This window comes from Silvanigrella aquatica, assembly GCF_001907975.1.
In the GTDB taxonomy this organism is placed as follows: domain Bacteria; phylum Bdellovibrionota_B; class Oligoflexia; order Silvanigrellales; family Silvanigrellaceae; genus Silvanigrella; species Silvanigrella aquatica.
Window position 1 is genome coordinate 1683344 of the sequence record NZ_CP017834.1, and the last position, 57671, is coordinate 1741014.

Consider the following 57671-nt stretch of genomic DNA (forward strand, 5'->3'; position numbering starts at 1 on the left):
TTTATCATTTGAAGAAAATGTGGGAATAAAAAGAATATGATTTACAGGGTCTAAATTTCTACTTTTAAAGTAAATAAAATAAGTATTAACACAATTTTGTTGGCGCCCAAGAGATTCTTCGAATATTTGTCGACGGACGGAATTTTGTACATCCTACATTGGAGCCACAAGAAAAAAAAATCTTTGTATTTTTTATATTATTCATTTTTCTTCAAAATTTGATACTAAGTATTCATTCGCTAGTAATTCAAATTTTTCCTATTTGTGGATGAACCTATTTGATAAATTTTATTTCTCTTTCACTTCAGAACGACACTGCAAGTTGTAATCATTATCTACTAAAAAAATGCAACTTCTTTCTACCATATTTTTTTAATGGAATCAAGATTACCAATAATATGAACAATTATTTATCAAAAAGTAATTGACAACTATAGCTTAAATTAATAAAATGAAAAATATAAAAAATTATTGCTATTTTAATAAAGGAAATATTATGAAATATAAGATATTTTTAAATTATATGTTATTATTTATATTTATTTTATCTAATTCTATTGCAAAGGCAGATGAGGTTTTTGTCTATTGTGCTGATAAAGACAAAAACTGGAAATGGCTGAAGTTTAATAATGAATATGTAAAGGTTTTAGCTCGACTGAGCAGAAACCCTCTTGGATTCATCAAGAGGATGAATGCGAACTGAAAAAGCCAAGTTTCCATAAGGAAATGAAGGCGAGAATTGAGAATATGCAAGATAGAAAAGGAGCCGCAAAGCGTGCGACGCTTTCTATCGTTGCGTATGACCTTGACTCCATCTTTTTTGTGCAACCTTACTCATTTTTCTTTGATTTTCTGTAGTAGGTCTATTTTGATTTTCGATATATTTTTTGATTATTTCGAGAGGAGCTCCTCCGGCAGTAACAGCACAATAACTGGGACTCCAAAAATGATCGCCCCATAATTTATCTTTTATTTGTGGCCAAAATTCTTTTCTAATAAGTCTTGACGATACGCCTTTTAAAAGTCGTGCAATTTCTGCGATGGATAATTTTGAAGGGAAATTTACTAAAAAGTGAATATGATCTAGCTCACCGTTAAACTCAATTAACTTCGCTCCCATTTCTAAACATTTATCATGCATGATTTCTTTTAATCGATTTAACATCACATTTGAAAATATTTTTTTTCTGTACTTTGGTGTAAACACTAAATGTACATATAACTCATATATTGCATGTTTTCCAGTTCTAAATTCATGAGATTCTTGCATATAGTAAAATCCTCCTGTATACTTACTAATACGAAAAGGAGTTTTTGTGAAGTCTGAAAAGCAAATGCTTACATATTCATATCGGGTAAAAGATGGAAACGTTGCAAACAAATTAAATCAACTTGCTAGAGCTACAAATTTTGTTTGGAATTATTGCAATGAAACTTCATTTAATGCAATTAAGCAACGTGGTAAATTCTTATCAAAATATGATTTCAGACCATTAACAAAAGGTGCCTCAAAAGAACTTCCAATAAACTCACAAACAATACAGGCAATAAGTGATGAGTATGTTACGAGACGGAAACAATTTAAAAAAATAAAGCTTAAATGGAGAGGCAGAAAATCTCTTGGATGGATACCATTTAATGGACAAACTATAAAAATAGTTAATGATGTTGTTATCTACGATGGTATTAAAATACGCTTTTGGAAGCATAGAGAACTTCTTGGAAATATTAAAACAGGATCTTTTTGTCAAGATTCTAGGGGTAGATGGTATGTAAATTTTCAATGTGAAGTTATAGATAAAAGACCTCATGGTGAAAGAAAGATTGGAATTGATCTTGGCTTAAAAGATAAAGCGATATGCTCCGATGGTATAAAATATGATAGGGAAAACCTCACAAAAAAATATGAAGTAAGACTTGCAAAATATCAACGAGCTCATAAGAAAAAACAAGTTAAAAATCTTCATGCAAAAATTAAGAATAAAAGAAAAGATTTTTCTCATAAAGTTTCAAATGAGATTTGTAGTACTTCTGAAATAGTAATTGTTGGTGATATTTCTGCGTCAAAACTAGCAAAAACAAGAATGGCAAAATCAGTTCTTGATGCGGGATGGAGTCAACTTACAACCATGTTACATTATAAAGCCATAAGGCATGGTATGGTTGTAAAAAAAGTATCTGAGAAATGGTCAACGCAGACTTGCTCTTACTGTGGAGTAATCCCTGAAAGTGCGCCGAAAGGTATATCTGCGCTTGGCGTAAGAAATTGGAAATGCTCAGAATGCGAAGCAATTCATGATAGAGATATCAACGCTGCTCGCAATATTTTCAACTTCGGCGCAGGACGTTGCGCTCCTACGGGAAGCCTCTCACTTCAGTGAGAGGAGGGCGTCACGTGAATGGGGTGAGAAATCAACAAATAATTCTTCTTATATTTATTATTTTATACCTAAAGGAGGAATGAAAAAAATTCAAAAAATTCAAAAAAATTGTGTCCAAGCATTTGGAAACGATTTTTTATATCCTCAAGCAGGAAGCAAAAAATCAAATGATTGGTTTATTTTTGCAGCGAGCTCAAATGAGATTTTTGAAGGACATGCAACTGAATTTTTTAAAGTTCCAACTACATTTTTTGCGAGTAAAGGTTAAAAAAATATTTATTACAAAAAGATGACTCCATATTGGAAAGTCGTCTTTTCTTAAACCAATAATGCCAATATAATTTAGGATAATATGTCAATTTATATAAATATTTTATTTTTTAAATAATTATAGGGTATCTTAATTACCCTGTGAAGAATTTTTTGAATTCACGGCATGTATTTCTAATTTAATTTTCACGTTATCTGAGATTGTTGAACCATATTTTATATCAAAGTCATTTCGCTTAATATCTGTCTGGGCAATAAAATTAAATTCCTCTTTTCTATTTATATTTCCCTTATTTTCGACAGAAAATATAACTTCCTTTGTAATTTTTTTTATTGTTAAATCTCCTATGAGTTTAAAAATTTCCATATTCCCTTCTATTCTTTTGCTTTTAAATGTCATTTTTGAAAATTTTTCTTGATCAAAAAAATCAATGCTTTTTAGGTGTTTATCTCGAGAAGAGTTATCAGTATCTATGGAGGAAATTTCAGCGCTAGCTTCTACTTGGGATTTTTCAAATTTTGGATTAAAAATGATTGTTCCTGAAAATTTTTTAAACTTACCATCTACCGTCAAAACGCCGAAATTATTAATATGAAACTCCATTTTAGATTCGCTTTGATCAAAAGAGTATTTACCAATTGGAGTAGAATTAGCAAATAATGGCATTATAAGAGCAAAATAAAAACACGCTTTAAAAAATAACGATATCAATCTATATATAATGATATGTGTACTATTGTTTTTTGAAGTATTCATTTTAATCTCCTTATTAATTTTCTTTCATAATTTAAAATCCTATTAAAAACTTTAAACAAAATATTTGATTGTGTCAGAAATATTGTCAAAAATTATGCTTCATTGAAATTTTTAAGGAATAAAAATTAAGAAATTGCAAATCCCCAACTTGAGAAGTTGGGGATTTGCATTCGGTTTTAGCACGATAGAAAAAAAAATATAATGGAGACAAAGCTTTCATTTATATTTACGAAGTTAATTTTTCTTTAGCAACTTCTATCGCATGTATAATATTATTTTTTTGCTCGCGAATAAAAATGCGCGCATAAATAGACTTTAATTTGATTTTTAAGGTCATAATATCAATATTGTCTTTTAATGTTTGCGATGGTGTTTTTAATATATCGAGTATTTCTTCAAAAAAAGGTTTAACTGTATCAATACCTATTAGTAAAGAATCTAAAACTTTTTCTCTCTCTGTTTTTTCAGAAATAGTTTCACTTTCATTATTTTTAATATGAGAATCTAGACTTTCTTTTAAGTGCATTTTAGTTTTTTCTATTGTTTCCTTTAATTTTGCGAGATCTTCTTTATATTCCGTCTGATTTGCATGAATTTTAGATTCTACTTCTTCTTGAATGAGATGAAGTTCATGGGTGACTTCTTTTAATTTAGAAATGTAAGGTGAGGATGAATCTGTCATATTAACTCCTAATAATTTGAATTTAAATATAAGAATAATTTAATTTATTCTTGCATCATGAAAAATGAAAACTTTTTCTAAAAAATTTTTTAAAAGCTGAGGCCGACATCTAAGCCTATCATTTGAATGCGCTCGGTACGTCCATAACTCGCGAATAAGGATAATCCTTTTTCCCATTCATATCCGAGTCGAGCTTCTCCTCCCGCAGCAAATTCATTAATTTTTGGAGTATTGCTATCGATATTAATCCATTCATTTCCTAAAAGCAGTCGTGCTCCTGTTACAAATCCTTTTAAGGCGATACCCCCTCCTAGAAAGCCATAAGCATTCATCACTCTAGAAACGTCTTGATCATGAATAGAAACGCCATCAATAGAGGTCATAAATTTTGCGCCTACTTCAGGACGAAAAAGAGTGTTTCGGTTGATCCAGGCAAATTCACCTCCGGCTGCAAAATAGTTGTGATGCGGACCTTTCATGGTCGAATTTATTCCACTGCTAAGAGCTACGCGAAAGTTGGGTTTGCTATTAAAAAAGCTATTCTCTTCTTTTTCATTTATGGAATTTTGAGCCAATTTATCATTTATAGAAGCAATGCGTTGTTGTTCTTCAAACGCTTCTATTTTGAGTTTTTCTTTTTGATTTACTGCTTGTAAATTTTCTAATTCTTTTGATAATTCCATGACTTTTTGTTTATAAGATTCATCTTTAATAAGAAAATTAATTTCTATTTTTCTACCCATTTTTTTATTAACTCCACTCGATATTTCTTTTATAGAAGCATCTGGGAATTTTGAGTGAATCACTCTTCCTATTGTTACAGCACGTTCTTGAGCAAGCTTTTGATTATGCTTAATTTGACCACTTGCAGTTGCAGAACCAATAATTATTGCCGTTTCAAGATTTTTTCCTTCAATTTTTAATAGGCACTTCTCTAAAGAATCTTTTAATACAAAGTCTACTGAAGAGTTATTTTTAAATTCGACTTCGCAATTGATTTCTTCGCTAGCATAGGCAAAAGCATTTCCTATAAGAAAATAAAGTGAGCAGAGAGAACCCGTTATGATGATTTTTGATTTCATAAAATATACTCCATTTTTTGATTTAATATATTATTTTAAAACTCAAAAGTGAATTAAAATAATATTAAATGTTTATTGAAATTTTTTACCAATAAAAATAAATACTTTTATTAGTTAATATATATAGATTTTTAAATTTTTATTTATTATAAAATTATAATAGTATTCAATAATTAAATTTAATGAGAATTCCTTTGTATGCTCATCATAGCTATCCTACTTTGGATAACGAGATCTTTTGATCTGTAATTGAAATCTAACATATTATTTATTAAATTCAAGCTATATATTTTATTTAGAGCTATGTGTCTCAAAGACTTCAATAAAAAAAAGAAAGTCCCTTAATCATAAAGGGACTTTCTTTTTTTACAATTCAAATTTTAAAATTAATTTGTCTCATAAATAGACCATTTTTGAAAGTGCCCCCCATTATATGAAAGAGTATAAACATCTCCATTATAATTGCTATCAAGGTAACGACCAGTTGCTTTATTTTGAAAATAATACCTATCTTGAATGCCACTAAAAATACGGTACCATTTTTGAAAATCACCACCATTTTCTGGGAGAGTATAAGCGTTACCATTGGTATTACTATCAACGACGCGTCCTGTTTGTATATTTCTAATGACACAAAGATTTTGTTGGTCGCAATTTAAATACCATTTTTGATAGTTTCCTCCATTTTGAGGTAATGTATAAACATGTCCATCATAATTGCTATCTAAAAGCCTACCCGTTTCATAATTTTGAATAAGTGACATTGCATTTGCAAAAAATGGAGTTGCGGTGACAACAATTATCAATATTTTTCTGAGTATCATTATGACTCCTTGATTATTTTTAACGGTGAAGAATATTGAAAATAATGTGAAATGAAAGAATTTACAAATAGGTTTTATGTCAAAAAAATCACACTAATCCAAAAAGAAAGTTTTAAAATATACTTGAAAAATTTGATATATGAAATAACATTTCATTTTGTCAATATATGAATTTCCGTATATATAAAAAAAATTTTAATTTTTTTTATATTATCAATTGTCATAATTCTGACTCATATTTCATAAAAAATATTGTTATATTTAATTCTCAGGAATCAAACTTAAAGAGGAATTTTTATGAAACGCTTAGCCATGCTGTCAGTTATATTTGCGGTCCCTTTTATTGCAGAAGCGAAGTCAATATTAGAACCAGGTGAAACATTAACTGCTGGTCGGGTTCTACAATCTCCTAATGGATGCTTCACCCTTGGATTTCGAGATCAGGGCAATCTTGTTCTTGTAAATAAATCTGGTACGGTTATATGGAGTTCAGGAACATTTAATTCAAACGCAACACAGCTTTACATAAATTATGGGGGAGATCTCAAATTATTAAATAGTGCGGGGAACCCTATAAATTGGGATACTAAAACATCTGGTGCCTATGGCTTTCTCAGATTGCAAAATGATGGAAATCTTGTAATTTATAATGATTCCTTCGTTCCTTTATGGCACATTGGAACATATAATGCATCTTGTGGATAAAATTATAACCTATATAATTCTTTTTAAAATATTGGGAATTTCGTTTAATGATGCTACTTGATGAACACCTCCTAAAGCGATTGCCTCTTTAGGCATTCCAAAAACAACACAAGATTCTTCATCTTGAGCAATTGTAAACGCATTTTTATTATATAATTCTTTTAATCCTCGTGCCCCATCATTACCCATTCCTGTCAATATTAAAGCGCAAATATTAATTTCAAGTTTTAATTTCGCAATTGAATAAAACATATAGTCAATTGATGGTTTGTGCATATTTACTTTTTCAGAATCATTAATTTCTAAAATGAGCTTGTTACTTTCTTCAGAAATTCTCATTTGCTTTCCTCCTGGAGCCAAATATACGCAATTTGGCTCGAGAATTTGATTGTTTCTCCCTTCATAAACTTTAAAATTACATAATTCTGTTAATCTATTTGCTAAAGCTAGAGAAAAATATTCTGGAATATGCTGAACAATTACAATAGGAGGGAATTTTTTATCCAATTGTGAGAGAATTGTTTGAAGAGCTTCAACTCCTCCAGTTGAAGAACCAATCGCTATTAAATCAGGTTTTGAGATGTTTTTTGGTAAATTATTTAAATATTTATGACGGATAGTTTTCCTATTTATAAAATAATTTTCATTGAATGAATTTCTTGCTTGAATTATTATGTTTTTAATATTTGTTATTTCATTTAAAGAATGAGTTCCGCTAGGTTTTTCAATGTAATCAAAAGCTCCTAATTCTAAGCATTTTATTCCGTTATCCGCTTCATCAAAACCAATTGAACTCATAATTACAATGGGTGGATGTGGTTTATCTTTTAAATGTTCTAAATATTCCATTCCATTCATTTGCGGCATATTTATATCAAGAATTATAACGTGAGGTTGTTGCTCCATTGAGCTTAATATTTCCATGGCTTCGATAGGATTTTCGGCCTCACCAATAATTAAAAAATTTTCGTCTCTAGTTAAAATTTTTCTTAAAAAATCACGTATCGTTAAAGAATCATCTATTACAAAAACCCTTGTAAAATCATTTACTTCTTCTGATTTTAACGAATAAATAGAATTTTTTAAATGAGTAAATGGCACATCGAGGCCACTTAGTGATTCTGAATGCCCTAAAATTAAATAACCATTATTTTCTAAATTATTTACTAATTTTAAAATAATATTTTTAATTTCTTTTCGCTTGTAATAAATAACTACATTTCTAATTAATATAATATTAAATTTTCCCACTTCTTCGGAGTTGATTAATAAATTATGAACTTTAAATTTGCATAACCTATGAACAGAATCCTTTATTCGAACATAATTTGCAAGTTCATCAGTGCCATAGTCAAAGTATTTTTGAATTAATACCTTTCCCATTTCCTTTTCAATATCAGAAGCTAAGTATATCCCTTTTTCACATTTTTCAATTGATAATACATCTATATCTGTTCCTATAATTTCAATGGGAGGAATTGATTCATATTTTATTCCAAGAAATAAACAAGATTCTATATAACAAATAGCGACTGAATATACTTCTTTTCCAATAGATGCTGCGGCTGACCAAATCCGAATAGGTTTATTTTTTTTTATAAATTCAGGGAATATTTCATCTGCCAAAAAGTCAAAATGTTCAGGTTCTCTAAAAAATTCGGTGGTATGATTTGTCAATACAGATATTAAATTCTTAATTTCTGTATCTATATTTTTCAAATAATATTCATAATAATCTTCAATTTTATTAAAGTTTAATAAATTAAGTCTCAAGTCGATTTTTTTAATAGCAAGTTCAATTTTTTCATTGTTCAATTCAACTTGTATAATATTTTTTATGTCTTTTATAATTTTATCGTAATATTTATCGTTTTTTTTCATTTTTATTTATGCCTTCCATCTAGAATCATTTCTGTTTGGCATATTATCAGATATAATAGCTGCATTAATTTGCTTATTGTCATTATCTGTATTTGAGGAGTAAAAATCATCAAAGTTATTTTTTTGAGTGTCTTTAAAATCAATTTTATAGCCAGTAGTTTGATTTTCATTTTGATTATTTGAAATTATATTGCCAATAATTAAATATCTTAATTTTGAAATTATTTCATTGATATTTTTTATTCCACTGGCTAAATATTGACAATCAGTAGCTTGAGCTATTCCTATAGCGCTATTTCTTTGAGTAACTTCATCGATTTCTCGCATCGCAATTGTCGTTTGTTTCATTCCGGTTTCTTGCTCAGTAGTAGATGAAACAATAATTTTAGTTCCTTCGTTAATCTTAAAAAGTATTTCAGCCATATTATCAAATGAAGATTCACATACCTTAGAAATATTCTTTCCTGTTATAATACGTTCCCGAATATCAGTAACAACATGCGCAACTTCAATAGTAGAAGATTCGAGTAATTCTCTTATTTCATTTGCAGCAGTCCCACTCATTGATGCTAACTTACCAACTTCTTCTGCGACAACGGCAAAACCCTTTCCATGCACTCCTGCACGAGCCGCTTCAATTGAAGCATTAAATGACAGTAATCTTGTTTCAGATACAATTTCATTAATTATTCTTGTTTTATTAGCTATTTTAACGATGAGATTTGAAATTTCTTCCAATTTTATATTTGAAGCTTGAATACTATCCATTGCTGAAAGCATTTGCGCTATGGATTCTCTCCCCTTTTGAGCACTAGTTTGCCCCTCTTCCGATATATGCAAATTATGTGAAGAATGTTTACTAGTTTGAGTTAGCATAGAACTCATTTCTTCCATGCTTGCCGCTGTTTGTTGAATTGCTGCAGCCTGCTTCATTGTCATATCGGAAAGTTCTTTTGAGTTTTTCTGTGAACTATTTGCTCTTTGAAGAATTGAGTGTGATTGGCTATTAAGTCCCAATATTAAATTATTTAAGCTATTATTAAGCTTTATAATTGCAAATTTTGAAAGAACAATACCTGCTAAAAGAAACAATGATAATGTGAAAATTAAAAAATATAAAGCGTTTTTACCGTAATCATTTGTATTTTTAATATTTTCATCTGAATATTCATTTATCATATTTGTAATTGAAGAAATTGATTCTTCTAGCTTTTTAAAAATTTCATTAAACTGCGTGATTGTGCTTCGAGCCTCTATATTTCTTTTTTCTAATGTCAGTTTGGTGATTTTATCAGATAATTCATTATATTTTTTTGCATCTATTAATATTGAGTTTAAATTTTCATGAATTTTTTTATTTAAAGTTAAAGAACTAATAGCGGTTAAATTTTCTAAAAAACTTTGTTTGAATTTTTTTCCTTCTTCGGCTAATTCTTTTAATTTATCATAGTTTTTTGAATCAGAAGCCATTATTATTCCATATATATTTGATCTAACTCCATCGTGAAACATATCTGCAATTGTTACATTTTTGATTGCAGGAATTATTTCGGTAGAGAATTTATTAATTTTCTCATTGTAAAATTTATTTAATTGAAATGGGATTAAACCAATAAGGAATATTAGTAAAATCATGAGTGATGACAATGTCCAAAGTCTTTTTCTAATTGTCCAAACTTTATTTTTCATATTAAATTCCTTATGAATTTATAGCAAAATTCGTATTTTCATTTATTAACTTCAATTCTTCATCACTAATTGACGAAAGTAAGTCTATAATAGTTATTGGTTTTTCTTTTAAAATATAGTTTCCAATAATAAATTTTATATCTATAGAATACTTCATTTCATTATTTTTTTGAATTTCTTCGTTATTTATTGTTTGAACAGAAACTAAATCATCAACAATAACTCCAATACTTAAATTATAGTTTTCTACAATTAATATGGTTCCATTGCTTTCTTTATCAATAAATTTTGGTGAAATTTTAATTCTAAAGTCAATTATACTTATAATTTTACCTCGTAAATTAATAATTCCTTTGAAATATGGAACCATAAAAGGAACGGGTTTTATGTTAATAGGTTTAATGACTTCTTTAATCTGTAATAAATTACAAGCATATTCTTCATTTAATATCTTGAATATGAGATATTTATTTTCGTCTTCATTGAATTCCATTATAACTCCAAATATTAATCAATTGGCTTAGATTTAGGACTAGTGCTGGCTCCCCATTTCCTAAGACGGTAGTAGCAATAATTCCAGGTATACCAATGAGTTCTTTAGATAATCTTTTAAGTACAATTGTTTGTGTATTTATAATTTCATCAACTTGAAAAGAAAATTTCTTACCTAGATGATGAATTAATACTCCATTTTTTTCACTCTGAATATTTAAATCTAAAGAACTATTTTTAAGGATTTTATTTAATGAAATTATGGGAATTATTTCATTTCTTAATGTAAAAACTTCGCTACCATTTATTCGGCTTTCAATTTTAAATTTTTTATGATCTACAATTTCTGATATTTGAGATTCAGGAACTACAAATAGTTGATTATTTGATTTAAAAATTAATCCTTTTATAATAGATAAAGATGAAGGTAATGAAATAATAAAAGTTGTTCCTATATCAATTTCGGTCTCAATATCAATACTTCCTTTTAGTTCTAAAATAACATTATTAACAACATCAAGACCTACTCCTCTTCCTGAAATTTCAGAAATTTCATCTTTGGTAGAAAATCCGGGCTTAAAGATGAGTCTCTGAATTTCTTTTTTTGTTAAATTATTTTTTGATTCAATAATTCCTTTTTCGATTGCTTTATTTAATATTTTATTCTCATCAAGCCCTTTTCCATCATCCTTTAAAGAAATTTTTACATTGCCTTCCTCTTGCATTGCTCTTAATTCTATTGAACACTCGATTGGCTTATTCTTATTTATCCGATCTTCTTTACTTTCAATGCCATGATCAATTGCATTTCTTATTAAGTGTGTCAATGGATCTGTTAACTTATCTACAATTAGTTTATCTAGCTCCACATCAGATCCAAATGATTGAAAATGAATAATTTTTTCTTGTTTTACAGAAAGGTCTCTTACAATTCGATTCATCTTTTGAAATTGTTGATCTAATGACATCATTCTTAGTGATAGCGTAGTTTCTTGTAACTCTTGAATATTTTTATCCATTTGCGAAATAATATTTCTAATATCCTGTGGTAGTGAATATTTTATCGATTTTTCTTTTAAAATATTTTGATCAATGACAACTTCTCCAATATAATTAATTAAATTATCTAGTTTATTTACATTTACCTTTAAATATTCATCAGTTTTTTTCTTTTTATCTAATTCATTATTATTTATTTCTATTGATTTTGAAGTTAAAATTCCCTCTTTGTTTTCTATAATTTTATTATCTAATTTATTAAATATCTCAAAACCTTGAGATATAGTATTAACTTTATTCTCACAAGCGCTTTTCTTTAATAAACTCATTATTTTATCAATACTATTATTAATATTATTATGAACAAAAAAGGGATCATTTTGAATTGATAATATCCATTCATTAGCTATGGAATGGATTTCGAAAAATAGATTTAAAACATTTTCATCAAATTCTATTTCACCATTTTTAATAAATGTTAAAAGTTCTTCAACTTTATGAATATAATCAGTAAATTGATTTAATCCAACAGAAGCAGATGAACCTTTTAGGTTATGTGCAATTCGAAAGAGTTTATTGAGCGATTCATGTGAATTAGATTTGTCAATATTTAAGCAAGTTATTTCCCACAAAGCTAAATTCTCAATTGCTTCTTCCAAAAATATATTTATAAATTGATTTTCAATATTAATATTCACCTCAATTCTGTTTTTTAGTAATATTAATTGGATTCAGCCTGATTTTAAGTGAAATTTGTTCACCTGTCATTTTATAGTCATGAAATCAAACTAATTAGAATTTTTATAGCTATTTCCATTTATCATATAACTCAATGTATCAATGATTTTAGTGATTTCATTTGCCTTAATATTCAAGTCAACACCTGATTCTGCAGAAATTGTAGAAATATTTAAGTTATTATTTGTTGTTTTTTCAAGATCATTAATCGCACTCACAATTTCACTAATTCCATATTCTTGCTCTTTTGTAGCGAGACTTATATCAATGACTGATTTATTAACTAAAATAACATTCTCCACTGTCTCCTTCATAACTACAGCACAGTTATTAGCAATTTGATTGCTTTCTTCAATATTTTCATTTCCAATTTTAAATGACTTATCAACTTCGGAGGTTGTTTCAAAAATAATTTTTTCAACTCTATCAATACTATCTGCAAGCATTAAATTAATATCCTTAGCAGCTTCGCCACTTATTTTTGCAAGATTGCCAATTTCCTCTGCAACAACTGAAAAGCCTTTACCATGCTCTCCTGCTCGAGCTGATTCTACGGATGCATTAAAAGAAAGAAGTTTAGTTTGAAATACAATATCATTAATTACACTTGTTTTTGCAGAAATTTCTGAAATTAATTTTATTATTTCTTTAATTTTTTTATTTCCATGATCTACCTGACTAATTATTTCAGAGTTGCTATTTTTAATTTTTTTAATGCAATTAATCAATTGAAAAACAATTTTCTCTCCATTTTTTACTGCAATTTCAGAGTTTTTTGACATTTTTGTGGACTGCTCTGATCCTTCGGAGGTTTTTTTAATCATTGAATTAATTTCAAGAACGGCAGCAGAAGTTTTTTGTAATGATTCATTTTGTTGAATAGTACTAGAGCTCAAATCTTGTGATATGCTTTTTATTTCAACAGCTCTTTTTAAAATACTATTGCTTTGTAAAAATAAATCATCTATTATCTGATTTATCATTTTGTAAATTTTTGATATTATATAATAGGAAAATATCATACTTATAGATGCAAATAAAATCATTAAAATTATACTGATTGTTTTTAATTTACCAGAAATACTATTAGAGTTAAGAATTTCAATGTCTGTTTCTTTTTCTATTTTGCTTGAAATTTTTTCTAATTCTGATTCAAGTTTTTTAAAAATTTTCGTGAAATTTTCTTGCTGTAATGAAGCTTCTTTTTTATTGTTTGAAAATGAATATTTAATCACTAAAGTGCTTGTTTCAAGATATTTATTTATTATGGGAATGACTTCTTTAATTGAATCCTTTATGTCATCTTTTAAAGGCAATTTTTCGATATTCTCAATATATTCTTTAAATTTTTTAATTATTTCTTGATTTTCTTTTAATACTTCATCCTTTTCGGATTGTGGAGCATTTGTCAACGTGAGTAATAAAGCATCTGTTACATTTCCTCTAAGTCCATCATGAACCATATCTACTAATAGTGTATTCTTCATCAAAGGAAAGAAGTTGTTCCCTAAATTATTAATATATCCATTTGATATAAATGAAGAAAAAACGCTGAATGTTCCTAAAATCAATATATTTGATAGAACAACTATCATTAATAGCAAAAACCATTTTTTTAATGAAAAATTTTTATTACTCAAATTACTAACCTTTTTCTTTAAATTATATTTCTATAGTCGGAAATTTTTTTGAAAAAAAGCTATTATTATATTTTTATATAGTCAATAATTTGATGAAATAGAATCAATTGAGTTTTTGCAAAAACTCAATTGATGCGGTAGCAAAGTTTTTAAAATTATCTTGATGAATAACATGCCCTGCATTTAATTCTAGATATTCGGTATTGTTGCGTTGGGCAGTCATTCTTTCCATTTGCTCCCGCGTTGTAATGCGACTTTCGTTTCCGCGTAAAAGCAATGCAGGACAATCAGAAGCAAGCCAGTCATCCCAATGATTGCCACAAAGAACGCGGTTTGATGCCATCATTTCCGACGGGTCAAAAGCAAGACGCCAACCACATTCGACCTGACGAATAGAATCTTGAAAATAAGGTAAAAATCGGGAGCCAATACGATTTTCAAGTGACTCTTTACTGCTGAAAATACCTTGCCATGCAAGGCAAAAACTCATGTCATCTTCAATTTCTGCTGCAATATCCTCTATTATTAAACCACGTACAAATTTGGGATAGCGCGCTGCAAATTGAAATGCGTTAACACCGCCTAATGAATTTCCTAGAATAACCGCTTTTTCTATTTTTAAATGCTTATACAGCAAGCATAAGTCATTTATATAATCGTCTCTGGTATAAGACGAAGCATGATCACTATATCCATGGCCGCGTTGATCTAGAGAAATCAATCGCCAATGAGGCTGTAAAATAGTTGCAAGTGGATTAAAGGTAACAGCTTCCATCATATGTGCATGTAGAGCAATAAGAATTTCCCCTTCCCCACCAGAGTCAAGATAGGAAAGCGACAGATTCTGGGATAAAAATGAGAATCGTTGCATAAAATGTCCTTACTAAATTTATTTTTTCGAGAAGTTATTGATAAAGAGTATAATAATATACTATATTTACTATAGTATATTATATTGGATATATTATACTATATTTAAATAGTCAAGAAGGTCTGAATATGAAAAGAACTTATAATATTAAAAATAGAAAAATACAGGCTAAGCAAACTAAAGAACGCATTCTAAACTCGGCAAAACGGCTTTTCGAAATACATGGCCTTGATGGTGTAACAATAGAATCTATAGCAAATGATGCTGAAGTTTCTGTCCCTTCTGTTTATTCCCTTTTTAAGTCTAAAATTGGTATTTTAAGCGCTGTTATCGACATGGTAATAGATAAAGAACAATTTGAAATTCTCGCTCAAAAAGCAAGTCGGGCAAAAACTTTGCGGAGCTATGTTAAAATATCAGCTCAAATGGCTTCACAAATGTATAATACTGAAAAAACTTTTATGAATGCTTTACGAGGAGCATCTAGTTTAAGCCCTGAACTTAAAAAAATTGAAAAAGTGCATGAAGAAAGACGGTACCAACGTCAGGAAGAAAGTCTTAAAATCATAGCTAATCAAAATAAATTTAAAGAAATAATTAATTTTAATAAAGCAAGAGATATTCTATGGGCTTTTACAGGACGTGATATGTTTCGTTTACTAGTTATTGAACGTGGCTGGGAACTTCTTGAATACGAAAAATGGTTGGCAGAATCTCTTTATCAATTGCTAAAGAATGATTTTGTAATATCAATAAAGTAAAAAAATTATATTTGAGTAATTTTGGGTATCAGGACTCTTGTGGGAAAAACAATATTTTGTTAATTCGGAGTTGCAGAATAAAAATTTTTTTAATAAATTATTTTCTGAAAAATGTGGTTAAGTTAATTTTATATAGGTTGTTTTTATGATCAGAATTAAAAAAATTTGTTTATCACTATTAGCTCCCCTCATATTCAGCTCATGTATTACGTCGGTTGGAAAAGTTAACTATAATCAATATAATATGACTAATTCTATCATGAAAAACTCGAAAAATTTAAATATGAGGGTGCAATCAACTAAACGATCTTTTTTTTGGACTTCATGCGAAGATCTTGTGCAATCTGTCTTAGATGATTTGAATGAACAAACAAAAGAATTTGGAGGAAATTATATTGAGAATATCAGATTTACAACAATAGATAATCCCTCTACAACAACTCCTGTGTGCGAAACTGATTGGGGTTGGGCAATTGCATATGTTGCTCCTGTTTTTGGGCCTTGGGTGAAATCTGCCAGTGCGAGTGGAGATCTTGTCTATGTTGACTCGCTAAATACCAATTTGAGCACTTTAAAAAAGAAAAGCTCAGAAACGGAACCTATTGTAAAAGTTTTTGATGAGTGCTCAAAAGTTGTTGTTGGTAATTCTGAAAAGATAGTTTGTGGTGACTCAAAAGATCGCGTGCTGCAAAAATGGGGAACGCCCTCATCGGTTTCTCCCTCTTCAAAACAGTGGTGCTATAAAAAATGTTTAATTGAATTTAATGAAGGAAAATTGTCAAATTATGGTGGAAATTGTGCTTTAGATAAAATAATGAACGACTCTTTTAATCCTAAAGAAAATAGAATTATTATTCAGGATAATGTAAAAAAAATATGCTATTAAATGTTAAATCTTTCCTGATGCAGATATTTGTGGTCATAATCTTTTAGTAGTTATGCAGTTTATTTTTAATCATACTACTTTTGATTCGTATATATCCACTTGATAATGACATTTTAAATGCTTATAGAACTTTGGATATTATTCCTGGCAAAGAGTGAGATCCTTACTTAGCAAACTTAATTGACGGAGAAAAATTCCAAGAAATATCATTACTCCTTATGTTAAAAAAATTCCTTAATTATTTTTAGTTGCCACTAAAATCAAATAGGGCGAGCTTGATAATTCATCCTGCCATTGAAATGGTTCTTCTTTTTTTCCCAGAGGATAATAAAATTTTTTTAAATGAAGACCTGATTCTTTTACACATTGTTTATAGTCATTTTCAGTCCAATAATAAGCTGAAAATTCAATTTTAGCATTATTATCAAGTGCTTTGACTATTTTCCCGCTTTTTAAATTTTCATTTTCTGGATACTTATTATTATAAAGAAGAAAATTTTTTGAAATCATATAGGCATATTCACTTCCTGTTATAGCAATAATAGCCCCATTTTCTTTTAATAGTCTTTTCCATTCCTTAAAATAATTTACCATTTTTTCAGCGGAACTTATTTCAAATAAGACAAAACTTGAAAAAATCAAATCGAAGGAATTGGACTCAATAAAACTCATATTATTATTAATTTTATGAAAATGAATATGTGGAAAATTTATTTTTGATTGCTTTAACATTTCCTGATCAATATCAACACCAGTGACATTATAATTTAAATTATGTATAAATTCAGTTGAGTATCCTAAACCACAACCAAAATCTAAGACATTTTTTCCTTTAACGTATTTATTTAAAAGAAATGGAATGTCTCTAAAAGCTAAATATCTTGATAGTAAGTTATTTGTATTTGAATAAATTAAAATATCTTCAGTTGATTTTTCTGCGCCTGAAATATAAGAATTATGAGTCATTTTTTCTCCTATTTAAAACTATTTTTTAATAATTTTCTTCAATTCTGACTTTTCGAAGTGCTGATAATCCTGAGATTTTTTCCATTCCCCACCCCATTTCCAGCCTCTTTTTATAAAGGCTTTATAAGTCGAATCGTTTAAAATAATAATCCCAGGTGCCTTTAAACTTCTATCTACGAATGACTTGCCATTCTCTGGTAATATCATATTTTTATAGACATAGGGATTTATTTTTGTATTAATATCAATAGCAATGCCATAGCTATGCAATGAGAAAATATTTTTTTTACCTGTCATAGTTCTGCAGTTAAAAGCAGAAGTATTATTTTCCTTCATAGCTGCAAGATCATCACCATGAAAGGAATCCATTAACTCCATTTTCTCAATTTGAAATTTATTATAATACAATTCCTTAAATATTTCTGTGACTTCTTTTGCAATTAATTTATGAACAATAATTTCACCAATATGAACTTTATTATCAAATCCAAAAAATGATAAATTTAAGTAGCGTAAGTCTTTTAGCAAAACAGGGCAGCCTTCATGCCAAGTAAATTGTTTCATTTTATTTTTCATGTCAGCAGGAATTTCAGAAATATTTGCTTCAAATTTATTTGTTTTATTATCATTTGCAAACGATAATTTTGATATCATTATAAAAATGAGAAAATATAACCTTAAAATTTTCATTTTGTCCTCTTTTAAGTTGGTCATCTTAAAATACTTTTCTTGAAGATATTAGTTAAAGTTAAAATTCTTCTAATTTTATAATTTTTATTAGGAAAAATGAAATAAAAATTTCTTAAAATTTATTTATATAAAAATATAATTCAAATTACTTTTTATATAAATAAAAATAATTTTAAAAAAGTAAACAATAATAATTTTATGAAGAAAATAACTGAAAAAATTGAATTTTAAAAAATTTTATAGTAACAATAACTTGTTTTGTAAAACAGCAACTATTTTAATGGGGTTATTTATGATAGATAAATTGAATAAAAACCAAAAAGAAGCTTCGCTTTACACAAAGAAAAAAAATCAAGAAATTTTAAAATATCTTCCCTTTGAAAACACCCAAGATATTGAAAGTGCGAGCGCATTCAAAGAAGCTCAATTTCCTGATGATAAAATTACTAGTGATAATAAAATAGTTATGGATTTCAATAGATACAAATTTATCAATGCGGAAGTAACAGCTCCTGAAACTGTAAATCCAAGTTTATGGCGACAAGCAAAATTGGTAAATGATCAAGCCTTGTTCAAGGTTACAGATAGTATTTATCAAGTACGTAATATTGATCTTTCAAATATTACATTTATTCGAGGAAGTACAGGTTGGATAGTTATAGATACCATGACTTCTAAAGAAACAGCGTCAGCCGCATTACATTTTATAAATGATTCCTTAAAAAGTAAATTAAATTTAAAAGACAAAACTAAAGTTTCAGGAATAATTATCACCCATAGTCATGTGGATCATTTTGGTGGCATAAAAGGTCTTGTCAATGAAAAAGATGTTTCCTCCAAAAATGTAGAGGTCATTGCACCTATTGGATTTACAGAAGAATCTTTAAGCGAAAATATTCTTGCTGGTAATGTGATGAGTCGTCGTGCTTCTTATATGTATGGAAACTTGATAGATACGGGCTCTAAAGGAGGAGTGGGCTGTGGATTAGGTTTAGCAACTTCGAAAGGAACTGTTACTTTTATTGAGCCCAATGTCCTTATAGATGAAGAAATTGCTAAAGTACCCTATGTGATTGATGGTGTAAAAGTTGAATTTTTAATGGCTGAAGAAACCGAAGCACCTGCAGAAATGTTATTTTATTTTCCTGAACTTAAAGCGATTTGTTTGTCTGAAGATGTGAATCATACATTACATAATACACTTACCATGCGAGGAGCTAAAGTAAGAAATCCAGCAAAATGGGCTAAAGCCATCGATAATATAATTAATTTATGGGGGCATGAAGCTCAATTTTCATTTGGCAGTCATCATTGGCCACAATTTGGAAATGCCAACGTTATAAAACACCTTCAAACTCAAAGAAATCTATATAAATATATTAATGATCAAACTCTTCGCATGGCAAATCATGGATTAACAATGCATGAAATTGCAGAGCAATTTGTGCTACCTGAGAGTCTTGCCAAAGAGTTTACAAATCGCGGTTATTATGGCAATTTAAAACATAATGTACGCGCCACTTATCAATTTTATCAAGGTTGGTGGGATGGAAATCCTTCTAATTATGATCCTCTCACACCAGAAGAAGAGGCAAAAAAATATGTGGAATTAATTGGTGAAGAAGAAATGCTTAAGAGTGCCCAAAAAGCATTTTTGAAAGGAGAATATCGCTGGACAGCAACTCTTACAAATAAATTAGTTTTTGCAAACCCAAAAAATGAAAATGCAAGATATTTAGGTGCTGATGCTTTAGAGCAACTTGGATATCAAGCAGAATCCGGTGCCGTTCGAAATTATTATTTAACAGGTGCAAAAGAATTACGTTATGGAATTCAAAATGCAGATGAAACTCCAAGCACAGTTTCTCCTGATATTATGAAAAATATGAGCACAGAAATGTTTTTTGATTTTATAGCTGTTCATTTAGATCCTTCCAAAATTGGTGAGGAAAATTATTCATTTAATATACGAATTACAAATAATACAAAACCAAATGGATATGATGAGTATTTGCTCAATATTCAAAATGCAGTATTACTTTATTGGGCAGAAAAACAAGATAGCTATGCCGATGGTACCTTAGTCATATCTAAAAATCAGATGAAAGAAATATTTACAAAATTCTCTAATTTTAATCATATTTTAGAAAATCCGAATATTAATTATGTTGGTAATCAAGAAAAATTTGATATGTTTTTACATAGTCTCGATACATTTAATTTTTGGTTTCCCATAGTTGAACCTTAATCTTTAAATAATTGTAAAAAGACATTAAAAATACGCCTTGAATGTCAGCATAACCTTTCTTAAGCCGTATCAACTCACAAAATTAATTTTATTTAAGTAAAAAAATTGTTTTTTTATACATTTTTAAAAAAAATAGTATATTATATTTTTTTATTACCCCTAATGCAGAAAGTGATTTGTTATGATTAAGCAATTAACAAGAATTTTAACTATATCAACTCTTCTAACATCGGCTGCACATGCAGAAGAATTACAATATATTTTCTATATATCTCATCACAGTGCAGATAGTTTGAATTATGATGGTAAGCTCACTGATGTAACAGCACATATTCAATGTGGAGACTGGAAAAAAAGTTTAGCTATAGATAATTTTCTCATTCAAGAGTTCGAGAATGACAATGTTGCTATTATTCCCATTAAACCGGAAGAAACCTGTGAACTGAATATATCTAAGTTTGCATTTGAAAACGCAACTTATTTAGCCAAAGATGAACCATTTCAAATTCAATTAAATATTTCTAATCCCATTTATATTCATAAAAATGCGACACGAAAAATTTTAAAGCATGAAAATCCATTGCAAAGTCACAATATGATTTTAGAGGCAGAAACAGTGGGAACAAATATTCTTTCTCCTGAAATACTAATTACATATGAATAAGAAGTAAAGATTAAGCTCCAACAGACCAAAGATTGCCATTTGCATCGAAAGTAACCATTTTTAAATCCCAATTGCCAATGCCAGTCCATGTTGATGTAACAGGGGTCCACTGAGCAAAATTTGCGTTTGTACCAACGGCATATAAGATATTCGTTATTGATACACTTGGTAATTTTGCTTCATGATTCTTTGATACAGGGGTTGTTGCAAAGGCGGCACCAAACAAACTTAGAAAAAAAATAATTGCTGACATGACAAATTTTTTACACGTAAAACGTAACATAATTTTTCATTTGTTTAAATTAAAAATGAGGACTATGAAATCAGTAAATTTTAAATATGGTGATATGGAATCGCAAATTTAGTTCACCATATATTTGTCACTTTAGAAGTACAGATTTTATCTGGCTTGTTGAGCTAAGATAAAATAAGGGAAAATTTAGAATTGTACGAATATGGGGTGTTAACTTGAAAGCTCAAATCCTATTTAAAATTATCCTAATTATTATTTCTCTTTCCCAAATAAAAGGATTTTGTACAGAAATCACGTTACTCGCAGATCCCAGCTTTACTGGAGAAATCCAAGAAACTCCAGAAAAAGGCCTTGGAGGATTAGGAGGAGAAATCGTAGCAAAAGCACTCAAAGCAAAGAATATAAAAATTAAAATTGAATGGAGACCCTGGACAAGAGCGGTTATAGAGTCATTAGACAATAAAGACAATCAGACATTTATTATTCCCTTGGTCAGAATTCCTGAAAGAGAAGAAAAATTTGTTTGGGTCTCAAAAATTTATAATGCCCATACCGCATTCATCACGATGAAACATTCAAGACGTATAGACACCATACTTGCCGCCAAAGGTGCCACTATTGGTGTACTTGCGTCCTCTTCTTATCGAGCAATTCTTGTGCGGCCTGAAAATGGTCTTAAAATTGAAAATATTGATGAAGTGCCTATTGATATTAGAAATTTTAAAAAATTGATTGGCAAAAGAATTGATGCCTGGTTTACTATTAATATTGTTGCTTATGAAGCAATTAAAACCATGGCTAAAGAAGAACATTTAACGGTAAAAGATTTTGTTATTGGAAAACCGACATCTATTCAAGCCAAATATATTGCAACAACCAAAAAAACCTCACCACAATTGATAAAAAAAGTTCGTGATGCTGTTGAAGCATTTAAATTAACAGCTGAGTATAAAAAAATAATCAGTCGAATACCTAATTCAGATTCAAAATAAAAAAATAAATTATGCTAATAGCTTTAATATATAGCAATCTCTTTATTGTTCAAGCATAACCGCTTAAAAAAAATGCAACGATAGACTTAACTAAAATTTTATAATTTCATTAAATTAGACATCCTTTATTATAAAATGCTAATTATATTCAAATTGAAGCCATTTATGGCTTCAATTTGAATAGGGAACAATCAAATGGAATTGATTTCAAATAAAAAAATAGAATCTCAAAGTGATTTTATTTTCAAGGAAGTTTTTAAAAATGGACTTTTAAATAAATATGATGTCGAACGAGTTCATATAAATAAATACTGGGAAGTATATTATGGAGAATTTCATTCTAATTATGCTAATGAATTAACATTCTCTCTTGAAAAAAATGATAATAGCAGTGCGCTTTCAAATAATTTAATTGTCAGAGACAAAAATAAAATTATTGCCATGTTTCGCAGTGAAGAAAAAGAACCTAAAGTATATTACATGCGTCATGCAGTTGTAGAAAAAAATTATAGGCGTCAAGGTATTTATGAAGACTATGTCGATAAAATTATAAAATATGCTTACGAATTAAATTATTCAAAAATAATAAGTTGCTTTGTTTCAGCTAATAATGTAGCATATAAAATAAAAATTAATAAGGACTTTTATATTACTTCCCTGGAATTTCACCCTGAATTTGGGAGTGTGGTTTGGATTACGCACTTTTTAAATGAAGAACTTAAAAGAGCTTTTTTTTATCGCTGTGGGATGATAGAGTTTACCAGAAAAATGTTTGATAATTCTGAAGGAAACGCGAAAAAGCTTTTAGGACTAATGCAGGATATAAGAAATTATTAATGCAATTGAATAAAAAAGAGGGGGTTAATATAAAATTTTCCCCCTCTTAGAAATGAAATAAGCTTATTTCAGATTTAAATTATTTAAAACTTAAAAAAATCACTTATTTTTTGTATTACTTCTTCAGCTGGTCTTGCAAGACGTTCCGCTTCTTCTCTCATACGTTGATCAAATGAAACCAATTTTTGATCGATTTGAGCTATAATATGAGAAGAGTCATTATTTAAATCAATTAATAAGGGCTGAAGTTTTTCAGAGTCAAATTTTGTTAACTTTTTATCATATTCATTATTTAAGCTACCTAAATCTGTCTTTAATTTAGCCAATTTTTGATTTATTTCATTTTTTATTTGTTCAAGTTGTTCTTTATCTGTTGCGTTTCTTACTTGAGAATCCCAACGTGCTAATTCTTCACGAACTTTAATTTCAAAACGTGCTAACTCATCAAGAGCCTTTTCATAATCATTTTGACTTACCGATTTTACTTTAGGAACGAATACCACTTTAGTTAAGCGATTTTCATTTTGAGGTGTTCTTTGAAATGCAAGGCAGTTGTTTTCAAAATCTTGATGGCATGCCAAATATTTTTGATTTTCGTTATTTAAAACATAATAAGAATTATTATCATTACTAGGTACAAAAGAATAAGTGCTTAAATATGTGTCTGAAAATTCAAACATTATACGATTGTTAGTTAGTTTTGCATTTGAATTTGGAAATTCAATATAATACTGCTGATGCTGATATTCAGTAATTTGAGTTTCATGTTTATCTGTCACAGATTTTGATATCATAATACTTTTAACGTTTTCATTATATTCGGGATAAATATACACTGCTTCATTAGTGCCAGATACTATTGATTTCAAATAATACTGCATAGTTGGTTGCAGGCTCTTACCTTCAACGTCAACAATATCTTGAGCGTATATCATATTTGATGTTACGATTGATAAGAAAGATGTTAATAAAATTGATTTTTTCATTTTAAGCCCTTGATATTACTAAGAATTAGATAAATTCTTTTAATTTAGATGGCAAATATTACATTTTGATTAACTTTTGTCAATGTAAAATGATATAAATTCTCTTATTTTATAAGATATTTTTTTAAATAATGAAAATTATTAAGTAAAATTTATTTTTTCAAATAAGAGTTTTATTTAAAAAAAACCGATAATTTAAGCTATAAAGATGGTATTAATAAAATTATAAGTTACTTTAATTATTGCTATTTACAAAAAGCCAGGTCAATTATAAAATCTAACTAAAAAAATACAAGAGGAAAATATTATGGCATTTAAAAAGTTTATATTTCTACTATTCTGTATTTCATGCAAATCCTATTCGCTATTCCCTAGTCCGGCACCAGCAGACATGTAGTAGTGAAATTAGGATGCAAGGTGGAAATCAAAAATTAATTTTAAATTCTAAAAAATGTATGAAATTAGGAACTATTTTACATGAATTAATGCACAGCCTAGGATTTTATCATGAGCAAAGTCGTTATGACAGAGACCGTTATATAATAGTACACTGGGATAATATCAATACTGAAAAAATTCAAAATTTTGAAAAAAAAGGCGAATTTACAACGCGATTTGGAGAAAATGATTACGATTCTATTATGAATTATAGCAGTTATGGTTTTACACAAAAAGGGAATTGCCCTATTGAAGCAAAACGTCAGCATGAAATAGGGCAAAGAAAAGGATTAAGTCAAACTGACATTTATGGATTATGGCTTGCTTATGGAGAAAAATCAGAATATTAAAATAATAATATTTCGTAAATAATTTTGAATTACTCAAATACTTTTTAAAAGGTAATTCTTTCACAGACGAATAATTTAACTAAGGAGAAATATGACAATTTGGTTCCTGGTTAAGCACTTTAAATATTTTAAATTGATTTAAATTTGTTAATTCTATATTTATAAAAGTTTGAATTGGGAAATTTTCAATATTTTCCGTTGTTTTATATTGTTCACTTCTTTTAATGTCATCGACACATTTTTTTAAACTCACATTATTCTTTACATTATTTTCAAATAAAATTTGATTCCAGCAATTAACTGAAGTTTTATCATTTAATAGTGAACAAACCGATGATTGTTTCATCATTTTCCAATATCTTGCTCCTACATTTTTATTTTCATTAAAATAAAAATGAAGACCATTTTCGGATTCAAGTACATCCTCAAATAAAAGCTTTATTTTCTTCTTTTCAAATTTATATATTTCAAAAGAAACAGCTCCTCCGAAACTGTCAGGACCTTGCATTACAAAGAAATCACCAACTTTTCCTGAAAAATATCCTTCAGGTTGAAGGCGATAGTTAAAGTTTTTTAATTTTTTTTCGCATGGGTTAACTTTATTGTATTTCTTATTTTTGAATGAAATCCCAATTTTAACCCCTCCTTTTAATCCCGGATCATCCCACTCTGCAACGACAATATTTTGATATTCATAGCATGTTTTTTTTATGTTTCCCTCAGCATATTTGCTTTTTCCCAAAATATATTCCCTTACAGTAATCGGTTTTTCGTATCCCTGATCATTTTGTTCACTATGCGCTGATAAATTAGGCAATATTAAGGCTGATAATAAAATCGGTTTGGAAAGAATTAAATTTTTCATGTCTTTTTATTTTACTCAAATTGATAATATTTATTCGTAGAGAATGAAAAATCTCTCAAATTGATTCGCAGTCTATAATTTACAACTGCACAAGTCAAATTTACCAACTTGCTTACATTTTGACTTCAAGTATGAAAATAAATATTATATAGTTACTATTTCTGGATTTTCTCAAAGGGAAGTAATAATGATAAAAAAAAATAATTTGTTATTAATTTCTTTAAATGCTTCTCGCATGGCATTGTATACTGTAGAGGGTATCCCTATTCTTTTTTTAAGAAAATTCATAGGAATACAGCGTAAAAAAAATCCGCTCCCCCCAAAAAATCATTTTAAAAATTTGCTTAGAATCGTCAACAAAATGTTTGAGGATGATGCTAAAAATATAAATAATAATGTTTATTCTGTAAAACTTATATTTCCTGAAAATCCTTTAATACATTATAAAAGATACATTGAAATTATGAAAGATTCCATTTTTTCATCAATTCGAGCAAAAAATAACGAATATAATATTTTTTCAGCAGGTGTGAATGAAGATATAGAAAGTTTTCCAAAATATTACAGACGAAATTTCCATTTTCAAACAGATGGATATTTTTCTCGAAAATCTGCAGAGCTTTACGCTCACCAAACCGAAATATTATTCAAAGGAACCTTAGGACTTGCAAGACGATTGCTAATGGCTCCCATGATAAAATATATTAAAGAGCAAAATAGAACTTTGAATATTCTTGAAATTGCTTGCGGATCTGGAGAAGGAACTCACATTTTATTAAATTCTTGTCAGAATATTCAATTATTAGCAACAGATTTTAGCAAATCTTATATGGAAATTGCTCAAGAAAAAAATGGTATGTTTTCTAATGTTAAATTTATAAAAAGTGACGCGACTCATTTAGAAAATATTTTAGATAAATTTGACATTGTCTATTCAATTTATTTATTTCATGAACTTCCTGAAAACGAACGTTTGAATGTTATACAATCTTGTCATAACGTCCTCAAGCCAGGAGGAATGATGCTCCATATTGATTCCATACAGCTTGACGATGAGCCTGAATTAAATTGGGCTTTATTAAATTTTCCACAAGATTTTCATGAACCTTTTTATATGAATTATATAAAACGTCCTTTAGAAAAATTAATTGAAAACTGTCACTTTACCCGTATAGAAACGGAAAAACAATTTTTATCAAAATGCGTCATGAGTATAAGGTAATTTTATTTTTTTAATTATTTTACAAAACTTATTAAAATTTAAACCAACCTCACAAGCAGAAATAAGTGCCAAAAAAATTAGCTATTGTGCCTGAGGGGATTTAAAAAACAAATCAAGGTAATTTTAAATCTTATGATAACATGCTAAATATCGTTCGGATAAATCCGGTAATACTTTTACGAACCCTGGATTTAAATGTATAAAAAGTACAAGGATTATGGGATTTGGAGACATTTGAATGAAAAAACTGATTCATGGAATTATAGATTTTAGGAAAAATGTTATTGAGGGTTATCGTGAAACCTTTGCACGTCTTGCTCTCGGCCAATCTCCCGATGCCTTATTTATTGCTTGCTCTGACAGCAGAGTTGTCCCAAATCTTTTTGCTTCTACAGACCCAGGTGATCTTTTCGTCGTAAGGAATGTCGGCAACATGATTCCTCCTTGCAGTCGCAATGGATACTCGGTGGGAGACGAATCTGAAGCCGCCGCTATTGAATTTTCTTTGCTCACCCTTAATGTCTCAAGTATCATTATTTGTGGCCATTCTGAATGTGGCGCCATGCAGGGCATTTTGGCAAATCGCAATGCCATCTCGTCACCCAATTTACGTTCTTGGCTACAATATGGTGAATCTGCATTAAAAAAGTTACAAAGTGGTTATGAAATCAATCCAGGATTGCAACCACATAATCAACTTTCGCAAATTAATGTGGTGGAGCAAAAAAAACATTTAGAATCTTATCCCCTTGTTCAAGAATTTATCCGTGATCATAAATTAAAAATTTATTGCTGGTGGTTTGATATTGCAACCGCTGATGTTTATTCTTTTAATGAACAAGAGGGTAGATTTAAAATTTTAGATGACGCTGAAGCTGAAAGGCTTCTTGCCATAATAGAGAATCGTAAATGAGAACAAAAATACTGTTAGGCCGTGGGTATGTTGGAAACTATTATTGTCAAATAAATTCCGATTGTTTATTTACAAATCGAAAACAGACCCATTTTCCGAATTCGTTTGTATTTGATTTGTTTGTAAAAGAAACTTGGAGAAATTTACCTGTTGCCACTGAGGTCATTTGGACTTTTCCATCTTCACAAATAAAAGAAGATATCAATATTGCAAAAGAGTTCTACCATTTCTATTGCGCCAATAAAAAAACAATTATTTTAAGTACAACTTCTGCCTATTTAAACACCGTACAAGGTGAGATTATTACAGAAAATTCGAATCTTGATTTTACTAATTGCCGTGTTGAATGCGAAGAAATATTGCGCACTCAAGGAGCCTGTATTTTACATTTATCCGGCATTATGGGACCCGATCGTCTGCCACTGAAATGGTATCAAACACAACGTATTAAAAGTGGAAATCAATTTATCAATCTCATTCATGTTGATGATATTGTGAAATGTATTGACGCCGTTCTTGATAATTTTAAACCTGCCGAAAGATACAATGTTTCAAATGGTTACTATAAAAAACATGAAGATATTGTTGAAGAACTAAAAAAGCAGTCCCTTCTTGATCCTCATTTTTTTCTTCCAAATGAATCCTATGCTTCTCTTGGAAAGAGAATTAGTAATCAAAAAATTAGGAATGAAATTTTGCCAAAAAATTATATTTTCATGGATTATCCATAGTTTATAATGTATTTATGAAATAAATCACAAATCTCTTTCAATAATCTAAAAAATGATATAATTATAAAAATATTGCAAAGGTAAGTTTTATCCTTAGTTATGCAATATAAAAGTTTTTAATGAAATCTTATTTTTAAAAAGAGGAGGAGTGTAAAATGAATAAAATTATAACTCTGACTCTATTTTTTATTTTATTTCTGCCCAGTATTTTTTCATGTGGTAACTCTTCAAAAGAGAGAACCTCTCAAAATTCATTCTACTATATTGTGACTGAAGTTATCACACCTAATAATCAATCTTACACTTTTTCAAGTGATGTTAATGAAATTTATAGCAAAAATAATGATTATAACGTAGTTATTATGGATTCTACCAATCAAAGCCAAGTTTTTATTGCATGTGACTCTTTAGAATGTAATGCCAATCAGCTTGAAAATTTAAAAATAATGGAAAGTAATTCCTTTGTTAAATTGATTGCAAAGCTAGGATATCCTAATAAAATTACAACTGTTGCCGATGAAAATGGTTTTCGCTATAATGCTGTTCTTATATCTGAAAATAGTGAAAGTTCAAAACTGAAAAAAGTAATTACAAAAAATAATTCGCCTTTAAGTTCGACTTCAAATAAATACTATTTTTGATTTTTAAAATGTTAAAATGCTATTTTTTCAGTGAAATAAAAATTAGTCATAAATTCTTTCAGACAAAAAGCGCCACGCTCTTAATGTTTCAGCAACACCCCAAGCTTGAGCAATGCATCCTCTTGGCGTATAAGGTGATTCCGCATCAAAAATTTCACTAATATAGCCGATTCCTGCTTCATTGATGTGTTTCTGCAGTGGTTCTAAAAATCCAATAGCAACACGCGCATTTTTTGTTACTTTATAATAGGCAATGGCATAATTTCCGAGTAACCAACTCCAAGAAGTTCCTTGATGATAAGCACAATCTCGATCAAATGGAGAACCAAAATAATGTCCTCTATATTGTTTTGAAAATTTTGAAAGACTTTTAACTCCAAAAAAAGAGACAAGGTATTTTCCACAAATATCAATCATGCTTCTTTGTTGCATGAGATTAAAAGGACAATGTCGTAATGATAAGGCAATAATTTGATTCGGTCGCAAAGTGGCATCGTTTTCATTATGCGGTGTCTCTAAAACATCGAAGCAATATCCCTCATCCTCATTCCAAAAACGTAATAGCCCCCGTTCCGTTATATGCGCAAGGTCATTCCATTTCTTATTCGAAATACTAAGAATTTCAGAAAATTCATACATATTTTTTAAAGCATTGTACCAAAGTGCATTGATTTCAATTGGTTTACCAATACGAGGTGTTACAACAAATTTATCAATTTTGGCATCCATCCAAGTCAGTTGACTTCCTTCTACTCCCGCATAAAGAAGGCCATCCTTAGGATCGCAATGAATTTGATAACGTGTCCCTTCGATATGAGCATGAAGAATGCTTTCGAGTTGTGGATAAATTCTTTTTAAAAATTCTTTGTCTTTTGTTTGATTAAAATATTGAAATACGGCTTCAATAAACCAAAGTGAGGCATCGGCGGTATTATAGTCTGGGGTATGTCCTTCATCAGGAAAGCGATTGGGAATCATTCCACAATCAATATATCTTGCATAGTTTTCTAATATTGATTTTGCAATTTCTATTTGTCCTGTTGTTAAACATAATCCAGAAAGACTGATCATTGTGTCCCTCCCCCAATCTCCAAACCAATGATAACCTGCGAGAATACCTTTAGCATTAGGATAAGTTGAGCGAGATCTGTCAATAATAAAAGCGGGAATAGAATATATTAATTGCTTAATCCAGGAAGGTGTTTGATATTTTTTTGTATCCCAATTTTTTAGCAAGATTTTATTTTTTTGTTTTATATTTTTTTCTTCAATTGGAATTGAAGTTTCTCTTTCTTCTGGATCAGAGCTGATTAAAATGTGAAAAGATTTATTTGTATTTAAATTTGTCTCTAACGAAACAGCTAAAGAATGATTTTCAACATAGGGAAAACCCCTGTTTTTTTCTTCTTCAAGTTCATAGTTATAATAAATTAAATTTTCTAAATGAGAATCTAGCATATTTGAATTGATAAAGAATAAAAACTCATTCGAATTTGAATAAAATTCAAATTTATTATTATTTTTAAAGGTTTGAAAATTAATTTCGGAATTTAAGGAATGAAAACTTCTATTATTAATAAAAACATCACATTTTATTTTAATAGAGATATTTTCATGAGGAGTAAGATTTCTATAAATAACATAAGTAGAATTTTTCTCGTAGGGCATAAATATTTTTTTTTCAATAAATATATCACCACATTGATAAATCCATGTAGGTATGTTTTCATCTAAATAAAAATATTTGATATATTTGTAGCCATCTGGAAAAAAATCTTCTCTATTTAACCACTTATTCGTCCCTAATAGATATGAAATTCCATTAATTTCAATTGTTTCCTCAATTTTCGGGACATATAAATACCGATTTAATTGAGATTTTGCTATGGCGACAAAGACACCATGATAGCGGCGCGTTAATATTCCAGAAATCGTTCCTGATGAATAACTTCCCAAGCCGTTCCCAATAAGCCATTCTCGCTCGGGATGTTTTAAAACGACATGGCTCTCCAATAGGGAAAAATGGGATTTTAGATAACTAAAATCAATCATTTATGATTCCATATGAAAAATGTGATTTAGTTTACGACACCACAAAGAATTCTTTTTCCCGCATTTCCTGCAGGAGCCGATTTTTCATCATCTTGATCGGCATGAACAACAAATGATTTGCCCATAAGCGAATATTTGCTGCCCTCCTTTTCTAAAGTAAATTCTGGAGATGTAACTGTTAAATCAATTAGGGCAATACCATTTTCGTTGGATTTAATATTCCCTAAATCACCCGCATGCTGTGATTCGTATGATTCATTTGCAACAGAGGTACCATGAACATGATCGCTATCTGGATTATAATGTGCACCTGCATTCATGGCAGCAGCATCGGAACAATTTCCTTTTTCATGGATGTGAAAACCATGTAATTTATTTGGCTCTAAATTAGAAATTTTTCCAGTAATATGCACTCCACCATCAGAAAATTCTGCAACTTTAATACTTCCAGAGGCTTTTGAATTATTCTTAGGTTGAAAAACAACATTTTTTTCCGTTTTATAACTAGAAGACAGACAAGAAGTCATGATAAGTGAAAAAATAATTCCTGTAGATGATAAAATATTTTTACTCATAGTATCTCCTTAAATTAGATAATTAATGTGTATTCAAACGCTTTTCTTTTTTTTCCTTTATTTCCATAAGAGTTGTCGAGTGCATAGGCTGTGCTTTTTCTTTTGGATTTATATAAACTTTTGCAAATGCCACAGCTATAGCAGCTTCTGAAAATCCTGTTACAATTAAATCGAGTTTTGCATTATGTTTTGCAATATCTCCTGCAGCAAAAATACCTGAAAGATTAGTCTCCATTTTTTCATTAACACAAATTCCATTTCCAGAGAGTTCTAAACCCCATTCCTTAATTTTACCCAAGGAGCTATTAAATCCAAACATAATTAAGGCATCGTCAACAGGAATGATTTCTTCTTTATTGTCTTCAAGATTGCGGATGAGAACTTCCTTCAATGCACTATCACCATAAAAACTAGCAATTTCAGAATTTAAAATAACTCGTGCGTTTGTTTTTTGCAACTTTTTAATGGAATCATCATGAGCTCTAAATTTATCGGAACGGTGAATTAAAGTGACAGATTTTGCAATTGAAACTAATTCATTTGCCCAATCTAATGCGGAATCTCCACCACCTGCGATGATAACCCGACGATTTTTATAAATTGCTTTTTCAATGACAGCGTATTCAATTCCCTTACTTTCAAAATCAGTTGCACCTGGAGCTTGGTGCTTTTTAGGGCTGTAAGAACCAACACCGGCAGCAATAATAAGTGTTTTTGTTAAATGTATTCCTGCATTTGTTTCGAGTTGCCAGACACCTTCATCACTTTTTGTCAGACTTTGTGATGTTTCATTTAAGCAAATTTCAGTTTGATAAGGCTTTATTTGCTCTATTAAGTTATCAACTAAATCACGAGCTAAGATTTTTGGAAAACCGGCAACGTCATAAATGAATTTTTCAGGATAAACTGCAGTTAATCTTCCTCCTAGAGCGGGCATAGAATCAATTATTTTGCAACTCGCATTACGCATTCCTGCATAAAATGCAGTAAACAAACCGGTTGGACCACCACCTAAAACAGTAATATCATAAATTTTTTGAGCCATTATAATTCTCTTTTTATTAATTCAAAAAGAACAATCGTAATTAAAAACGAATTCTATTAAAATGTAAATATTACAAATTATTCTTTTTTATTGTTTGCGGTAAGATTGATGCTATCAATTAAAATTTGAGCAGATTCTTTTAATTGAATATCATTTTTGCGAATTACTTTTGATGAAAATTCCATTGAATCTTCATCTTCTACTGAAATGCCATAATCCTCTGACTTCATTTTAAACGATTCTTTTTTAACTTCCTTTTCAATATCTTTGTCTTTACCTGATTTCGATGAGTTTTTCATTTTGCCATTATCGACAAGCATTTTTCCAGATTTTATTTTGTCTGATTTATCTGCAATATTTTTATTTGTTTCTTTATTTTCTTTCAAAGAAACAAGTGTATTTTTGTCTTTCTTAGCTTTATCTATAGTATCTATGATTTTTTTAAACTCCGGACTTTTTTCCACTCTTGCTGTACTAAGCTTTTGAAGTTTTGGAATGACATCAGATAAATCTTTTTCAGGTTTAAAATCACGGGAAGGCTTGATCGTTGTATAAGGTAATGCATAATCATATTCTTTTTCACCAATTTCAGTCGCTTCAATGATATCAGGAATTATAATATCGGATAATACCCCTTTTTCCTGATTGCTTTTCCCACTGGGTCTAAAAAATTTAGCAATGGTAACGTGAATGGCTCCATCGGTAGCACGTCCGCCCGTTCCTGCAATTTCAAAAACAGTTTGCACCGTTCCTTTTCCAAAAGTACGAGAATTGCCCAATATATACCCACGACCATAATCCTGTACTGCTCCCGATAAAATTTCAGAAGCAGATGCTGTATATTTGCTCACAATAATTGCGAGCGGACCTGTATAAGGTGGAATATTCGCTTCAAAATCAAGGGTGCGCACTTGCCTGTCTTTATCTTCAACAAGTGTTACAATTGGATTTTTAATAAATAAGCCCACTATTTTTTGAGTTTCTGAGAGATCTCCTCCGCCATTTCTTCTTAAATCAACAACGATACCATCTACTTTAGCTGTTTTTAATTTTTTTATCTCACGATACATATCGTTTGAAGAACTGCGGCATGTTCGTGGATTTTCTTGGCATCCTTTGTAATCAATATAAAAGCTTGGTAAATTAATAATTCCAATTTTCTTATTATTGATGCTTAAAATATCACTCTTTGCTTCATTATCTTTAACCTGAACAATTGCTCGTTTTAATATGACATTAAAACGATTCATTTTACCATCAATTTCTTTACGTAAAATAACTAACTTCACATTTGTGCCTTCTTTACCTCGAATCAGTTGCACAACTTTACCCAAATCCATTTCAATGACATCCTGAATTCCCGAACTATCGCCAGAATCTACAGCAACAATTTTATCATTCTTCTTTAAACGACCATCTTTTGCTGCAGCTCCTCCAGGCACAATGGCATCGATAATAGTATAACCATCAATACTTTTTAAAGTGGCGCCAATACCAACAAATTTCAAGCTAAAATCTTGCTGAAATTGGTCGTTATCAATTGGGGTTAAAAAGCTCGAATGTGGATCTAATGACAATGCGAAAGCATTTAAAAATAGTGCATAAACTTCATCGGTTGATCTGTTTTTTATATCTTTTTTAATCATTTCATAGCGACGGGTTAATCGCGATTTAATTTTATCGATGTCATCGGATTCTTTCATATTCAAGACAATAAACTTAATTGTTTTTCTCCAGCGTTCCTTTAGCTCCGCACTGGATTTTGCCCACTCAATTTTTTTTCTGTCCGTTTCTATATACTCATCTTTAGTAAAATCTTGTTTTTCTTTTAATGCCGCCGTTGCAAATGCGGTGGCTTCATCAAGACGTTTTTTATACCTCTCATAAATACCATCCTCACCGCTGATGAAGCGGCAGTCGATATTATTGATATTTTTATATAAATCTTGTTCTTGTTTCGTAAACTCAGTAATATCATCTTGAGTAAAATATAATTTACCGGGATCTAATAATTTTATAAACATTTCGAGTGTACGTATAGATAACTCATTATCAAAATTTCGAAATAAATAATGATTTTTTAAAAAATCTTTTGATCTTTCAGATAAAGAAGCACAAGTAAGATATCCCATATTTTGTTTTGGATTTTTTTTAATATTTTCTTCAGAATTTGCAAACTGAAAAAATGGGAAAATATTAAAATGTTGTCCAATAGAAACACCAATGGCAATGGCTGCAATTGATATAAGAATATTTTTCTTAGGTAATTTCATTGAAAAAATCTCACTTTCGCGTCGGAATTCTTATATTCCTTCTAGAAAACCTTGATGGAATGCTAGAATTCATGTCATCATCTTTATCTGTGTACACAATTGTTTTTTCTTGTGCACGAAAGGAACGAGTTATTTGTGTCGCATTTTTAAAATCGCTTAAATTTTGTTCACTGTAAGCTAAGCTATCATTAGTCTCAACAAATTTTCCATTAAACCAGCAAAATATTTGACCTTGATGAAAGCGAATGCGCGCCTCCCCTGCGGCCTCCACTTTTTCATGAATTTCATCAAGTCTCGATTTTATTCTTTCATAATTATCATCAAATAAGGCAATAGCTAAAGAGGTTTCTTCTTCATCAGCACGTACAGTGATGCGATGTGTAAATTTTTGCTTTAATTTTTCCCGCAGGGAGCGTAGAACACGATCGCGATCGGTAACCATAATTTCTGGATCGAGGTCAAGGACAATATATAATGAGGCTAAGTACATGGCACACCCTAATGAATTAAGGGTTGAAAAAAAAGGACACCACACATCCCAACTTACATATAGAAAATGGGATCCGCAATTTCTAGGCTGCTCTGAATTGTTCTTCCCTATTATGCCATATGGTAAAATTTTTTCAAACAGCAAAGATTGGCCAACTTTAAATGAATTAAACAATTTTAAACCCCATGAGGTTGAGTCTTGGTCTGGGCATAAGATTCGATTTGTTTTACAAAAGGGAAGACACAGCGACGAGGGCTTTGAAGCTCTCTATGAACCGCGCATTTTTTTAAAAGGGGAAGTCCGCACACGCCTCCAAAATTGGCACGATTTTTTTAATGCCCAAATTTGGTATGCTTTTCCAAAAACCAAAGCCGCTTTAAATATGCGGCAATTTATATCATTTGATGAAAGAGCTGAGTTTCCCTGGAAATCCTCTCCACTCACAAGGATGCGTGAACAGGATTATATGACCATGTTTGATGAAGGAGGATGCATTATAGCATGTTCGACTCATAAGTCGTTACCTTTTGTATTTGGACATGCTGTTTATGAAAGAATGATAAAAGGGGATTTTGAAATTTCTATGTGCACTATCCAAATTCCCTGCGAAAATAGTTTTTTTGAATTAAATATTGAATCTCAAAATAAAATTCTCGATTTAAAGCTATCCAAAATTCTAGCAAATAGAGACATATATTATAATAATACTCCATTTTTTACATGTCCCTTAGAAGTTGCGCATAAAATATTCGTAACTAAAAAATGGCAATCACCTTTTCCAAGTAGTAAATAATTCTAATAAAGCAACTTTATCTTATAATTTTTGAATATTTTTTTTAAAAAAACTTGGCAATTTTTTTAATATAGTTTATCTTCTGAAAGAATCAGCTTTTTGATAGAGTTTAGAAATACTCTATTCCTAGTTTTTAATAAATTATTTTTAATTTATATGAGTGATTTTTAGAAAGGTAATTTCGATGAAAAGTCTTCTAAAATTGAAACGAAATCGCCCTTATACTTCTTCTAACTTAGAAACTCCTCATCAAAATAAACTCACGTCTCAGACTCTCAAAATAACCACGTTAACATAATTTATACTTCATTAAATAAAATTTCATAGCATGCAATTTCAATCTATAATTTATTAATTGAATTTAATATTTAAATTAACTTTTTAAAGGGAAATCAAAATGGAATATTTTGTTCATAAATTTGGTGGTTCTAATCTTAAGCAATCAGAAAGTTTTCATAAAATTAAAAATGTACTTTCTGGACATAATGAAATTATTGTTGTTTCTGCATTACATGGAGTCACTTCAGCTCTGCAAAATATTTTAAATCTTGCACAAGAGGGTAAAAATTACTTCAATGAAATTATAAATATAAAAAATTTACACATGGAAATAATAAATCAATTTCTATTTGAGGAAAAAAAAAGCGCTATTATAAAAACAATGATTGATAATGATGTCAATATATTAAAAAATATTTTGACAACTGTTTCCCAAATCTCATCTTACTCTATTGAAATACAAGATTATGTCTTAGGATTTGGAGAAATATGGTCAGCAAAAATTTTATCCTCCTTTTTAGGAATCGATAAAAAAGTTGAATTTTTAAATGCAACAAAAGTTTTATTTACATTTCATCAAAATGGCATTCAGTTTATCGATTGGGAAAAAAGCGATATTGCTCTACAAAATTTTTTAAAAGAAAATACATTTGACCAACTTGTTATCACTGGTTTTATTGCTTCTAATTCTGAAAATAAAAGAACAACATTAGGTCGTAATGGAAGCGATTATTCTGCCGCAGTATTTTCTAAGCTCCTAAACTCAAAGTCTTTAACTATTTGGAAAGATGTGAATGGAATTTATAGCGCCAATCCTGAAAAAGTAAAACGTGCTTTTCCCATTCCTAATCTTTCCTACAAAGAAGCTTTAGAACTCGCTTATTTTGGAGCTAAAATCTTACATCCAAGAACAATTGCGCCCGCACTTGAAAAAAATATTCCAATTTTTATTAAAAATATTTTTAATCCAGATCAAAAAGGAACTCTTATTTCTAATCAAATAATTGATGATGATAAATATTTAATAAAAGGTGTGACCTGTATTGAAGACATTTCTTTATTTAATATTGAAGGTGCAGGTATGATTGGAGTCTCAGGTATTGCAGCAAGAATTTTTCAAGTAATTCAAAATGAAAACATTTCAGTTATTTTAATTTCTCAAGCAAGTTCAGAATATTCTATTTGTTTTGCTGTTTCTTCAGAACATGAAAAGAAAGCGTTAAAAATATTAAAGCAAAATTTAGAAATTGAGCTGAAAAGAAAACAAATTGAAAAAATTTCAGTGAATAACAATTGCTCAATTTTAGCCATTGTTGGTGACAAAATGGTGGGAACCTTAGGAATTGCAAGTAGACTATGTACAACTCTTTCCAAAGCAAATATTAATATTTCCGCAATTGCTCAAGGCTCATCAGAAAGGAATATTTCGGTTGTTATTGACAAAAAAGATATTGACCGCGCTTTAAATGCTGTCCATTCTGGATTTTATCTTTCTGATAAAAAAATTTCTATTGGGATTATTGGTTTAGGATCAGTAGGAAGTACTTTTATAAATCAAATCCAACAAGCTCACGAAAATTTAAAATTAAAATATAATGTTGATTTTTCAATAATGGCAATTATGAATAGCAAAAAAATGCTTTTGTCTGAAAATTCTATAAATCTTTCACAATGGAATGCAGAATTAAATAAAAGTGGTATTCCTTCAAATATTGATTATTTTATAAATCATCTTGCAGGTCATAATATAAACCAAACTGTTCTTATTGATTGCACTGCAAGTCATGAAATATCAAATCATTATTTAAAAATAATCGGAAAAGAAATTCATATCATCACACCTAATAAACATGCTAATGCAGGTGATTTTGAATATTATAAAAAAATAAAAGAATTGTGTTTGAAAAAAAATACTCAATACTTTTACGAAGCAACAGTTTGCGCAGGGCTTCCTGTCATAAATACAATTCAAGATCTCATTAAAACTGGGGATGAAATTATTTCTATTGAAGGAATTATTTCAGGAACATTTAGTTATATTTTTAATGAAATGATGAAAGGTCGACTTTTTTCTGAAGCTGTTCTTGAAGCTAAAAAACGCGGATACACCGAACCCGATCCCAGAGAAGATCTTTCAGGACTTGATGTTGCACGGAAATTAATTTGCCTCGCAAGAGAGCTCGGTTTTGAAGTCGTTTTTAGTGATATTCAACTTACAAGTTTGGTTCCAAATCATTTAAAATCATGTTGTGTTGGGGAATTTTTAGAAAGATTACCTGAATGTGATGCTCAAATGTTGCCATTAATGAAGCAAACATCACTTAAAAATGAAAAATTATGTTATGTAGGAACGATTCATAAAAATGGGAAACTGACTGTTGAATTGTCTTCATATAAACAAAATCATCCTTTTCATCGACTTCAAGGCACAGACAATATGCTCATCATTTATTCTAAAAGATACCATGAACAGCCTTTAGTTATTCAAGGGCCAGGAGCGGGAGCAGAAGTCACCGCAACAGGAATTTTTTCAGATCTCTTGAGATTATCTTCATCTTTATCTTAAAAGGACTAAACCATGATTAAATACAATTTAAAATCCGTAACAGCATTTGCACCTGCAACTTGCGCTAATATTGCAGTTGGTTTTGATATATTAGGATTTGCAATTGATTCTGTTGGTGATTTTGTAACCTTAACAAAGCGAGAAGATCAAAAAATTATAATAGAACAAATTGAGGGAATTAATAATTTACCCTATGATATTTTAAAAAACACAGCATCGGTTGTTATAAAAAAATTATGTGATGACTTGCAACTAAATACAGGTTTTAATATTCGACTTAAAAAAGGAATTGCTTTAGGCTCTGGAATGGGGGGGTCTTCAGCATCTTCAGTTGCCGCGTTGGTTGCACTAAATCAATTTTTATTGAATCCTTTAACATTAAATGAGCTTGCTTATTATGCTCTTTTTGGAGAAGAAATTGCTTGCGGCCAAAGGCACGCTGATAATATTGTTCCCTGTTTATTTGGGGGAATGCAGCTTATACTCTCTTCAAATCCTATTGAAAATATTTTGCTTCCTGCTCCAAATATTTTTTGTGTCCTTATTCATCCTCATTTAAGACTGGATACCAAAGATGCTAGAGATATTTTATCAAAAGAAATTTCTTTAAAACAACATATACAACAATCTGCAAATTTAGCAGGATTTATTACTGGAATTTACAAAAAAGATTCTAATTTATTAAAAAAATATACGCAAGATATTATTATAGAACCTCAAAGAGCTAAGCTTGTCCCCGGCTTTTATAAAGTAAAAGATGTTGCTTTACAATCGGGTGCGATTGTCGCTTCTTTTTCAGGGTCAGGACCCAGTTTATTTGCATTATCAGACACAAAAAATAATGCCGAAATAATTGCTGATAAAATGCAACAGGAGTTCATGAAATATAATATTCATTCTGACTTTTGGATTACAGGATTAAATTCAAAGGGAGCGCATGTAACTGAAATTTACGAAGGATAAAAAATGTATTTCAATAGCACTCGAAATAAAAAATTAATGTATACTTTAACTGAATGTATAAAACTGGGGTTAGCAGAAGATGGTGGATTATTTATTCCTGAATATTTCCCAAAAATAGATTATAATAATTTTGATATAAATATTTCTTATGTTGAATTTTCAAAAAATGTTTTAAAAGAATATTTTAAAAATGATCCATTAAATAATTATTTGCATGAAATATGTAAAAATTCATTTAATTTTATTATCCCATTTAATGAAGTAAATAATGGTACTTTTATTTTAGATCTTTTTCAGGGACCTACCCTTTCTTTTAAGGATTTCGGAGCTCGCTTTTTAGCACAGTGTTTTGAACATATTTCTACTGAAAAAAGATTTACAATAATGGTTGCCACTTCTGGTGATACAGGATCAGCCGTAGCAAGCGCCTTTTATAAAAAAAATAATATTGATGTAATTATTCTTTACCCAGAAGGAAAAATATCTCAAAAACAAGAGCACCAAATTACTTGCTGGGATTCAAATATTTATTCTTTTGCAGTTAATGGAACATTTGATGATTGCCAAAAAATGGTAAAAGAGGCCTTTCAAAATGATTCTTGGCAAAATTCAAAATTACTTTGTACAGCTAACAGTATTAATATAGGTCGATTATTACCACAAGTTATTTATTATGCGTATTTTAGTTTCAAGTATTTTAAAAAATATGATGAAATGCCAGGTTTTATTATTCCTACAGGTAATATGGGAAATGCTACTGCTGCTTATTGGGCAAAAGAAATGGGATTTCCTATTCGAGAAATTGTATTGTCAACAAATGCGAATAATGTTATACTTGAATATATTGAAACAGGTGAATTTAGTCCCAGAAAAAGTCTACTTACTCTTGCTAATGCTATGGATGTTGGTAATCCTAGTAATTTTGAAAGATTAAAAATTTTATTTGACGATCACTTATTATTTAAAAATAATATAAGTGCTTACAGCATAACTGATGCTCAAATTAGAGAAACAATTGCTGACGTGTTTAAGAATGATCAAAAATTAATTTGCCCACATACAGCAACTGCATTCTGTACAAGAAAATTATTAAACTCATTACCTTGGATAGTTGTCGCAACGGCTCACCCGTGTAAGTTTGACGAAGTTATAGAATCGATTATACCTATAAAAAATGAATATCCCAAACAATTATTAGAAATGTTGTACAAAAAATGCCGTCACATAAAAGTTGAAGCAAAAATAGAAAAGCTAGCTGAAAAATTTAATAATTTTCAAAATAATAATAAATTTACTATATATTTATAAATATCTTAAATAATAATAATTTAAAAATTTGAGTTTACAATATCATAATTATAGACTAGGATATCTTTGGCTTTTATTTACCAATTAATTTTGATTATACTTTTATATTTGAAAGGTTATATATGAAAAAATGGAAACATGTCTTTGGAATAACAGCAACTGTATTCAGCGTTTTCACATCTGCAATTGCTTCTGGTGCACAATTAAATATTGAGGTATATAATCCAGGTACAAAAAGTTTATTCCCGGTTTCTTCAGAAATTATTTCGGGAAAAAAAGAAGTTGTCCTGATCGATGCGCAAATTCAAACCAACGATGCTCAAGCCTTAGTTGAAAAAATTAAAAAGACAGAAAAAAAATTAACCCTTGTTTTTATTAGCCACAAGGATCCTGATTTTTATTTTGGCCTTGAAACTATTAGAAATGCCTTTCCTGATGTCAAAATCTTAGCTACTCCCGAAACTGTGAAAGCGATAAAAGAGTCAATGGACTCTAAGCTTGCTTATTGGAGTCCTATTTTAAAAGAAAATGCCCCGAAAAAAGTCATTTTACCCGATGTGCTTGATAGTGATTCTTTCATGGTTGATGATCAAAAAATTGAAATTAAAGGCCTCAAAACAAATCCCTCAGATACTTACCTTTGGATTCCTTCCTTAAAAACTGCTCTAGGTGGAGTTATTGTGTACAATAATATGCATGTCTGGGTTGCCGACAATCAAACCCCTGAGTCAAGAGCAAAATGGTTCGAATCTATTGAAAGCATTAAAAATTTAAATCCCATTCGTGTAATTCCTGGTCATTTTTTAGGTTCTTCTAATTTTGGTTTAAAATCTCTTGAGTTTACAGAAAAATATTTAAAAAATTTTGAAATGGAAGCTGCTAAAGCAAAAAATTCCAAAGAATTGATCAGCGCTATGCAAAAACGTTACTCTAAATTAACAAATAAAGATGATTTAGAATTGAGCGCTAAAGTAATTAAAGGTGAAATGAAGTGGCCACAATAAAGTGAGAAAGATAATTTGTACCATAACTTGGTTTTTTTAGTTCAAGCAATGGTATGTTTTTTTTCTTAATTTCTATAGATAAGAGAAGAAGACCAGTCGTAATAACTTGGTAATTCTTCACTGTGCATATTTAATAAAAATTTTTCATTCTCGCCCGATGAAAACAAAAAATTATCATTTTGCTTTATAGTTACAATATCATTATTACTTAGACATTTATTCGCATCACTTTTTTCAAATAAAGCTTTTAAATTTGATAATGCAGAAAAAGTTTTATTGTCTACAGCATTACTTGGAATTAAATAATCTGAGACAATGTAGCCAGGAAATTGAGACAATTCAAGTTTAACCAAATCCCCGGACAATATACACCCATTGTCTATCATGGAAAAATTATTTGATAGATTAAAAGTAATGTAATTAGAATTAGTTTTGTTATCTAAATATATTTTTTTATTTTTATAATCATCATCATAAGCAATATATTTATTTGATTTTAACTCTTTTAATGTAATTTTATAATAATTCCCATTAATGGGAGCAAAGGAATGCTTAGGAGTTTTTTCAGTTGCGTAAGAAAATGCCATTAATGGATAGTGATCTGAAATATCTGTGTATGACCAGTATCGACCTTTTGTTTTTACTTTCCACTGTGAAAGGGACTGATTATCATATTTTAAATTAAACCATTGAGGCATTTTTCTATGATTTTTCGAAACTAAAATATGATCCAAGTTTTCACTTTTATAAGTCGGGTATCTTTCAAATCCTATGCCATTTCTTTTATTATCTGCTGAAAATGGAACTCCCACATAAATAGGAGGTCTAACATTTAAGATATTAATCATATCATTATATTCAATTTTATTATCAGTATCTATATTCATATCACCCGCATAAATTACATATTCCTCTTTTGGAAATTTTTTTTCATTAACGAAATTTACCATTTCTGTTAAATCTATTTTTCGACCTAAAATTCCTTTAGTATAGCTGCCAAGACAACCATTATCATCCGCTTGTAAATGAGTTCCAATAATATTATAAAATGTATTATTATATTTTATTTTTGCATAGGCAAAACCTTTTAATGAAAAATAGTCTGCTCCACAAGCATACTTATAAATATGTTGCGATTTTTCTACAATAGGCCACTTGCTTATAATTGCAACACCGCCATTATAAGGTGTGAAAGGTGACCATGCTCCCGTGGTTGCATTCCAATCTACTTTTGTACTCCCCACAATGGGAGTTTGATAAGGAAACATTGGTTTTAGTTTATTCAGCATTTCAGTTGCTGCATTTGTATCAAAGAGTTCCTCAAAAACAATAACATCTTGATATTTAAAAAATTCAGAATCCGCAGCTAAATTTGCTCTAATTTGTTGTGCATAATTAGGGTACAATCCAGAAGGTAAAAGCATTAAATTATATGTAGCAATAGATAATCCATCCTCGTATGTGCTTCCACGTCGATTATTTTCTTTTTGTTCTTGTGCGTTTGATATATCAAATAAAAAAATAAAACTTAATGAAAAATAGGTGAAAAAAAACCAATAAATGTTTTTATAGATCATATTGTTTGACTCCTAATATTGCTTTTAACAATATTAGGAGAATTTTATTTATTTTACGATCGTCAATAAATTTACATATTAGGCTTAATTGCAAACCGATGGAAATAAAATTATATTTTTGATTTTTGAAAATAATTTTAAAATAAAAGGAGGTAAATTTTCCCAATCTTCATTTAAATTTATTCAATCTCTATTCCAACAGCCCGAAACCACTCAGGAGATTGATGAATTAATTTCCGCGTATTTAAATCAAAATAGCCCAATATATAATGAGCTGTTGTACACAATTCATTTTTTGAATTAAATATTTTCTGTTCTAAATGCAAAATTTTTGATTGTGCATCAATACATTGGGTTTCAATTCTAACTTTTTCTCGCAATTTGAGCTCTTTAATAAATTTTAAATTCACTTCTAAAATAACAGGACCTTTTCCTGATTTTTGAATTTCCTCAAGACCAAATCCTAATTCCGTAATAAATTCCCAACGCGCTTCTTCAAGAATTTGTAAGTAAACAGCGTTATTTACATGAGCAAAAGAATCAAGATGATTCTCTTTAATTGTTAATTCATACTTAAATAATTTTGCATTTTTAATTTTTGGCATATTTCCTCATTTTATTTCATTATAGAAAGTTATTTTGCTATAACCTCATATTGTCTGCTATAACATTGTCGGTTTACAGGAACAAGATCCTGTCATTTAAGGAACTCAATTTATTATGAAAAATAAGATAATTAATATAGCATCTTTTTTAAGCTTGCTTTTGCCTACATGCGCCTCTTTTGCTGAATCCAACACCATAATTGAATTAAATCCATTGCTCTCTATCAACCAAGGTCTGGGCTTAAATTTTGAATATTTAATTCTAGAAAGCTATTCACTTGGTTTAGATATAGAAACTTTTAAACAAAATCCATATAATACGGATGGTGTCAATGCCCGTCGAGACACTTATACCTTTGCTCCTAAATTGCATTATTATCCACTATCAACTGAAATGTATGGTCCCTTTTTAGGTCTCAAAATTAATTTTACTTATGAGCAACTCTCAATCTCAGATTTCGATAACTCAGCACAGCAAAATCTATTTTATATTGCTCCTGCCGTCCAAACTGGATATCGGTATGCTTTTCAAAATGGTCTTACTTTTTCTCTTTATGTTGGATTTGGATATAAATCTAAAAATAATGAATTTTCACAAAATAATATTCCTATTTCTAAGACTAATAATGCAAATTGGCAAAAGGCAAGATCTAAAATAAATGAAAATATATCACAAATAAAATTTGATTATGGATTAACTATTGGTTATATGTTTTAACAATTTTTGCGAATTATTTTTTTAAATTCTGAGAATTTGATTCAGATTTTTCCTCATTTCTTCTATATTGGAAGCCGCTAAACATACTTTGAACTAGAGGATATTTTTCTTTTATTTCATGAAAAATAAGCATAAAAACATGGATGAAACTAAAAATCATTGCAAGATAAAAAATGATTTCATGAATTTTTTTTATCATATTTCGAATAAAATCTTTTTCGTTTGAAAAAGCGATAAAAGAAGTAAATGGTCCCATATTATAATGTTTTGCTGCTAGATAAAGTCCTGAATAAGCCTCGTATACCATAAGAAGGTATAACGCAAGATAAAGAATACCGGCATAGCGATCATGTCCCCAATACGATGATTTATCAATTTTTCTATTCTTTAGGAGAAAAATATAATCTTTTATATGAAACATATTTTTAAATTTAGCATGCTTTGGACCTATAAACCCCCATATTATTCTCGCCACAATGCCCACAGTCAGAGCATAACCAATATAAATATGATATACGTAAATAATTTCTTTCCAATTTTGATAGGGCTTCAAGAGGCCTTTTAACCAAATTGTAAGCATAAGACTGAAAATACTTAATGCGTTCCACCAATGCAAAAAACGTAAAAAGGGATCATATATTTTTTTTGCTACTAAGTTTCTTATTTCAACGCTATCGTTATCCTGATTAAGAGACATTGTTTTACCTTTCATTAATTAGAAGGTAATAAATCATTTCATACACAATATTTATTTTTTGATATTATATAATATTGATTAAAAAAAATCTGGATACAAATTTAAGTTTTTTTAGATAGTGTCAAATTTATTATATCTACAATAAATTCATTTTTTAACTTGATTGAATTTATATGAACTTAATTATTCTTACAATTTTTTTTAAAAAAACTTTTAAATTCATTTTGTGCTGATATTCTTGTTATTTCAAAATCTTTATGATGTAAATATCTAAAAAAACTGTCGTAATATCTTCCAAAAAAAGCATTACCTGAGTTATTATCATCATACTGATTAAAGTAATATTCCAATTCTTTTATAGATTGTTTTTCTTTATCTGTTAAGTTAATACTAAAAGGATCACAAGATATTACGCTATAATATCTATCACCATTGAAAATATTATAAATTCTTTTATTAATGTCAGTCATATTATTTAATTTTGAGGATTGTAAAGTAACATCACTCAATGGTCTTATGGATTGAGTTACTTTTTCTATACTTTCCAAAGTTTTTATTGAGATTTTTTTTCTAAAATATTCATAATTATCGTTTTTATTTTCAATTATACCTCTTAAATAAATAGCATTCAGCTTTGTTGCTGTCAAAACCTCTTGAAGAGAATGTCCCGTATCAACTGACAAAGTAGACCATATTGATAATAAAAATAATCTCATTTCTTCTTCATTTAAGTCAGTACCGAATGCTATTAGTGACCAAATTATGAGGTTTGTAGTGCCAGATATTCCACATGCAAAAGGCATTTTAAATTTAGCGACTGTCTGACCATAAGTCGTCCCTAAAGGCTCTAATACACAGGAATCTCTCGACCAGTTTTGCCACGAAACACTTTTATCTTTAGCTTTTAATTCACTTATATCAAATTTAGAAATACCATAATATAAAGTTTTATTTGATGGTGTTTTACTATCTCGAAATCCTCTAAATCTTCTTAGTAGAGCATTATAATAGTATTCTCTTTCTTTTTTAAAGAGGGGTAAATTTTTTTCAAGACCAATATTGTCATTTGCTTTTGCATTGAAAAGAAAATAATCTAATTGGAGTGCAGGATCTGGCAGTGGATTTTTATTATTAAAATTATCTTGGCTTAGGCCAATAGCATATTTATAGGCAATTTGTTTTGTGGGAAGCGCACTTGTTGCATGTGGAAAATATTGCTGTCTTTGTAAGGATGGAAAAGTAATTTTGGAGTCATTTAAATTTGCCCAACTTTCTACAGAGGCATCAAAATCATGTTTACCTAAAATATTTTTCATCGATGTAAAAATTTTTTTAAATATATCTGAAAATTTTTTGCTCAGTTCTTTATTTTGATTTACTTTTAAGGCTATTAAAGATTCATAAATGCGATTTATACTTTCATCAGTACAAACATTTTTGCAGGATTCATTCCCTGCTGAGATTTCATTAAAAAATAAATGATTTTCTATTGTTTGAAAAAATTTTTCTTCATTACTAGCCTGAGAAGAATTTTGTTTATTTTCATTTAATATTTTAGACATATTAGAAGAGTAATAACAGGTTGAGTTTTCAACACTTTTTGTTAAATAAGATGGAATATTAGCATCACAAACTTCATCACTTTTTTGGCATGAGCACATTAAAATTATAAATGAATAAATTTTAAAAAATTTTATAAAGAATTTCATAATTAGCACACACCAAGATTAATTTCTAAATATATTCGGTTACTTTAAAAGATTATAAAGAATTTTACTTAAATAATTATTATACAATAATATTAAATGGTTACTATGAATTAATGGCGTAACGCTTTTCTGTTACCTTTTCTTCAGTAATATTCCCATGTCCCGTAAGAATCAGTTCGATATTTTTCTCTGTAACTTCGCTCGGCAAAATAGACTTTTGCGCAATATACATAATAAATAATGTAAATAGAGCAATCACTCCGAAATCCCAGCCAAAGGGGATAACATTAAGCCCTCCCTCACTCTCAAAAGAGCTTAAACGAGTAATTCCGCTCATTCCTCCTAAGTAAACAAATATCCAGAGTGCATTTTTCCATGTTACAATGTTTTGTTTGAGTTCTTTACAGTAAACAAGCCTTGCAAAATAAATTAAAAATCCAACAGCCACAGCAATAAATAATTTACTCATGATATACCAGCCTGACCAAAAGAGCATAAGGTTGCAGATATATAAAGCAAGTAAACAGAAAAGTTGATACTGCGGCAAACGGAAAGGTCTATATAAATTAGGTTGTTGTTTTCTGAGTGCCACAATGCAAATAGGGACAATAGCGTAACCCGTGATCATGGTTGAAGACAAAAACGCAACCATACCCTGCCAGCCTGGAAAAGGTAAAAATGCAAGCATGCCAAAGAAAAAGTTTATCCATATGCTTGTAATAGGAATGCCTTTTTTATCAATTTTTTTAATTTGCTGCGGAATATAGCCATTGGCACTCAATGCATATAAAACGCGCGCACTTGAAGCAGCATAAACAATACCTGCACCTAAGGGGGAAACCACAGCATCGATATAAAGCAGAGAAGCAACCCAAGCAAAGCCCAGAGCTAAAGCAAGTCCCGCAAGAGGACCTGCATCGCCCGCAAATGCCAATGCAGACCAGCCATTTTTTAACGACTCTTCAGGAACAGCTAATAAAAAGGAAACTTGTAATAAAATATAAAGTAAAGCGCCTAATAGAACAGAGCCAATAATTGCTTTAGGGATATTTTTTTGTGGATCCTTAGTTTCCGCGGCCATCATAATGCCAATTTGAAATCCATTAAAAGAAAACACAATACCGGCCGTCGCAAGAGCTAATAAAATTCCCTTGCCTCCATAAGGAGCAAACCCTCCTGCTGACTCCAGAGTTAAATTTGTTGTCCCTTTTGCATTTAAAAAGAAAATGAGAATAGCAATAGCAGGAACGGCAAGTTTCCAAATACTAAAATACTTGTTTGTATCAGACATGAATTTTACGCCACGGGTATTGATATAAACAAGTAACAACATAAGAAATGTCGCTGTGACAAATCCTTGTGCTGTTAAATGATGCACATTATTTTCAACACGCGTGAGTGAAGGAAAAAAATTTGTCATATATTGAATAGTTGCTTGCACTTCAATGGGTGTCAAGACCAAAAAAGAAAGCCAAGAAATCCACCCTAAAAGAAAACCTGATAATTTCCCGTGCGTAAAAAAAGGATAATTGGCAATGCCTCCCGCAATGGGAAATAAAGTCCCAAGCTCAGCAAAAGTAAGGGCGATAATGATGATGAATACAGTTGCAATTAACCATGAAATAATAGCAGAAGGGCCTGCAACTTGAGCTGCGTACAATGAGCTAAATAGCCACCCAGAGCCTACCATGGCCCCAATTGAAGCAAACATCACTCCACCAGCACCTATCTGTCGTTTAAATTGCATAAAATACCCTCACTACAAAAGATCCTCTAATGTAAAAGCAACACATGGTTTATATGAAAAAGGATACCTTGTCTAATAAAAGAAGAGCCAGAGTTTGTCTATAACTAGTTGAAATAATAATAACAGTACTTTAGCAAAAAAACGGAATTGGTATTCTAATACCATAGACATTTTAATCCTTGATTGTTAGAGTCCAGGCGCATGAGTCATGCGAAATCGTTAGAATTGTTGTTTTTTTAATATTTAAAAAAAGGAATTAGCTATGAAGGGTGATGCCCAAGTAATTAAAGCTTTAAATGAAGTCTTAACTGGTGAATTAACAGCAATTAATCAGTATTTTTTGCATGCAAGAATGTGTAAAAATTGGGGATATAATAGAATTGCTGATTATACATATAAAGAGTCAATTGAGGAAATGAAACATGCTCAAACTCTTCTTGATCGTGTCTTATTTTTAGAAGGTATACCGAATTTACAAAAACTCGACAAACTCAATATTGGCGAGACTGTTAAAGAACAATTTGAGTCTGATTTAGCACTTGAATATATTGCCGTCGAACGTCTAAAGAAAGGAATTGATATCTGTATATCCGCAAGAGATCACACAAGTCGCGAGATTCTTGAAGACATTTTAGAAGATGAAGAAGAGCATATTGACTGGCTTGAAGCACAATTGGGACTTATTAAGGACATTGGTTACGAGAACTACTTGTCACAGCAGCTGCATGAGAAGTGCTCATAGCTAAATCACAGACTTTATTTGCTTCTTTTTCAACCATTTGAGTAAGGGCTTCGAGGCAACAACCGCAGCCCTTACCCGCATTACATTCATTTTGAACGCCTTCCGTTGTAACTATACCTCCTTGCACAATTTTTTGAATTTCATGGCATGAAATGCCATAGCATAAACACATGAGCATAGAATCCATTCCTCTCTAATCCAACGGAACACCTTTTAAGGCATCGGCAGTTAACATAAATGAAATGAGAACAATTCTCAAGAGTTTGTGATAATAATTCTCATTATTGTACTTCACACCAATATTGTCAATAACCTGCAACTTTTCTTGCGTTCTTTTAGAACAGAGAGTTAATTAAAAAAGTGAGTGGCAATATTTTGATTGTCCCTCCCCTACGTGATGTTTTTAAAGGCAATAAACTCATGAAATCAAAAGAGAAATTAATAAATATAGCAATTATTGGCACAGGAGTTTCAGGACTTAAATGTGCTTATCTTATTGCAAAAAATACGAGTCATAAAATCAATCGCATTGTTTTATTTGATAAAAATAATCGTATGGGAGGTGTTTTGCAACAAACGTATGAAAAAGGATATTTACTTGAACATGGGGCACAAGGAGTTCTTCTATCTCGAACTCCTTTTTATAATTGCTTGAATGAATTAAATATTCAAGACTCGGTCATTATTCCCAATCAAAAAGAACAAACGCGCTACCTTCTCACTGAAAAAGCATGTGTTCCTTTAAAGCCAAAATTTATTTTTAAAAAAGGTAATGGTTTATTATGTATAAAAGATATTTTTAGAATTTTATCCGAATTTTTTATAAAGAAACCAAAAAATAATCATATTAACGAAACAATGTATTCTTTTTTTGAGCGTCATTTTGGAAAAAAATTTGCAGATATTTTTCTTGTTTCCCTATCTTTCGGAATTTGGGGCGGAGGATCAAAAAAACTTTTAATCCGCTATACTTTTCCACAATTATTAAAAATTGAATACGGTTATGGTAGTCTTATGAAATATGTTCTTTTTACTGCCATAAGAAAAATATTCAACAAAAAAGCGAATTTTAAAACACCAAAAGGATTGGCCAGTTTTGAAAAAGGCATGTCTTATTTGACAGAATCACTTTTTAATAAATTACAAGCTGAGTGTAAAAAAAATAATATTGAATTAATCATAAAAATGAAAACTCAAATTTGCAATCTTGGCAAAGGAAATGGTTCACTCTATTTAGAGTATGAAACTTTTTCTGATCAAGAGAAAATAAAAGAAAATTATGATTCCATTATATATTCAGGACAACTCTGGCGAGATGATAAATTAAAAATTGAAATAAATTCTGAAGAAGGTCAAAAATCATTAGAAAACCTTCGCAATATGGAATCGCATAGCATAGCGGTAATTGGTCTCGGAGGAAAATATTTAAATTCACAGAATAATAGTTTTAAAGGATTTGGAGCCTTAGCAGGCTCATGGTCAAAAGATATTCTGGGGGTTATTTTTATTCACTCAACCTACCCAAGTCATGTTCCTAAAGATTCATTTTTATTCCGTGTTATGCTAGGTGGAGATAGAGATCCAGGTATAAATAATAAAAGAAACGACGAATTAATTGATCTTGCAAAAAAAAGACTTTTTGAAAAAGGGATTATCACAGATAATATGTTATTTGAGTTTGAACATGTCGTAAAATGGAATAATTATATCCCCCTAGCTACCGAGAATCAAGATATTATAATTGAATCTATATGGCGTATTGAAGCTCTTCTTCCTGGACTCTTTTTCGCAGGAAATTATTTAAAAGGTGTATCGATATCTGATTGCCTTGAACAAGCAGAACTTACGTCAAAAAAATTATTAAATTATTTTAAAAATATCTAAATCAATTTTAAAATTAAATTGAAATAACTTAAAATCCATTGTTACTGTGATATCATGAAATCGAGTTGTAAAAGGCTCTTGTTATGAATTTACTTATCGCTGTTGATTTATTAAAATTTTTGTAAATTTATAAAGTAACAAAGGAGTGTACCTTGTCTACAAATTCAAAATGCCCCTTCTCCAATGGTGCGCGTCAAAATGTACTTTTAGGCGCACCATCAAACGCTGATTGGTGGCCAAATCAGTTAAATATAAACATTTTGCATCAACATTCTTCTTTAGCGAATCCCATGGATGAAAAATTTGATTATTCTAAGGAGTTTAAAAGTCTTAATTTAAAAGCTCTAATTAAAGATTTAAAAATTCTTATGACAGATTCACAGGACTGGTGGCCTGCGGATTACGGCCATTATGGGCCTTTTTTTATTCGTATGGCTTGGCATAGTGCTGGCACTTACCGCATTGCTGATGGTCGTGGTGGAGCAGGTTCCGGCACGCAACGTTTTGCACCACTGAATAGCTGGCCCGATAATGCCAATCTCGATAAAGCACGGCGTTTATTATGGCCTATTAAACAAAAATATGGACGTAAAATTTCCTGGGCTGATTTGATGATTTTGACCGGTAATGTTGCTTTAGAAACCATGGGTTTTAAAACATTTGGTTTTGCTGGTGGAAGAGCCGATGTCTGGGCTCCTGAACAGGATATTAACTGGGGAACAGAAAAAACATGGCTAGGCGATGAAAGATATAAAGGAAATCGAGAACTTGATAACCCATTGGGCGCTGTTCAAATGGGGTTGATTTACGTGAATCCAGAAGGTCCTAACGGAAAGCCCGATCCCGTTGCATCAGCAAAAGACATTCGAGAAACTTTTGCACGCATGGCGATGAACGATGAGGAAACCGTAGCATTAGTTGCAGGAGGACATACTTTTGGAAAAACCCACGGTGCCGCAGAACCACCAAAATACGTAGGCCGCGAACCAGAAGGAGCACCTATCGAAGAGCAAGGATTAGGCTGGATTAGCTCATATGGTACCGGCAAAGGAGTTCACACGATTACGAGCGGATTGGAGGGCGCTTGGACACCCACACCTATTCAGTGGGATAATTCTTATTTTGAAACCTTATTTAAATATGAATGGGAATTGACAAAGAGCCCTGCGGGAGCGCATCAATGGAAACCGAAGGATCCTTCGGCAGCAAAACTTGTACCCGATGCTCACGATCCTAATAAACGTCATGCGCCCATGATGTCTACGGCAGACTTGGCAATGCGGATGGATCCCATTTACGAAAAAATCTCCAGACGCTTTATGGCAAACCCTAAACTCTTAGCCGATGCTTTTGCAAGGGCATGGTACAAACTCACCCATCGCGATATGGGGCCTATTGTGCGTTATTTAGGCCCTCTCGTTCCGAAGGAAGATCTCATATGGCAAGATCCTATTCCTAAGTTAAATCATAAGCTCATTGCTGAAAAAGATATTAAAGCTTTAAAAACAAAATTACTCAAAAGTGGATTATCTATTTCACAATTGGTTTCAACAGCTTGGGCATCAGCTGCGACTTATCGCGGCACCGACAAACGTGGCGGCGCTAATGGAGCACGCATTCGCTTTGCCCCTCAAAAAGATTGGGAAGTGAATCAGCCAGCTGAATTATCAAAAGCGCTTCAAAAGTTGGAAGCTATTCAAAAAGATTTTAATAGCAAACAAAAAACCAAAGTCAGAGTTTCTCTTGCCGACTTAATCGTTCTGGGTGGCTGTGCCGCTATTGAAGCTGCAGCAAAAAAAGCGGGATTTAATGTCAAAGTTCCCTTTAAGCCAGGCCGTATGGATGCCCTTCAATCTCATACCGATGTCAATTCCTTTGCTGTTTTAGAACCTATTTCAGATGCTTTTCGCAATTATGTTCGCAGAGGACAAGAACAATTTGCACCTGAAATGCTTATCGATCGCGCCCATCTTATGACTTTGACAGCTCCCGAAATGACCGTTTTAGTGGGCGGAATGCGAGTATTAAATACAAACTTTTCTCATACAAAGCATGGCGTATTCACTCGTCATCCCGAAGTATTGAGCAACGATTTCTTTGTGAATTTACTTGATATGAATATCAAGTGGCACAAAGCAACTTCAGCAAATGGGGTATTTGAAGGTCGCGAAAGATCCTCTGGAACAACCAAATGGACGGCCACCTATGCCGATTTGATTTTTGGATCAAATTCCCAATTAAGAGCTCTTGCCGAAGTTTATGCCAGCAGCGATGCAAAAGAAAAATTTGTTAAAGATTTTATTGCTGCGTGGAATAAAGTCATGAATTTAGATAGGTTTTAATTCAAAAATATTTAAAAAAATTAAAAATAAATAAGAGATCGTTCTCATAGAGAAATGATCTCTTACTATTTAATTTTATTTTAAATTCACATCAATACATGCGTAAAATGCTTCTGGGCTATCAGAACGTTGCCAAATATTATAAATTACTTTTTTTCCCGGCTTTCCTTTAGGATAAGGACATGACATTTTATAGCGCTTATTTTCTAACTTAACAGAGTTTATAACGCAGAAGGGTTTATCTTCAAGATCAGACCATTTCAGAGGCAAGCTTGGATTATAGGAATCCTTAGTGATATAAAATTCAAAATATTTTGTCGCATGAGGAGCCGCGGCTAAATAAGTAAAATCGAGTTTTCCTTCAGCATTGGGAGAAATATCTGTGGCAACCCAATCGGTACGTGGTAAATCGAGACCGCTATATTTTTTGCGACCTGCACTGCACAACTGGCTATCAGGAATAACGCCTTCATGCTTTACTTTAGTTACTTTTAAATTCATATTTGTTACTTTATTTTCTTTAACTTCAAGTTCATTTAATTCAGGTACAGCTGCATAAACATAACCATTATCCACAATAGACATTAAAAATATATTTGAATATTTTCCAACTGGAATTTGTATGAAATCTTGCGTTCCACTACTTACCATTTTAGTTAAACCTTTGCCCAAATTTAAAATCAGGCTTTTGCCATGAGGTAATTGTTCTCCAGTCACATTGACATTTAAGGATCCAAATAAGGCTACTTCTTTTTTAATTTTAATATTTATTTGAGTTGTGCTTTTTTCAGAAATAAATATACTTTTCTCTTCTACTTCTGCAATATAAGTAACACCTTGTTCGATAAAGGAATCAACAGAAATTTGATTGTAATTCTTAATGGGAAGATTAGAAATTTCTTGGTTATGAAATACTTTATAAGATAAATTATTTAATTTCAAAGTTAAACTTATATTTTCAGGCAAAAAATCGCCATTAATATTGATTTTTAAACGTCCCACTGCACTTTTATTGATTTGATTTTTTTGAGGTACTTTACTATTTTGATTTGGAATTATATTTTTATAATTTTCAACTTTATCTTTACTTTCAATATTTTGAATTTTTTGCCAAGGATTTCCATTTAAAGGAGAATTTCCTCTCGTCCACCATTTGGCACGATAATTTTCCGAATTAAATGTAACAATATTATTTGCCACATAAGTGCAGTTTGAGTCCCACTCAAGTAGTTCATTTTCCTTTAAAATTGGTTTCCAAGCATCGCCCGTATCACATTTACTAGGAGGATTACCACGAGTCCACCATTTGGCTTCATATATTTTGTCTTGATAAACAACTTTTTGTCCCGAAGTATATGTCGTATTTTCATTCCATGACAGGATATTTTCCTGAGCGCTTACATTTTTAATACTTAAAAAAATTAATGATAATGAGTTTAAAAAAATAACAATTTTATTCACATAAGGTTTCATTCTTTTAGCCTTTTTAAAAATTAATTTCAGATTTATTTATAATTATTTCTTAATTCATTTGAACTTATATTTTTTTGAGAGTGAAAACTATGATTATGATGTTTATGATGATCATTTGTTTCATAAAATGCATTACTATAATTAGAATAAGATTTGTGATTACCATTGGCATGAGACTGATTGACTTCATTCCAATCATAAAGAGCTTGTGTTCCATTTTCTTTTACCACAGCTTTACAAGCATCTGATTGGGGATTTTCAGGTCCTTCATGATAGCATTGATAAACCCGGCTCCTAGGTACTTCCATGCTTCCATGAGCGAAAGCAACTCCATTTGCCAAACTAAAAAAAAGCAATGAGTAATTCATTACTTTATGAAAAATTATTTTATTAAATATCATGATTACCTCAGATGAAAAAATATTTTAAATTGAATGAGAATATGAAAAATTTCTCAAAGAAAATTTAGGGAACAATTTTAATTTGAGCAAATGATTTTTACTATGATGAACTTATCTTAATAAAAATTTAATTATAACTTAATGAACGAAATTTTTAAGATTAATATTCCTATAAATTTAAGTAATAATTTAATAAAAAATAATATTAAATTATTACTTCATATAATTGAAAATTTTTTATTTCTGGTATATTATTCCGCTGTCAATGAATATTTTAGAATTTTTTTAAGGTTTTTTATTTATGCTTTATAAATGCACTTACCATAATAAAGTGTTTCACTTTGAAAATTTAAAGATTTTACTTGCCAAAGCTTCCCCTGAGCGCTCTGGAGATCTCCTCGCAGGAATTGCTGCTTCAAATTCTGAAGAAAGGATGGCGGCAAAAATTGCCCTTTCCTCTGTTCCCTTAAAAACATTTTTACAGGAATGTCTTGTACCTTACGAAGAAGACGAAATTACAAGATTAATTATCGACACTCACGATCTCAACTCCTTTGCTACAATATCTCACTTGACTGTGGGCGATTTTAGAGATTGGTTACTTTCCGAAGAAACAACCGAGCTGCAATTAAAAAAAGTAGCAAAAGGAATTACTCCAGAAATGTCTGCTGCCGTATGTAAACTCATGCGTAATCAAGATTTAATTTCTATTGCTAAAAAATGTTCCGTTATTACAAAATTTAGAAACACCATAGGACTGCCGCATAGATTATCTGTCCGATTACAACCCAATCATCCTACCGATAATTTGAAAGGAATTGCAGCATCACTCATTGATGGCTTGTTTTATGGCAGCGGCGATGCCGTTATCGGTATTAATCCTGTAAGCGATAATATTTCCACTTTATCATCTATGGCACAAATGCTAAATGAAATTATTTTAAAATATAATATTCCAACTCAATCTTGTATAT

General features: G+C 30.2%; 53 protein-coding genes and 1 pseudogene (1 of these 54 cut by a window edge). 25 read left to right on the forward strand and 29 right to left on the reverse strand.

Features of this window, described 5'->3' with window-relative positions:
* Window positions 1-496 precede the first annotated feature (496 nt).
* Complete coding sequence (locus tag AXG55_RS06980) at window positions 497-703, forward strand: hypothetical protein (protein WP_148697410.1); 207 nt, start codon at window positions 497-499, stop codon at window positions 701-703.
* An 84-nt stretch (window positions 704-787) separates the two neighbouring features.
* Here AXG55_RS06980 and tnpA read toward each other — a convergent pair whose 3' ends face one another.
* Complete coding sequence (tnpA, locus tag AXG55_RS06985; RefSeq protein WP_233231051.1) at window positions 788-1270, reverse strand: IS200/IS605 family transposase; 483 nt, start codon at window positions 1268-1270, stop codon at window positions 788-790.
* A 46-nt stretch (window positions 1271-1316) separates the two neighbouring features.
* On the opposite strand from tnpA, the gene AXG55_RS06990 reads away from it, so the two are divergent.
* Both AXG55_RS06990 and AXG55_RS06995 read left to right on the forward strand, forming a co-directional pair.
* On the forward strand, window positions 1317-2381 hold the full coding sequence (locus AXG55_RS06990) for an RNA-guided endonuclease InsQ/TnpB family protein (RefSeq protein ID WP_233231052.1): 1065 nt from the start codon (window positions 1317-1319) through the stop codon (window positions 2379-2381).
* Between the two features lie 79 nt (window positions 2382-2460).
* Window positions 2461-2649, forward strand: a complete 189-nt coding sequence (locus tag AXG55_RS06995) for a hypothetical protein (RefSeq protein ID WP_148697411.1) — start codon at window positions 2461-2463, stop codon at window positions 2647-2649.
* Between the two features lie 132 nt (window positions 2650-2781).
* On the opposite strand, the gene AXG55_RS07000 is transcribed toward AXG55_RS06995, so the two are convergent.
* From AXG55_RS07000 to AXG55_RS07015, 4 genes are all read right to left on the reverse strand, one after another.
* Window positions 2782-3408 carry a YceI family protein gene (locus AXG55_RS07000; RefSeq protein ID WP_148697412.1) on the reverse strand — a complete coding sequence of 209 codons (627 nt, stop codon included), beginning with the start codon at window positions 3406-3408 and terminating at the stop codon, window positions 2782-2784.
* Between the two features lie 226 nt (window positions 3409-3634).
* Window positions 3635-4090 (reverse strand): hypothetical protein, encoded by a 456-nt coding sequence (locus tag AXG55_RS07005; protein WP_148697413.1) that lies wholly within the window; start codon window positions 4088-4090, stop codon window positions 3635-3637.
* Between the two features lie 89 nt (window positions 4091-4179).
* Complete coding sequence (locus AXG55_RS07010) at window positions 4180-5172, reverse strand: hypothetical protein (RefSeq protein WP_148697414.1); 993 nt, start codon at window positions 5170-5172, stop codon at window positions 4180-4182.
* A gap of 386 nt (window positions 5173-5558) precedes the next feature.
* The gene (locus tag AXG55_RS07015) at window positions 5559-5996 is read right to left on the reverse strand and encodes an RICIN domain-containing protein (RefSeq protein WP_233231053.1); all 438 of its coding nucleotides are present in this window, start codon (window positions 5994-5996) and stop codon (window positions 5559-5561) included.
* Between the two features lie 297 nt (window positions 5997-6293).
* Between AXG55_RS07015 and AXG55_RS07020 the strand changes: the two genes are divergently transcribed.
* A complete protein-coding gene (locus AXG55_RS07020) occupies window positions 6294-6701 on the forward strand; it encodes a hypothetical protein (RefSeq protein WP_148697415.1) in 408 nt (135 codons plus the stop codon).
* A gap of 9 nt (window positions 6702-6710) precedes the next feature.
* On the opposite strand, the gene cheB is transcribed toward AXG55_RS07020, so the two are convergent.
* The 6 genes from cheB to AXG55_RS07050 form a co-directional block, all read right to left on the reverse strand.
* Window positions 6711-8582, reverse strand: coding sequence for a chemotaxis-specific protein-glutamate methyltransferase CheB (cheB, locus tag AXG55_RS07025; protein ID WP_148697416.1), 1872 nt, complete (start codon window positions 8580-8582; stop codon window positions 6711-6713).
* Between the two features lie 6 nt (window positions 8583-8588).
* Window positions 8589-10271, reverse strand: coding sequence for a methyl-accepting chemotaxis protein (locus AXG55_RS07030; RefSeq protein WP_148697417.1), 1683 nt, complete (start codon window positions 10269-10271; stop codon window positions 8589-8591).
* 10 nt (window positions 10272-10281) lie between these two features.
* Entirely contained in the window at window positions 10282-10764 is a 483-nt protein-coding gene (locus AXG55_RS07035) for a chemotaxis protein CheW (RefSeq protein ID WP_148697418.1), read from the reverse strand.
* The gene (locus tag AXG55_RS07040) at window positions 10751-12460 is read right to left on the reverse strand and encodes a chemotaxis protein CheA (RefSeq protein ID WP_148697419.1); all 1710 of its coding nucleotides are present in this window, start codon (window positions 12458-12460) and stop codon (window positions 10751-10753) included. Before AXG55_RS07040 ends, AXG55_RS07035 begins: the two co-directional genes overlap by 14 nt.
* Window positions 12461-12550: 90 nt before the next feature.
* Complete coding sequence (locus AXG55_RS07045; protein ID WP_148697420.1) at window positions 12551-14140, reverse strand: HAMP domain-containing methyl-accepting chemotaxis protein; 1590 nt, start codon at window positions 14138-14140, stop codon at window positions 12551-12553.
* Between the two features lie 103 nt (window positions 14141-14243).
* Complete coding sequence (locus AXG55_RS07050) at window positions 14244-15011, reverse strand: alpha/beta fold hydrolase (RefSeq protein WP_148697421.1); 768 nt, start codon at window positions 15009-15011, stop codon at window positions 14244-14246.
* A gap of 128 nt (window positions 15012-15139) precedes the next feature.
* Here AXG55_RS07050 and AXG55_RS07055 point away from each other — a divergent pair, with 128 nt between their 5' ends.
* Together AXG55_RS07055 and AXG55_RS07060 are read left to right on the forward strand one after the other, a co-directional pair.
* Window positions 15140-15772, forward strand: a complete 633-nt coding sequence (locus tag AXG55_RS07055; RefSeq protein ID WP_148697422.1) for a TetR/AcrR family transcriptional regulator — start codon at window positions 15140-15142, stop codon at window positions 15770-15772.
* 145 nt (window positions 15773-15917) lie between these two features.
* On the forward strand, window positions 15918-16658 hold the full coding sequence (locus tag AXG55_RS07060) for a hypothetical protein (protein ID WP_148697423.1): 741 nt from the start codon (window positions 15918-15920) through the stop codon (window positions 16656-16658).
* A 234-nt stretch (window positions 16659-16892) separates the two neighbouring features.
* Here the strand turns inward: AXG55_RS07060 and AXG55_RS07065 are convergent, their stop codons facing one another.
* Window positions 16893-17624, reverse strand: a complete 732-nt coding sequence (locus AXG55_RS07065) for a class I SAM-dependent methyltransferase (protein ID WP_148697424.1) — start codon at window positions 17622-17624, stop codon at window positions 16893-16895.
* Between the two features lie 18 nt (window positions 17625-17642).
* A complete protein-coding gene (locus tag AXG55_RS07070; RefSeq protein ID WP_233231054.1) occupies window positions 17643-18314 on the reverse strand; it encodes a M15 family metallopeptidase in 672 nt (223 codons plus the stop codon).
* Between the two features lie 292 nt (window positions 18315-18606).
* On the opposite strand from AXG55_RS07070, the gene AXG55_RS07075 reads away from it, so the two are divergent.
* Both AXG55_RS07075 and AXG55_RS07080 read left to right on the forward strand, forming a co-directional pair.
* Window positions 18607-20562, forward strand: coding sequence for an alkyl/aryl-sulfatase (locus AXG55_RS07075; RefSeq protein ID WP_148697426.1), 1956 nt, complete (start codon window positions 18607-18609; stop codon window positions 20560-20562).
* Between the two features lie 181 nt (window positions 20563-20743).
* Complete coding sequence (locus tag AXG55_RS07080; protein WP_148697427.1) at window positions 20744-21226, forward strand: hypothetical protein; 483 nt, start codon at window positions 20744-20746, stop codon at window positions 21224-21226.
* A gap of 10 nt (window positions 21227-21236) precedes the next feature.
* Here the strand turns inward: AXG55_RS07080 and AXG55_RS07085 are convergent, their stop codons facing one another.
* Window positions 21237-21509 carry a hypothetical protein gene (locus tag AXG55_RS07085; protein WP_148697428.1) on the reverse strand — a complete coding sequence of 91 codons (273 nt, stop codon included), beginning with the start codon at window positions 21507-21509 and terminating at the stop codon, window positions 21237-21239.
* Window positions 21510-21694: 185 nt separating this feature from the next.
* On the opposite strand from AXG55_RS07085, the gene AXG55_RS07090 reads away from it, so the two are divergent.
* Window positions 21695-22471 (forward strand): substrate-binding periplasmic protein, encoded by a 777-nt coding sequence (locus AXG55_RS07090; RefSeq protein WP_233231055.1) that lies wholly within the window; start codon window positions 21695-21697, stop codon window positions 22469-22471.
* A 195-nt stretch (window positions 22472-22666) separates the two neighbouring features.
* Window positions 22667-23308 (forward strand): GNAT family N-acetyltransferase, encoded by a 642-nt coding sequence (locus AXG55_RS07095; RefSeq protein WP_148697430.1) that lies wholly within the window; start codon window positions 22667-22669, stop codon window positions 23306-23308.
* 83 nt (window positions 23309-23391) lie between these two features.
* Here the strand turns inward: AXG55_RS07095 and AXG55_RS07100 are convergent, their stop codons facing one another.
* Complete coding sequence (locus AXG55_RS07100) at window positions 23392-24294, reverse strand: hypothetical protein (RefSeq protein WP_148697431.1); 903 nt, start codon at window positions 24292-24294, stop codon at window positions 23392-23394.
* A 359-nt stretch (window positions 24295-24653) separates the two neighbouring features.
* Here AXG55_RS07100 and AXG55_RS07105 point away from each other — a divergent pair, with 359 nt between their 5' ends.
* Window positions 24654-25082 (forward strand): M12 family metallopeptidase, encoded by a 429-nt coding sequence (locus tag AXG55_RS07105; protein ID WP_272866922.1) that lies wholly within the window; start codon window positions 24654-24656, stop codon window positions 25080-25082.
* Window positions 25083-25161: 79 nt separating this feature from the next.
* Here AXG55_RS07105 and AXG55_RS07110 read toward each other — a convergent pair whose 3' ends face one another.
* On the reverse strand, window positions 25162-25824 hold the full coding sequence (locus AXG55_RS07110) for a hypothetical protein (RefSeq protein ID WP_233231056.1): 663 nt from the start codon (window positions 25822-25824) through the stop codon (window positions 25162-25164).
* Between the two features lie 310 nt (window positions 25825-26134).
* Between AXG55_RS07110 and AXG55_RS07115 the strand changes: the two genes are divergently transcribed.
* The 4 genes from AXG55_RS07115 to AXG55_RS07130 all read left to right on the forward strand — a co-directional run bounded on the left by AXG55_RS07115 (window position 26135) and on the right by AXG55_RS07130 (window position 29454).
* Entirely contained in the window at window positions 26135-27169 is a 1035-nt protein-coding gene (locus tag AXG55_RS07115) for a class I SAM-dependent methyltransferase (protein ID WP_148697434.1), read from the forward strand.
* Between the two features lie 238 nt (window positions 27170-27407).
* On the forward strand, window positions 27408-28082 hold the full coding sequence (locus tag AXG55_RS07120; protein WP_148697435.1) for a carbonic anhydrase: 675 nt from the start codon (window positions 27408-27410) through the stop codon (window positions 28080-28082).
* Window positions 28079-28813, forward strand: a complete 735-nt coding sequence (locus AXG55_RS07125; RefSeq protein ID WP_148697436.1) for a Rossmann-fold NAD(P)-binding domain-containing protein — start codon at window positions 28079-28081, stop codon at window positions 28811-28813. Before AXG55_RS07120 ends, AXG55_RS07125 begins: the two co-directional genes overlap by 4 nt.
* A 155-nt stretch (window positions 28814-28968) precedes the next feature.
* Window positions 28969-29454, forward strand: a complete 486-nt coding sequence (locus AXG55_RS07130; protein WP_148697437.1) for a hypothetical protein — start codon at window positions 28969-28971, stop codon at window positions 29452-29454.
* Between the two features lie 42 nt (window positions 29455-29496).
* Here AXG55_RS07130 and AXG55_RS07135 read toward each other — a convergent pair whose 3' ends face one another.
* From AXG55_RS07135 to AXG55_RS07155, 5 genes are all read right to left on the reverse strand, one after another.
* Window positions 29497-31506 carry an amylo-alpha-1,6-glucosidase gene (locus AXG55_RS07135; RefSeq protein ID WP_148697438.1) on the reverse strand — a complete coding sequence of 670 codons (2010 nt, stop codon included), beginning with the start codon at window positions 31504-31506 and terminating at the stop codon, window positions 29497-29499.
* A 26-nt stretch (window positions 31507-31532) separates the two neighbouring features.
* The gene (locus tag AXG55_RS07140; RefSeq protein ID WP_148697439.1) at window positions 31533-32081 is read right to left on the reverse strand and encodes a superoxide dismutase family protein; all 549 of its coding nucleotides are present in this window, start codon (window positions 32079-32081) and stop codon (window positions 31533-31535) included.
* Between the two features lie 22 nt (window positions 32082-32103).
* Window positions 32104-33126: an NAD(P)/FAD-dependent oxidoreductase gene (locus tag AXG55_RS07145; protein WP_148697440.1), complete on the reverse strand. Its 1023-nt coding sequence runs from the start codon at window positions 33124-33126 to the stop codon at window positions 32104-32106.
* A gap of 77 nt (window positions 33127-33203) precedes the next feature.
* Entirely contained in the window at window positions 33204-35399 is a 2196-nt protein-coding gene (locus AXG55_RS07150) for a carboxy terminal-processing peptidase (RefSeq protein ID WP_148697441.1), read from the reverse strand.
* 10 nt (window positions 35400-35409) lie between these two features.
* Window positions 35410-35889, reverse strand: coding sequence for a hypothetical protein (locus AXG55_RS07155; protein ID WP_233231057.1), 480 nt, complete (start codon window positions 35887-35889; stop codon window positions 35410-35412).
* Here AXG55_RS07155 and AXG55_RS07160 point away from each other — a divergent pair.
* The 5 genes from AXG55_RS07160 to AXG55_RS07180 all read left to right on the forward strand — a co-directional run bounded on the left by AXG55_RS07160 (window position 35888) and on the right by AXG55_RS07180 (window position 42802).
* Window positions 35888-36682 carry a DUF3025 domain-containing protein gene (locus AXG55_RS07160; protein WP_233231058.1) on the forward strand — a complete coding sequence of 265 codons (795 nt, stop codon included), beginning with the start codon at window positions 35888-35890 and terminating at the stop codon, window positions 36680-36682. The two genes, AXG55_RS07155 and AXG55_RS07160, sit on opposite strands and share 2 nt — an antisense overlap.
* Window positions 36683-37079: 397 nt before the next feature.
* Window positions 37080-39527, forward strand: coding sequence for a bifunctional aspartate kinase/homoserine dehydrogenase I (thrA, locus tag AXG55_RS07165; RefSeq protein ID WP_148697444.1), 2448 nt, complete (start codon window positions 37080-37082; stop codon window positions 39525-39527).
* 12 nt (window positions 39528-39539) lie between these two features.
* Window positions 39540-40490, forward strand: a complete 951-nt coding sequence (locus AXG55_RS07170) for a homoserine kinase (protein WP_148697445.1) — start codon at window positions 39540-39542, stop codon at window positions 40488-40490.
* A 3-nt stretch (window positions 40491-40493) separates the two neighbouring features.
* Window positions 40494-41798 (forward strand): threonine synthase, encoded by a 1305-nt coding sequence (gene thrC, locus AXG55_RS07175; RefSeq protein ID WP_148697446.1) that lies wholly within the window; start codon window positions 40494-40496, stop codon window positions 41796-41798.
* A 122-nt stretch (window positions 41799-41920) separates the two neighbouring features.
* Window positions 41921-42802, forward strand: coding sequence for an MBL fold metallo-hydrolase (locus tag AXG55_RS07180; RefSeq protein WP_148697447.1), 882 nt, complete (start codon window positions 41921-41923; stop codon window positions 42800-42802).
* A gap of 65 nt (window positions 42803-42867) precedes the next feature.
* Here AXG55_RS07180 and sph read toward each other — a convergent pair whose 3' ends face one another.
* Both sph and AXG55_RS07190 read right to left on the reverse strand, forming a co-directional pair.
* Window positions 42868-44379 carry a sphingomyelin phosphodiesterase gene (gene sph / locus AXG55_RS07185; RefSeq protein ID WP_148697448.1) on the reverse strand — a complete coding sequence of 504 codons (1512 nt, stop codon included), beginning with the start codon at window positions 44377-44379 and terminating at the stop codon, window positions 42868-42870.
* Between the two features lie 179 nt (window positions 44380-44558).
* Complete coding sequence (locus AXG55_RS07190; protein WP_148697449.1) at window positions 44559-44984, reverse strand: acyl-CoA thioesterase; 426 nt, start codon at window positions 44982-44984, stop codon at window positions 44559-44561.
* Between the two features lie 115 nt (window positions 44985-45099).
* On the opposite strand from AXG55_RS07190, the gene AXG55_RS07195 reads away from it, so the two are divergent.
* Window positions 45100-45702: a DUF3575 domain-containing protein gene (locus AXG55_RS07195; protein ID WP_148697450.1), complete on the forward strand. Its 603-nt coding sequence runs from the start codon at window positions 45100-45102 to the stop codon at window positions 45700-45702.
* Between the two features lie 13 nt (window positions 45703-45715).
* On the opposite strand, the gene AXG55_RS07200 is transcribed toward AXG55_RS07195, so the two are convergent.
* The 3 genes from AXG55_RS07200 to AXG55_RS07210 form a co-directional block, all read right to left on the reverse strand.
* Window positions 45716-46399, reverse strand: a complete 684-nt coding sequence (locus AXG55_RS07200; RefSeq protein WP_233231059.1) for a cytochrome b/b6 domain-containing protein — start codon at window positions 46397-46399, stop codon at window positions 45716-45718.
* Window positions 46400-46578: 179 nt separating this feature from the next.
* Entirely contained in the window at window positions 46579-48108 is a 1530-nt protein-coding gene (locus AXG55_RS07205; RefSeq protein WP_148697452.1) for a hypothetical protein, read from the reverse strand.
* A 103-nt stretch (window positions 48109-48211) separates the two neighbouring features.
* On the reverse strand, window positions 48212-49855 hold the full coding sequence (locus AXG55_RS07210) for an APC family permease (RefSeq protein ID WP_148697453.1): 1644 nt from the start codon (window positions 49853-49855) through the stop codon (window positions 48212-48214).
* Between the two features lie 262 nt (window positions 49856-50117).
* On the opposite strand from AXG55_RS07210, the gene bfr reads away from it, so the two are divergent.
* Window positions 50118-50597 carry a bacterioferritin gene (gene bfr, locus AXG55_RS07215; RefSeq protein WP_148697454.1) on the forward strand — a complete coding sequence of 160 codons (480 nt, stop codon included), beginning with the start codon at window positions 50118-50120 and terminating at the stop codon, window positions 50595-50597.
* Here bfr and AXG55_RS07220 read toward each other — a convergent pair.
* Entirely contained in the window at window positions 50539-50784 is a 246-nt protein-coding gene (locus AXG55_RS07220) for a (2Fe-2S)-binding protein (RefSeq protein WP_148697455.1), read from the reverse strand. The genes bfr and AXG55_RS07220 overlap by 59 nt on opposite strands.
* A gap of 233 nt (window positions 50785-51017) precedes the next feature.
* Between AXG55_RS07220 and hemG the strand changes: the two genes are divergently transcribed.
* Window positions 51018-52481 carry a protoporphyrinogen oxidase gene (gene hemG, locus AXG55_RS07225; protein WP_148697456.1) on the forward strand — a complete coding sequence of 488 codons (1464 nt, stop codon included), beginning with the start codon at window positions 51018-51020 and terminating at the stop codon, window positions 52479-52481.
* Between the two features lie 152 nt (window positions 52482-52633).
* Window positions 52634-54823, forward strand: coding sequence for a catalase/peroxidase HPI (katG, locus tag AXG55_RS07230; protein WP_148697457.1), 2190 nt, complete (start codon window positions 52634-52636; stop codon window positions 54821-54823).
* A 75-nt stretch (window positions 54824-54898) separates the two neighbouring features.
* Here katG and AXG55_RS15035 read toward each other — a convergent pair whose 3' ends face one another.
* The gene (locus AXG55_RS15035) at window positions 54899-56296 is read right to left on the reverse strand and encodes a lytic polysaccharide monooxygenase (RefSeq protein ID WP_148697458.1); all 1398 of its coding nucleotides are present in this window, start codon (window positions 56294-56296) and stop codon (window positions 54899-54901) included.
* Window positions 56297-56445: 149 nt separating this feature from the next.
* A pseudogene (locus AXG55_RS15135) lies at window positions 56446-56664 on the reverse strand (lytic polysaccharide monooxygenase); the annotation flags it as partial.
* A gap of 334 nt (window positions 56665-56998) precedes the next feature.
* Here AXG55_RS15135 and AXG55_RS07245 point away from each other — a divergent pair.
* Window positions 56999-57671, forward strand: the start of a protein-coding gene (locus AXG55_RS07245; RefSeq protein WP_148697459.1) for an ethanolamine ammonia-lyase subunit EutB. It continues 704 nt past the right edge of the window; only the first 673 of its 1377 coding nucleotides appear in the window; it begins with the start codon at window positions 56999-57001; the stop codon falls past the right edge of the window.

Coding starts and splice junctions, on each gene's coding strand:
- AXG55_RS07195 (WP_148697450.1), top strand. CDS start 45,100: ATGAAAAATAAGATAATTAATATAGCATCTTTTTTAAGCTTGCTTTTG.
- AXG55_RS07220 (WP_148697455.1), bottom strand. CDS start 50,784: ATGGATTCTATGCTCATGTGTTTATGCTATGGCATTTCATGCCATGAA.
- AXG55_RS07010 (WP_148697414.1), bottom strand. CDS start 5,172: ATGAAATCAAAAATCATCATAACGGGTTCTCTCTGCTCACTTTATTTT.
- AXG55_RS07170 (WP_148697445.1), top strand. CDS start 39,540: ATGATTAAATACAATTTAAAATCCGTAACAGCATTTGCACCTGCAACT.
- AXG55_RS15035 (WP_148697458.1), bottom strand. CDS start 56,296: ATGAAACCTTATGTGAATAAAATTGTTATTTTTTTAAACTCATTATCA.
- AXG55_RS07030 (WP_148697417.1), bottom strand. CDS start 10,271: ATGAAAAATAAAGTTTGGACAATTAGAAAAAGACTTTGGACATTGTCA.
- AXG55_RS07200 (WP_233231059.1), bottom strand. CDS start 46,399: ATGTCTCTTAATCAGGATAACGATAGCGTTGAAATAAGAAACTTAGTA.
- AXG55_RS07130 (WP_148697437.1), top strand. CDS start 28,969: ATGAATAAAATTATAACTCTGACTCTATTTTTTATTTTATTTCTGCCC.
- AXG55_RS07120 (WP_148697435.1), top strand. CDS start 27,408: ATGAAAAAACTGATTCATGGAATTATAGATTTTAGGAAAAATGTTATT.
- AXG55_RS07035 (WP_148697418.1), bottom strand. CDS start 10,764: ATGGAATTCAATGAAGACGAAAATAAATATCTCATATTCAAGATATTA.
- AXG55_RS07020 (WP_148697415.1), top strand. CDS start 6,294: ATGAAACGCTTAGCCATGCTGTCAGTTATATTTGCGGTCCCTTTTATT.
- AXG55_RS07000 (WP_148697412.1), bottom strand. CDS start 3,408: ATGAATACTTCAAAAAACAATAGTACACATATCATTATATATAGATTG.
- AXG55_RS07125 (WP_148697436.1), top strand. CDS start 28,079: ATGAGAACAAAAATACTGTTAGGCCGTGGGTATGTTGGAAACTATTAT.
- sph (WP_148697448.1), bottom strand. CDS start 44,379: ATGATCTATAAAAACATTTATTGGTTTTTTTTCACCTATTTTTCATTA.
- AXG55_RS07095 (WP_148697430.1), top strand. CDS start 22,667: ATGGAATTGATTTCAAATAAAAAAATAGAATCTCAAAGTGATTTTATT.
- AXG55_RS07080 (WP_148697427.1), top strand. CDS start 20,744: ATGATTAAGCAATTAACAAGAATTTTAACTATATCAACTCTTCTAACA.
- AXG55_RS07005 (WP_148697413.1), bottom strand. CDS start 4,090: ATGACAGATTCATCCTCACCTTACATTTCTAAATTAAAAGAAGTCACC.
- AXG55_RS07150 (WP_148697441.1), bottom strand. CDS start 35,399: ATGAAATTACCTAAGAAAAATATTCTTATATCAATTGCAGCCATTGCC.
- AXG55_RS07015 (WP_233231053.1), bottom strand. CDS start 5,996: ATGATACTCAGAAAAATATTGATAATTGTTGTCACCGCAACTCCATTT.
- AXG55_RS07210 (WP_148697453.1), bottom strand. CDS start 49,855: ATGCAATTTAAACGACAGATAGGTGCTGGTGGAGTGATGTTTGCTTCA.
- AXG55_RS06980 (WP_148697410.1), top strand. CDS start 497: ATGAAATATAAGATATTTTTAAATTATATGTTATTATTTATATTTATT.
- AXG55_RS07140 (WP_148697439.1), bottom strand. CDS start 32,081: ATGAGTAAAAATATTTTATCATCTACAGGAATTATTTTTTCACTTATC.
- AXG55_RS07065 (WP_148697424.1), bottom strand. CDS start 17,624: ATGACTCATAATTCTTATATTTCAGGCGCAGAAAAATCAACTGAAGAT.
- thrA (WP_148697444.1), top strand. CDS start 37,080: ATGGAATATTTTGTTCATAAATTTGGTGGTTCTAATCTTAAGCAATCA.
- bfr (WP_148697454.1), top strand. CDS start 50,118: ATGAAGGGTGATGCCCAAGTAATTAAAGCTTTAAATGAAGTCTTAACT.
- AXG55_RS07050 (WP_148697421.1), bottom strand. CDS start 15,011: ATGCAACGATTCTCATTTTTATCCCAGAATCTGTCGCTTTCCTATCTT.
- AXG55_RS07180 (WP_148697447.1), top strand. CDS start 41,921: ATGAAAAAATGGAAACATGTCTTTGGAATAACAGCAACTGTATTCAGC.
- thrC (WP_148697446.1), top strand. CDS start 40,494: ATGTATTTCAATAGCACTCGAAATAAAAAATTAATGTATACTTTAACT.
- AXG55_RS07055 (WP_148697422.1), top strand. CDS start 15,140: ATGAAAAGAACTTATAATATTAAAAATAGAAAAATACAGGCTAAGCAA.
- tnpA (WP_233231051.1), bottom strand. CDS start 1,270: ATGCAAGAATCTCATGAATTTAGAACTGGAAAACATGCAATATATGAG.
- AXG55_RS07155 (WP_233231057.1), bottom strand. CDS start 35,889: ATGTACTTAGCCTCATTATATATTGTCCTTGACCTCGATCCAGAAATT.
- AXG55_RS07190 (WP_148697449.1), bottom strand. CDS start 44,984: ATGCCAAAAATTAAAAATGCAAAATTATTTAAGTATGAATTAACAATT.
- AXG55_RS06995 (WP_148697411.1), top strand. CDS start 2,461: ATGAAAAAAATTCAAAAAATTCAAAAAAATTGTGTCCAAGCATTTGGA.
- AXG55_RS07060 (WP_148697423.1), top strand. CDS start 15,918: ATGATCAGAATTAAAAAAATTTGTTTATCACTATTAGCTCCCCTCATA.
- cheB (WP_148697416.1), bottom strand. CDS start 8,582: ATGAAAAAAAACGATAAATATTACGATAAAATTATAAAAGACATAAAA.
- AXG55_RS07115 (WP_148697434.1), top strand. CDS start 26,135: ATGATAAAAAAAAATAATTTGTTATTAATTTCTTTAAATGCTTCTCGC.
- AXG55_RS07085 (WP_148697428.1), bottom strand. CDS start 21,509: ATGTTACGTTTTACGTGTAAAAAATTTGTCATGTCAGCAATTATTTTT.
- AXG55_RS07205 (WP_148697452.1), bottom strand. CDS start 48,108: ATGAAATTCTTTATAAAATTTTTTAAAATTTATTCATTTATAATTTTA.
- AXG55_RS07075 (WP_148697426.1), top strand. CDS start 18,607: ATGATAGATAAATTGAATAAAAACCAAAAAGAAGCTTCGCTTTACACA.
- AXG55_RS07070 (WP_233231054.1), bottom strand. CDS start 18,314: ATGAAAATTTTAAGGTTATATTTTCTCATTTTTATAATGATATCAAAA.
- AXG55_RS07135 (WP_148697438.1), bottom strand. CDS start 31,506: ATGATTGATTTTAGTTATCTAAAATCCCATTTTTCCCTATTGGAGAGC.
- AXG55_RS07160 (WP_233231058.1), top strand. CDS start 35,888: ATGGCACACCCTAATGAATTAAGGGTTGAAAAAAAAGGACACCACACA.
- hemG (WP_148697456.1), top strand. CDS start 51,018: ATGAAATCAAAAGAGAAATTAATAAATATAGCAATTATTGGCACAGGA.
- AXG55_RS07100 (WP_148697431.1), bottom strand. CDS start 24,294: ATGAAAAAATCAATTTTATTAACATCTTTCTTATCAATCGTAACATCA.
- AXG55_RS07145 (WP_148697440.1), bottom strand. CDS start 33,126: ATGGCTCAAAAAATTTATGATATTACTGTTTTAGGTGGTGGTCCAACC.